Here is a 57,671-nt window from a genome sequence, read left to right as displayed (position 1 = left end):
TTATCTTCTATATTTTGAACAACATCAATTGCTAAAATTTTAGGGTTTTTGATTTCAAACTCCATTGCAGGATTATTGAAAGTTTGTTCCATTAATTGGATCATTTGGGCTTTTGGAACAATCTCAAAAAACTCAGGTGTGATATATCCCATTGATTTCTCAAATTCCATATTCACAATAGAGTTTAAATATTCGGTGAATTCACCTGCAATATTTTGTTTGTAATCTTGAGCAAATCCGAGTGAACAGATTGTCAAAAGAATGGCTGTAAGTAAGTTTTTCTTGATATTCATTTTTTTTCAAATCACATTTAAAATATTTAAATCTGCAATATTATTGGACTTCTAAACCAAAAAAGCCGACTCTCGCCGGCTTTTATACTCTTTATGAATTCGTAATTCAATTAAACATTTTCGCTCTTTAGCGAAGCAGAGAAATACTCTCTGTTCATTCGAGCGATGTTTGTCAGGCTGATTCCTTTAGGACATTCTGCTTCGCAGGCACCAGTGTTAGTACATGCTCCGAAACCTTCCTCGTCCATCTGAGCGACCATCTTCTCTGCTCTGGACATACGCTCCACTTGACCTTGTGGTAGCATTGCCAGCTGAGAGATTTTGGCAGAGGTGAATAGCATTGCTGAAGCATTCTTACACGCTGCCACACACGCTCCACATCCGATACAAGTAGCCGAATCAAAGGCTTCATCAGCTACTCTCTTAGGAATAGGAATCTCATTTGCATCCGGTACACCACCTGTATTCACATTCACGTATCCGCCCGCTTGGATGATTCTGTCAAATGAACCACGATCTACAACTAGGTCTTTTACCACTGGGAAGGCTTTTGCTCTCCATGGCTCGATCGTAATCGTTTCCCCATCGGAGAACGTACGCATGTGAAGCTGACAAGTAGTCGTCTGCTGCGGTCCGTGTGGATGACCATTGATATAAAGTGAGCACATGCCACAGATACCTTCACGGCAATCGTGATCAAAGTGCACAGGATCTTGTCCTTTGATAGCAAGTTCCTCATTCAAGACATCCATCATTTCTAGGAATGACATGTCAGTGGAAATTCCATCTATTGGATAGGTGACAAAACCGCCTTTATCGCTGGCGTTCTTCTGTCTCCATATTTTTAATGTCAGTTTCATACTATATAGTTATGAATTAAAGTCTTGAATTTATTTGTAGGATCTCTGAGTCAACTTCACGTTTTCAAACACGAGCGGCTCTTTGTGGAGAGTTTCAGGAGAATTCTCTGCCATAAACTCCCAAGCGGCAGCATAAGCGAAGTTCTCATCATCTCTCAATGCTTCTCCATCCGGAGTTTGAGACTCCAGTCTGAAGTGACCACCGCAAGACTCAGATCTGTTCAATGCATCGTCTACCATCAATTCGCCAAGTTCTAAGAAATCAGCTACTCGACTAGCTTTCTCCAGTGTCTGGTTCAATTCTTCGTTTGCACCAAGCACTTTCACATCTCTCCAGAACTCTTTTCTAAGTTCCTGAATCATGCCTTTTGCTTTCGTCAAACCTTCCGCATTTCTAGCCATACCACAGTATTCCCACATGATATGTCCCAATGCTTTATGGAAGTGATCTACCGTTTTGGTACCGTTGATACTCAACAATTTTTGTATTGCATCCTTCACTCCTTTTTCTGCTTTCGCAAATTCAGGATGATTCGCATCTACTGGCGCAGGGCCTATTTGTGCCAAATAATCGCCGATAGTGTAAGGAACTACGAAGTATCCATCTGCCAAACCTTGCATCAAAGCAGAAGCTCCCAATCTGTTTGCTCCGTGATCGGAGAAGTTTGCCTCGCCCAAGGAATAAAGACCAGGAACAGTAGTAGATAAGTTATAATCAACCCAAAGCCCACCCATAGTGTAGTGAACTGCTGGATATATTTTCATTGGAGTCTGGTAAGGATTCTCACCAGTGATCTGCTGATACATGTCAAACAAGTTGCCGTATCTCGCGCGGATCGCATCCTCGCTGTCGCGATTGATGGCATCACGGAAGTCAAGGAAAACAGCCTGGCCAGTTTCGTTTACTCCACGATTTTCATCACAAACGTCTTTCGCATTTCTGGAAGCCACATCACGAGGAACCAAGTTACCGAAGGAAGGATACTTTCTCTCCAAGTAATAATCTCTGTCCTCATCCTTGATATCTCTAGGCTTGATTTCTCCTTTGCGAAGCTTTTGCGCTAGCTCTACTGTCTTTGGCACCCAAACACGACCATCGTTTCTCAGTGATTCAGACATCAACGTCAACTTGGACTGATGATCTCCTGACACTGGAATACAAGTCGGGTGAATCTGCGTGTAGCAAGGATTGGCGAAGTAAGCACCTTTCTTATGAGCTCTCCAAGCTGCGGTCACATTCGATCCCATTGCATTGGTAGATAGGAAAAATACGTTTCCGTAACCACCAGTACACAATAGCACCGCGTGAGCAGCGTGAGTTTCGATAGCTCCAGTGATCAAGTTTCTGGTTACAATACCTCTTGCATGACCGTCGATAGTCACGACGTCCATCATTTCAGTACGAGGATAAAGTTTCACTTTACCATTGGCTACCTGACGACTCAAAGCAGAGTAAGCTCCTAAAAGCAACTGCTGTCCAGTTTGGCCTCTGGCGTAGAAAGTTCTGGAAACCTGCGCTCCACCGAAAGAACGGTTGGCAAGCAATCCACCATATTCTCTGGCGAAAGGAACACCTTGCGCCACGCACTGGTCAATGATATTTACAGAAACTTCTGCAAGACGGTACACATTGGATTCACGGGAACGATAATCTCCACCTTTGATGGTATCGTAGAAAAGTCTGTAAACCGAGTCACCGTCATTTTGGTAGTTTTTCGCAGCATTGATCCCGCCTTGTGCAGCGATAGAGTGCGCACGACGAGGGCTATCCTGGAAGCAAAAAGCTTTCACTTTATAGCCCAATTCTGCAAGAGAAGCAGCTGCAGAGGCCCCAGCAAGACCGGTACCTACTACGATTACCTCGTATTTTCTTTTGTTTGCTGGGTTTACCAGCTTACTGTTAAACTTATGTTTAGTCCACTTTTCGGCTAAAGGTCCGATTGGGGATTTTGAATCTAGTATCATAGGGGACTATTGATTAGCTCTGTGTGAAATAGATATAAACTGGCATGCTGGCAAATAGGATCGGAACCACTATGCAGTAGATTTTTCCGATCAGCGCAATTGCTGGCGAGTATTTCGCATGATTCAAACCTAAGGTCTGGAATGCGCTGGCAAATCCATGAGAAAGGTGGAATCCCAAGAAAGCCATTGCTATTACATATCCGATTACCATCAGTTCATTTTGGAAAGCAAAAGCCACAATGCTGAACAAATCCTTGTATTCTACACCATCATAAGTCACGAAAGGAACATCTCCCCAGTGCATCTGATACCAGAAAGTCTGCATGTGTATCACGATGAAGATCAAAATGAATGTGCCCAAAATACCCATGTTACGGGAAGAAAGAGTGGTAGAAGGCGGAGTAGATACGCCATATCCTATGGGACGAGCAGCTCTATTTGTACTGCCAAGCCAGATAGAAAAGATTACGTGACCAATGATGGAAATGTAAGTAAGGTAAGAAAGCAGTTTTACCGCTGGATTAGTAGTCATGAAATGAGCATAAATATTAAATGCCTCACCACCATCACTCTTAAACAACTGCAAGTTTCCTGCAACGTGACCTGTCAAAAATAGAATCAGGAAAAGTCCGGTCAATGCCATGATCAGTTTCCTGCCTATTGTGCTACTCAAGGTTTTTGTAACCCAGCTCATACAATTTTTGCGATTAGATTAGAACGAAATCTTTGATTATTACTGCCAAATTTACGTGTGGATGAGGTAGCAAACAATCCATTCAAAAACACTTGCCTTATTTTAATCGGTTCTAAATAAAAACCAACATGCAGTGCTTCTAATGGTCAATTAACAATGTGTACAGATTTAATGTTTGATTTTGCGGGGATTTTCTCCTTACTTCCCTTTATTTCGTAAAAGGAAAAGGATGTAAGCTAAAACCTTAGAAGAGGATTAATTCGTACATTCTATTTCTCCTTATAAATGAACTTGACCAATATGAAGCTTAAAATCACCCTTGGACTTTTTCTAATCTTCCTGGTAGCCGGGATTTCCGAAGCTTGGGCTACCCACATTAGAGCAGGTGAAATCATCGCTGAGCGGGTTTCAGTTCAAAACCTTACCTATAAAATCACGGTGGTTGGGTATACAGATACCCGATCAAACGTAATCTTCGGGCCAGGGGAAATCAATTTTGGAGATGGGAGAATTGTAGATGGTTTGAATACTGAAAGTCAATTCAGTACAGTAATAAGTTTGGGTAATCAAATTGAGAAAAACATCTTTGTGATTTCTCATACATTTCAAGGACCTGGAACTTACACGATCAGATTTCAGGAATTCAATAGAAATGACCGAACACTGAATATGGATAATTCGGTGGATACGCCGTTTTATGTAGAAACCACTATTACAATTGACCCTTTTATAGGAGTAAATAACTCTCCTGTTCTGACAATCCCGCCAGTAGACAATGGTGCAGTAAACGTCAGATACATACACAATCCAGGTGCTTTTGATCCAGATGGCGATAGTTTAGCTTATTCTATGGACATTCCTAAGCAGCAGTTCCAACGTCCAGTTAATAACTATAGAAGCCCTGCTTCTCCTGAATTCAGTTTCAAACAAGAAGATGGTAGCACCCCAGCATTTTTAACCTTGGATCCAGTTAATGGGGATCTCATTTGGGATGCCCCCGGAACCGCAGGGCAATTCAATGTAGCCTTTAGAATCAATGAATATAGGAAGCTGGATGGGAAATGGGTGCTCATAGGCTATGTGGTCCGAGATATGCAAATTATTATTGAAAACTCGAATAACAGAAGACCCGAGTTGATATTGCCCCCAGATCTTTGTGTGGTAGCAGGCACTAAAATAGAAGAAATCATCCAAGGTCAAGACCCAGATGGTGACCCTATCAAAATTGAGGTCTTTGGCGAACCTATAGAAATAACCACTTCTCCTGCTAACTATTCACCAAAAAGCACTTACCAGCCTACTCCAGGCATCGTGAACTTCGATTGGCAGACAGTCTGTAATCATGTGCGAGCAAGAGAATATGAAGTTCGGGTAAGAATTTCAGATCAACCTACCTCCGGACCTTCCTTAGTAGATATTAAAACTTGGCGCATCAAAGTAGTAGGCCCACCGCCTGTTTTCGATGAAATAGAGCAAATGCCTGGTAGAACGGTAGAGCTGAATTGGGATCCATATGCATGTGCGAACTCAGCTAGTGAAATGCAGATATGGAGAAGAATCAATTCAGATCCTTATCAGCCTGACAGCTGTGAAACAGGCATCCGAGCAGGGTATGAATTGATCGGAACTACCACCATGCAAACGCTAAATTTCTTAGATGTAAATGGTGGAGATGGCTTGGCGCCTGGAAACACCTATTGCTATAGACTAGTAGCAGCTTATCCAAACCCACGAGCGGGCGAAAGCATCGTTTCCGATGAAATCTGTGTGACCATAGATGTGGATGTTCCAATCATCACCAATGTCAGTGTGGAAGAAACTGATCCAACAGCTGGAGAGATATTCGTGAAATGGACACCTCCCTATGATATTGATAAAGTGCAGTTCCCAGGACCTTACACTTATGAGCTTTTGCGAAGCACTGGATTCAATGGAAATACTGGATTGGTATCGTTGGGAGTCACTTCTGACACACTTTTCACTGACACGGGACTGAACACGCAAAATGTAGTGTACAATTACGAAGTCGTCTTACTTGATAGGAATACAAAAATTGACACCTCCTCTAAAGCTTCTTCTGTGTGGGCCGACCCCACTATTATCAACGAAGCCATTGAGCTGAATTGGGAATTCATCGTTCCTTGGAACAATTCTCTCAGTCAATACAAGCATGAGGTTTACAGAAACAGAACAGATGCCGCAGCAGCGGACGACGCTACTTTTGTGAAAATCGCAGAAGTGGATGTCACCACCAGTGGATTCAAATTTCTGGACGACGGTAGCTTCAATGGTGTTCCGCTAGAGAAGGAACTTGAATACTGCTACTATGTGATCACAAAAGGCTCCTACAACGTCGCTGGGTTAGTGTATCCTTTGGAGAACAAATCTCAAATCGTATGTGCTAAGCCTGATGACAACCGCTTGCCATGTCCTCCAGTATTGACATTCGAAGGGCCTGAATGTTCCGCTTATCTAGCAGATATTCCTTGTGGCAATACCACTTATGAGCATGAGTTAAGCTGGACTCCTGACTTTTCAGGGGAATGCGATGATGAATTAAGTGGGTATAAATTGTATTATACTTCCAGTGGCGAGGATAGTCAGTTTGAATTGATAGCAACAGTTTCTTCCCTGAATCTGTCCACCACTATCCGTGACCTGGCCACCTACCGTGGTTGCTATTACATCACTGCGGTAGATAGATCTGGCAATGAGTCTGAGCCAAGTAATATCGTCTGCGTAGAAAATTGCCCTAGCTACAATCTGCCTAATGCATTTACTCCGAATGGTGATGGGATAAACGAAACCTATATGGCTTTTGACAATCCATTCTCGATGTGTCCAAGGTTCGTTATAGGAGTAGATATCTTTATCGTAAACCGTTGGGGAGTGGAAGTATTCTCCTACAATAGTCTTGAATCTTCTGAAAATGACATCTACATCCGATGGGATGGAAGAGACAAAAACGGCAACGATTTACCTGCTGGCACTTATTATTACTCTGGCAATGTAGTGTTCGATGTACTCGATCCTGCCAAAAAAGACCAAAGCTTGAAAGGAACGATTCAACTCCTTCGATGACAGAAAATAAATCCATCATATTCTTTGATGGGGTTTGCAACCTCTGTAATGCTTCCATTGATTTTGTGATCCAAAGAGATCAAAAAGATCACTTCTTGGTGGGAGCATTGCAAGAGGATTTTAGCAAAACAATACTCTCTAATTATGATGTTCGAGAAGATTACCTCGACTCCCTAGTTCTTTTGGAAAAGGGTGAAATTTATTACAAAAGCACAGCGGCACTGAAAATAGCCAGAAACCTATCTGGACTATGGCCTGCTTTGTATCCCCTTATTTTTATCCCAAAATTCCTTAGAGATCCTTTTTACAACTGGATTGGCAGTAATCGGTACCGCTGGTTTGGAAAAAAAAGCACCTGTAGACTTCCCTCTCCAGCCGAAAAAGCAAAGTTTCTTTCCTCGGAAACCATATCCCAAACAGGGATCAAGCTAAGCGTGTGAATTGTTAATTAGGTGTAAATCTGAAATCTCACAAAGGTTCTTCGGCAATGGTTGAAGTTCAAATTTGGCAATTCACCTTGTAAGGGGGCAAGGGGGATTTAATCATAGGAAATCTAAAAGTCATACTCAATATCCGCATTCAAGCTTGACTCGCATATCTCCAAGTGCAGTATGACTTTGGGAAAAGCCATATATTTGCACCGAACAAAAAAATACTACTTAATGAAGGCATTTGTTTTTCCGGGCCAAGGCGCCCAATTCCCAGGAATGGGAAAAGCACTTTATGAAGAAAATCCTCAAGCAAAAGAATTATTTGAGAGAGCTAATGAAATCTTAGGTTTCCGCATCACAGACATCATGTTTGAAGGAACTGCTGAGGAACTGAAGCAAACCAATGTAACTCAGCCTGCTGTATTTCTTCATTCCGTGATATTAGCGAAAACAACTCCCGACTTCTCGCCAGACATGGTTGCGGGTCACTCTTTGGGCGAACTTTCAGCTTTGGTTGCCAATGGGACCCTTGCTTTCGAAGATGGATTGAAGTTAGTCTATCAGAGAGCACTTGCGATGCAGGAAGCCTGTGAAATCAATCCTTCTACCATGGCTGCTATCTTAGGATTGGCAGATGAAAAGGTAGAAGAAATCTGTGCTACTTTCACTGAAGAAGTGGTGGTACCAGCGAACTATAATTGTCCAGGTCAGTTGGTTATTTCTGGTTCTAACAAAGGAATCGAGATTGCCTGCGAAAAAATGAAAGAGGCTGGAGCTAAGCGTGCGTTGCCGCTACCAGTGGGTGGAGCGTTTCACTCTCCACTAATGGAACCAGCTCGCGAGAAATTGCAGACGGCTATCGAAGCCACTACTTTCCATAGTCCTAGCTGTCCTGTTTACCAAAACGTAAGCACCACGGCTGTTACCGACATAGCTGAGATTAAAGCAAATCTAATCGCTCAGCTTACTGCTCCGGTGAAATGGACGCAATCCGTTCAAAACATGGTTGCTGATGGCGCTACAGAATTCGTGGAATGTGGACCTGGAAAAGTGCTCCAAGGCTTGGTTAAAAAAATCCATCCTGAAGCTGAGGTTTCAGGGTTGTAACTGCAGAGTAATTCGCGGAGGAACACAGTGAAAATAAAGTAAAAGCTTAGTTCAAATCTGAGGATTTGGATCAAGCTTTTTTTGTTACAAATTTGAGATACATGAATGCTGTCTGACCATAAGCTAAACTTTGGCCCAACTAATTTTACCAAAAATTAGCCTAAACAGAGCAATTAGATTCTTTAAAATTTTATGTGGGAAAGGGCTGAAAATCCCACCTATCTAAGCCCAGCTCGATAAGCATGTGTAAAAACAAGATCCTAATTCCAAGCTCTGAAAAAGCGAAATCCTAGTCTCTAGCTTACTCTATTGACCCCTCATCTCCTATTGATCTTTCTTGGAGACTTCTTCGTGATCTTTTTCCTTCTGCTTAGTTGCAACTATCCGGTTCCAATCTTCGACTGTATCATCTTCACCTTCTACTTTTTCAGGATTTTCCGACAAATCCTCACCTTCTGTTAGGGGAACAAAGACACCTTCATTCTTATGCTTATTTTTTTTGATGTATTGAAAACTCATTATTTATTCATTTTAACTAATAATGCAATTTACATTAATTCTAGAATTCCTGCAGCTTCTGGAGAAGCGGCAGAACACAAAACCATCAACCTCTCAACTCCCATACCTCAGATTTATCCTCACATTCTTTCAGCATCTCCAGACTACTTTTCTGCAAAACTGGATGAATAAACTCCGGTAAAATCTCTGCTAACGGCACTAAAACAAATTTGCGCTCCGCAATAAATGGATGAGGAACTTGAAGTTCAGGAGTATTTATAACGTCCACTCCAAAATAAATAATATCAATATCCATCGTCCGATCTCCCCAATGCTCATCTCTTTTTCTTCCTAGATCTTTTTCTATTTGCTGGATAAAAGCTAAGAGTTCAGTTGGAGAATAGGCAGTTTGGATTTCTACAACTTGATTCAAAAATGGCCCTTTAGCCACTCCTCCCCACGCTTCCGTTTCATAAACTTTAGAACTGAGCGTTATTTTCCCTAATTCTGAAACGGCCTCCACCGCCGCCTTCAGCAGTGCATTTCGATCGCCTTTATTTCCTCCTACTATTAAAACAGCTTTTTCAAACATTCTCAGCCTATTATTGCTTTTGTAAACATGGCTCAAATTAGGTTATTTTGGGGCTTCAAATAATTTAGCTTATGAAATTCTTAGGAAATGTACTGGCGGTGATCGTCGGTCTTTTTGTTTTCAGCATACTCAGTGTGCTTCTTATGTTGGGCCTGATTGGCATTGTGGCTTCATCAAGTGGATCTGAAGAGGTGACAGTAAGTGAGAACTCTGTTTTACACTTGGATCTAAACGGAAGAACTATTGTAGAGCGTACATCTGAGGATGATTTGGATCTTTCAATCTTTGGAAATCCGTTCGGTCAGGAAATGACTGCTGGTCTAATCAACCTTAAAAAAGCCATTGGCGCAGCAAAAACCAATGATAACATTAAAGGTATTTATCTAAATACTGGCCTTATCATGGCTGGTCAAGCTAATTTACTTGAGCTTCGCGAAGCATTGGTTGATTTTAAAACTTCCGGCAAATTCATCGTTGCTTACGATGAAGCTTACACTGAAGGTGGTTATTACATCGCTTCAGTTGCTGACGAAATCTACCTGAATCCTTTAGGAGGAATAGACTTCAACGGGTTTTCTTCGGAGGGAATTTTCTTCAAAGGTCTATTCGAAAAAGTCGGTGTGAAACCTGAAATTTTCCGGGTGGGTGAATTCAAATCTGCCGTAGAGCCTTTTATCCTAGAAAAAAACAGCCCTGAAGCTAGATTACAAACCCAGTCATTTTTGGATGACATGAATCAGTTTGCACTTCATGGTGTCTCTGAATCAAGAGGTATCGCTTATGATAGCTTGAAAAAAATCAATGATTTGATGCTTGTTCGCAAGCCACAAGATGCAGTGACCTATGGCTTGGCTACAGAGTTGTTGTATTTGGATCAAGTACTTTCCAAATTGAAAGACAAGCTCGGTATCGATGAGGATGATGATATCAAAACTATCAATGCTACTGACTTAAATAAAACGACTAAGTCGAAAAACATCACTTCCTCTAATAGAATAGCCGTAATCATCGCAGAAGGTGAGATTGTAGGTGGAAATGCGGAAGGGGTAATCAGTTCAGATAAGTTTGCAAAAGAAATCCGCAAAGCTCGTAAAGACGACAATATCAAAGCAATTGTACTCCGCGTGAATTCTCCAGGAGGATCAGTAGTCGCTTCTGAAGTGATATGGAGAGAAATGGCTGAAGCCAAAAAAGTAAAGCCAGTATATGTATCCATGGGTGAAGTAGCTGCCTCAGGTGGTTATTACATTTCAGCTCCTGCGGATACTATTGTAGCCCAGCCAAACACGATCACAGGCTCTATCGGGATTTTCGGTATGATGTTCAACGCACAAGAATTGCTTAATGACAAGCTTGGCATTACTACGGATGTGGTGAAAACAGGAGAACTTTCTGACTTCATGAATCCAACTAGACCGATGACAGAGGTGGAACGATCTATCATCCAAAATTCGGTGGAAGATGGTTATGAGACCTTTATTTCCAGAGTATCGGAAGGTAGAGGCATGTCTCCAGAAGCTGTAAAGGAAGTAGCATCGGGCAGAGTATGGACTGGAAACCAAGCTAAAGAAAGAGGATTAGTAGATGTGCTTGGAGGTTTGAATACGACTATTGAAATCGCTGCAGCGAGAATTGGTGCTATGGATGACTATCGGGTAGTATATTATCCTACGAAGAAACCTTGGTTTGAAACGATCATGGAGGACTTAGGAAATAGTGTTCAGGTCAAAATTCTAAAAAGCGAATTGGGATCAAACTACACACTTTACAAGCAAGTAGAAAAACTAAAAACCTATCAAGGTGTCCAAGTAAGAATGCCACAGGAAATCATCATAAAATAAAGAAAGCGGCTCAGGCCGCTTTCTTTTTGACTTTTCCTTAAATGCCGCATGGGCTTAGATACTCACCGTCTGATTTTTCCGAATAACAAAATCTGATTAACACCCACTGGCTTGAGCCTGTCCGAAAACTGCTCTTCAAAAGACACAAGCCTTCCGCTGTTGGCAGTTCAGATCACAAACTCATCGAGATTGCACAAACTAAGGAGATTCTGAAAACTGAGACTGATGACTGAATACTCTTTTACCCTTTCTGAAGCAATATTAGCCAAGCTCTATCCACATCATCCTCGTCTAGTGCTTCCTTAGCCAAAAGATGCAAATGGTCCGCCAGCGAGTCTTGATCATACTGAAAGCGAATTCTCATTTCTTGAATCTCTGCGCCTTGACCAAAATCTGCAACCTCAGCCGGACTTGGAAGAGCCTCCACATTGCCCAATCTCCCAAGATTGTTTCCACTTAAAATCGTGCTATTTCTAACTTCGGCTGGCATTTGGTCAATTCCAATACCTAGGGTACGCAAGGGTTTTGGAATTTGAAATAGAGATGCTCCACTGGCACGGCTGTACCAATTTCCGCCCAATCTTGCCACCGCATCAAGCTTCCTAGGATCAATTACGCCCATTTCATCTAAAACCGCTTCGTTTACATGAGCAACCAACACCTCACATATCACCAAATTCCCAGCTCCTCCACTGTCTCCTAGTGACTTTACTTCGTTCACTTTGCACTCAAAGGCAACATGTGCTTCCTGGATGCGCGGGGGCTTCACTTCATTTGATTTCACTTGTGTAAATCCAGCTTTATCAAATTCATTCACACCTTTCCCATACTCTGTACTTGCGAGAGACATTTGCTCCACCATCCCGAAATGAACGACGTGAATCACCACTTCGGGCACTTCCAAAACATTTTCCAAAGTATGCTTGGTGGTGTTATCACGCACGCGTCTGGATGGAGAAAAGATCAATATCGCAGGATTCGTACTGAACAAGTTGAAAAAGCTAAACGGACTCAGGTTCACATTTCCATCTCGATCAATAGTACTTGCAAAAGCAATCGGGCGAGGAGCTACAGCTCCTTGGAGCAAGCCATGAAATTCCTGAGTTGTTAGGTCTTTGGGATAAAAGGTTTTCATGTGTTTATTAGTTGATTTTCAAAGGACAGGTTGCCTGTCTCGCATGTATTCTAATCATCGAAATGTTTGACATTTTTTTCATGCTTGATTTCATTTGATGAAATTATGATTCAATTTTAGATACTTAAACCATTTTTCAAGAATAAGTTCTGAAATCATGAATTCAATCATTAGAAGTATTTTAAAAACATCTGTGTTTCTCCTAGCTTTTACGGTAGGAACAAACGCCCTTTCTATAGCGCAAACACATAATTTTGCGACTTTCAACATTCGATATGCCAATCAAAATGACGTCGGAAACCTTTGGGCAGATCGGCTACCACATGTCGCAAGCCTGATTCAGTTTCATCAAATCGAATTATTCGGTGTGCAGGAAGCATTACATAATCAACTGACTGACTTGAGTACTGAACTTGGATACAAATACATCGGCGTTGGCCGTAATGATGGGACCGAAAGTGGAGAATATGCCGCGATTCTCTATGATGCCAAGAAGTTTGAAATTTTGGATCAAGGCACCTTCTGGCTATCGCCCACTCCTGAGAAACCAAGCAAGGGCTGGGATGCCTCCCTCAACAGAATCTGTACCTGGGGAAAATTCAAGGATGAATCAGGAAAAACTTTCTATGTATTTAACATTCATTACGATCACATCGGACAGCAAGCTCGAGAAGAAAGTAGCAAACTTGTAATGGCTCAAGTGTCTAAAATCAACAAAGAAAATGCTCCTGCTATTCTCATGGGCGACTTCAATGTAAAACCCGATAATGCGGCTTACGGTACCATTACTTCAAATCCCGATTGGCAAGATGCTAGATTGATCTCCGAGGTTCCTTCTTACGGCCCCGCTGGTTCTTTCACAGGTTTTGACTGGGAGAAAATGCCTGATGGCATCATCGATCATGTATTTGTAAAAGGAAATCTGAACGTAATTCGTCACGGAATCCTTACTGATAATTATGGTAAAAAGTATCCGTCGGATCATTTTCCAGTGCTAGTGGAGATTGAGTGGAAATAAAAGTTTTCACTCCTGCATTGTAAGCTAAAAAGGCTGTCAGAATTACTTCTGACAGCCTTTTTTCATAGATTTTTGTTAGACTTAAGGCTCCAAAGCAGCAACTCCAGGAAGCACTTTGCCTTCCATGTGCTCTAGCAATGCACCACCGCCAGTAGACACGAAGGAAACATCATCTCCAAAGCCGAACTTATTAACCGCTGCAGCAGAGTCACCTCCACCGATCAATGAATATGCACCAGCTTTAGTCGCTGCTACCACCGCTTCCGCAACAGCTTTAGTTCCTTTATCAAACGAATCCATTTCGAAAACACCCATTGGACCATTCCAAAGGATAGTCTTAGAATTTGCGATTACCTCAGAGAAAATCTCACGAGTTTTTGGTCCGATATCCAAGCCCATCCAGCCATCAGGAATCTCACCTTTGTTCGCCATTCCTTGCTCAGCATCATTTGCAAAAGCTTTTGAAATCACGGTATCAACTGGAAGAATAAGGTTAACACCTTTTTCTTTAGCAGTCTCCATTAGCTCAAGTACGAAATCCATCTTATCAGCCTCTAGCAAAGAATCACCTATAGTTCCGCCTTGCGCTTTAGCAAACGTGTAAGACATACCGCCACCGATAATCAGGTTGTCCACCTTATTGAGCAATTGCTCGATGATCATAATTTTATCTGCGATTTTTGCACCGCCCATGATCGCTGTGTATGGCCTTTCAGGATTACCCAAAACTTTATCTGCGTTTTTCAACTCAGAAAGCATCAGGTATCCGCAAACTTTTTCAGTAAAAAACTGTGCGATTACAGCTGTAGAAGCATGAGCTCTATGTGCTGTACCAAATGCATCATTAACATAGATGTCGCCTAGCTTGGATAGTTTCTTAGCAAAGTCAACATCACCTTTTTCTTCCTCCTTGTGGAAACGAAGGTTTTCAAGTAATAATACTTCACCTGGCTTCAAGCCTTCAGCAAGCATTTCAGCCTCTCTCCCAATGCAGTCCGGAGCAAATTTCACTGGTCTGCCCAAAGCTTTCTCCAAAGCAACTACAATATTTTTGAGAGAAAATTTATCCTCAGGTCCAGATTTAGGTCTGCCTAAGTGTGACATCAAAACCACTGATCCACCATCGGTCAATATCTTATTGATAGTTGGCAACGCAGCTTGGATTCTAGTGTCGTCAGTTACATTCAACTCATTATCCAAAGGAACATTGAAATCCACTCTTACGAGTGCTTTTTTGCCTTCAAAACTGAGGTTATCTACATTTTTGATTCTAGAGTTCATAGTAAGGTTAATAGCTTTTGATTAATTAAATAGATAAAAATCAGGTGTGAATTTATCAAAGATTACGGCAAAAACAGACTTTCATCTGTGATCAATTTGCTAGGAAGTATAGGAAAGTAAATTTAACCTTTCGTCGAAGCTCGCTTCAAACGATCATTTATGGCTTTTCCGAGGCCTTCTTCAGGCATTAGCTCTGCCAAAATAACAGTGGCATTTGACTCATCCAAAGTCCGCATAGCAGCAAATAGATGAGTAGCAGCATCTTTCAAATCTGCCTGAGGACTTAGAGCAATTTGATTTCCGACAGGAACAGCTGGAAATGATTGAGATAATGAAAGCACTGCAAAGTCGACTTCTCGCTCTTGATAATAAGCAACCATTTCATTCAGATTGCCAAGTATAAATGGCTTGGTAGGCGCATAGTGACTTTCTAATAAACCTGGGGCCTGAGGATTTGAGGAACTGTGGCTTTTCACAGTCACTTTCCCAACAATGCTTTCAATCTCTGAAATATCTAAACCTCCCAATCGATAAACCACGATTTCATCCTCTTCCATTCCTACGATCGTGCTTTCTAAGCCTACTTTGCAATTTCCCCCATCCAGAATGTAAGAAATTTTATCTCCCAGCTGAGCATTCACATGCTTTGGCGAAGTAGGACTGATGTATCCAAATGGATTGGCACTAGGCGCAGCCAAAGGATAGTCTAACTGAGCGAGCAAATCCAAGCTCAGCGAATGATCTGGGACACGCACGGCCACGCGATCCAATCCAGAGGTGACGATATCAGGAATGTTGCTTTTTCTAGGTAGTAAGAGTGTAAGTGGCCCTGGCCAAAAGTGCTCAGCAAGCTTGCGGAGAGGCGAAGGAATGTTAGTCACATAGTTCTCAGCTGCTCCCAGAGAAGGAACATGGATAATCAAGGGATCAAAACTAGGGCGATTTTTCGTTTCAAAAATCGAAGCTACAGCCGCAGGATTCAGTGCATTTCCTGCCAAACCATACACGGTTTCGGTAGGAATAGCCACCAATTCACCTGCATCCAGAACTCCTTTTGCTCGCGATATGTCCTGCCCAATCACTGCCATTTTACTCGCAGAAATCGTCTATCCAAGTTTTGGCTTCTGTGTAACCAAGCTGAAGAGCCATCTTCAAATCTGCACAACCTTCTTCTTTTTCAGACTCACCCAAAGCAGACATTCTAGTCACTCCAAGCAAGTAATAAGCTGCAGCATTTTTTCCATCCAAATTGATCGCATCCGTTAATGCTTTCATCGCATTGCCTGGATCGTTATTTCCCAAAAGTGCTTTCCCACGATTGAAATGTACAAGTGCTTGGTTTGGCTCTACTTGAAGGGCTTTATCAAAATCCAACAAGGAATCTTCGTATTCTTCTAGACCCAGCAATGCCAGACCACGGTTGTAATAAATATCTGTTTGAGTTGGATCCAGCCTTGAAGCCATATTATAATCCGAAACTGCATTTTTGAAATTTTCCAGCTTCAAGTTCGCATTTCCACGATTGAACCAAGCTTTGTAGCTAGCAGAATCCGCGTCTATTGCTGCCGTGAACACAGGCACAGCCTCTTCGAATTTTTCTTCCTGAAATAGTGCAGCACCTTTAGCGTTCAACGCAGTTCCATTCGTAGGATTGATTTCCAATGCCCTGTCAAAAAGCGTAATCGCTCCTTTCCAGTTTTGGGCATCCATTTGATTTATTCCCTCTTGAACCAATTCTTCTTCACTTGGGCTACAACCCATCAATCCTGCCATCAGCAAGGTAATTATCCAAAGTTTTTTCACAGCTTAAATTTTGCGCAAAGATAAGGATTGCGTCTTTGTTATTAGGATTTGGGCTGAAGTTTTGCCCTATAGTTTTCTGGAAGCGGCATAGGCTTCATCGTTTTCATATCCACGGAGACGAGTATGCATATACTTTTTGCAAAAGTGTACGATTCTCCATCCTTAGTTTCTCCTACTAAATATTGCTCTAGGTCAAAGGAAGTATTGCCTATTCTGCTGCATTTCACCAGCGCATTTACCTTGTCATCGATATGAATAGGCCTGAAATAATCCATTTCTATTCTTCCGACTACAGAACCTATTTCCATAATATTCCAATCGCAAACTTGATATAGAAACATCGCTCTTGCATGTTCGAAATAATTGAAATACACCCCATTATTGACATGCAGGTAGCCGTCAATATCCGAGAATTTAATCTGAATAGGTAGGGAAAATTCAATCTCTCGCTGTAGCTCCGCGGGGTCAGGCTTGATCATCAAAGAAGAATTTCTGATTTACTGGTTTTGTCAAGCATTCTAAGAATAGAGGGATTATACCCTATCACATCCTGAACGGAGTCAAATGCGACCCAAGCCAACGAAATACTCTCGTCACTTTTGATCAAAGGCTCGTAAAGATCTGCTTCCAGAATGTAGCGTACATCAAAATGAAAATGCTCAGGAACGTGTGGGCGCTCAGGGATGATATGTTTATCCAAATCGAAAATCGTCTTGTCTACAAACTCTAAACTCTTCAAACCACTTTCTTCATTGGCTTCCTTCATAGCGACTTCCAGCAAATCCTCATTGCCGTCCGCATGTCCTCCAAGCTGCAACCATCGTCCCAGCTTCCGATGAAGCGTGAGTAAGGTATGCGTTCGCTTACGATTCACTATCCAAGCAGAAGCTGTAAAGTGCCCGTCCAGCCGCTCTCTGCCGTAAGCAAGGGGATCTTCGGTCAACTCCAAAAAATCCTGAATAAAGCTAGATTCCTCCTCATATGGCGTTCTGTATCTCCCTAGTTGCTCTTTTAAGTTAATTCTGTCCATCGTTGGTTGTTTCTAATAAATGATCAAGAAATTGATCGAAAGGTTCTGGATCCTGGTATAGCCTGTCCGAATAAAACGTCGCTAGTACCTTGAGGTAATTGGGCTGGTTATTTACACTTATTTTCTCAATGGAAACATTGCCAAATAGCTGAGAAATCAATTCATTCTCTGCTAGTGATTTAATTGGCGGTTTGAAATAAAACTTATCAGTGACTTTCACCTGTTCGTTTATTTCCTCCATTTTCCTATCCAAACTCACTTGCTGATATCCCAAAGCTAGAACTCGCTGTGCAAAAGCCAAGAAAAGCAGGGAAAATGTTTTTTCATCCAACGGGTCGTCGTAGGTGATTGCAAAACCTTTGGCATACTTAGAGTCCAAGACATGAATCTGCGGACGCTCTTCGATCTGTATGGTTTTGAAATGATAAGATTTGGAGATCAGTGCAAATGCCTCTCTCCCCTCGGAAGAATTCATCCAAGCTTTCACTTCCTCTATTTCCTGCGCTTTAAGAACAATATTCTCCTTATGCGTCATCGGAGACTTTTCCGAAGATTTGAAAACCTTGTTGAATAAATCGTCTAGAAAATTACTCATGAGCTGTAAGTACGTAACTGCCCGAAGCCAGTAGTGTAATATATCCCTGATCCTGTAAAATCCGCAAAACTCTAAGGTTTTTCTCAGCCAGAGGAAGGCGGATACTTTCGAAAATCTGCTTATCAGTCAACTCGCCAGTCTTGGATAATGTTTCCAATATCTTATTTCTAAGCTTATTTTCAGCTATTTCAGGGTGATTATCCTTTCGCTGCGTGATGCAGATATCACAAACACCACATTGTTCATCGGTAGTTTCTCCGAAGTATTCCTGAATAAACTGGGTGCGACATAGCTCAGCTTGCTGCCCATATTTCACCATACTTTGAGCTTTTTCCAGCGTCAAAGCTCTCCTAAGTTCTATTCGTTTGAAATTGAGTGGCAGTTTACCAGCATCGTATCGAGGTGTCAAAAAGGTGATCTGCGGCTTATCCTTTCGCTGGTCATAGACCATCACTTCCAGTTGTTCCAGATGTTTGAGCGATTTTATCAGCTCATTTTCATAGACATTGAGCGACTTAGCAAGTTTCGCTTCCTGGATTTTGATGTATTCTGAGAACACATTCCCTCCATACGTTCGCATGATGATTTTCACCACCGGATCCAGCTTTGCGTAAGCGATCTGAACCTCATACAATCTAGAAGGATCTACCGTAAAATGAATTTTGGAAGGTGTGTAATAGCTTTCACTGAGCCCAATAAAGCCTTCTTCTTCCAGTAATTTCAAAGCATAAAAACTCTCCAAAACGCCCAATTCATAGGTGTTTGCAAACTCATTCCATTCGAAATCAAAACTGCTCAGCATGTTGCTCCCAACTGCAATTCTGTAATAGTTTGCCAAGCACTGATACACCCGCTTCACAAAATCTAAAGGTGGATAAACAAGCTCTGCTCTTTTTAAAACAGTTTCAAAATCTTGATTATTCGCTAGTAGAACTCCATAGGCTTTTTCTCCATCTCGTCCCGCACGCCCTGCTTCCTGATAGTAATTCTCTACATTTTCGGGCAAATCATGATGAATCACCACACGCACATCTGGCTTGTCAATCCCCATCCCAAAAGCATTCGTACTGACCATCACACGAACTTCGTTTTTCATCCAAGCGTCTTGACGCTTTGCTCGATCTTGCATAGAAAGTCCCGCATGATACGCTGATGCAGAAATACCCATTTGACTTAGCGCTTTAGCGATTTGATGAGTCCCCTGACGATTTCTCACATACCAAATTGCCGTCCCATCGATTCTACGCAGTATTTCCAGTCCTTTCTCAAGTTTGTTCTCTACAAGTCGCACAGAGTAACTGAGATTTTTTCTCGCAAAACTCTGATGGAATTCCGCCGGTTTTTTCATCTCCAACTTTTCCATGATATCCGCGCAAACTTGCGGCGTAGCAGAAGCTGTCAAAGCCAAAACAGGAACATTTGGATGATAAGGGCGAATCAGGGCGATCTCTAAATAAGGTGGGCGAAAATCATAACCCCATTGAGAAATACAGTGCGCTTCATCCACTGCTATCAAATTGATCTTCATCTGGCGAAATCGCTCGACAAATAGCTCCGCTTTCAACCGCTCTGGAGATACATACAAAAACTTGTAATCTCCATAAATGCAGTTGTCCAGCGTGCGATCGATCTCTCGATAACTCATTCCTGAATAAATGGCCGCAGCTTTAATACCTTTTGCCTTTAAAGCATCCACCTGATCTTTCATCAAGGCAATCAGCGGACTCACGACCAGACATATCCCTTCCTGTGTCAGCGCGGGAACTTGATAGCATAGTGATTTACCCCCACCTGTTGGAAGCAGCGCAAGCGTATCCTTCCCAGCCAGTACTGACTCGATGATTTCTTTCTGGACAGGCCGAAAATCAGCATGTCCAAACACTTGATGAAGGATTTCAGTAGCTCTATTCAGCATTTACCAATCTGGCGTAGTTTTATTAAGGAAAGCAGAAATTCCTTTTTTGCAATCGGCATGAGCACGTGCCGTGGCATTCGTCTCCGCAGCAAGCTCAAGCGATTTGTTTCTGGTTGATTGATTTAGCTCGCGCAAAAGAGCTTTGGTTTTGCCCATGGAAAATCCTGAATTCTGTTTGATTAGTTTGGAAGCAAATTCAGTCACATAATTCGATAAAAACTCAGCTGGTTCTACACCTGTGATCAAGCCTAATTCGGCCGCTTTTGTGGAAGAAATAAACTCTCCAGAAAGTAGCAATTCCTGCGTTTTGGCAGCGCCAATTTGCTCCAACAAAAAGACTGAAACCAAAGCTGGCACGAAACCGATTCTAACCTCAGTATAGCCGAAAAGAGCATCCGGGACAGCAAAAGCGAAATCACAGACTGTCGCCAATCCACAGCCCCCAGCCAAAGCATGACCTTGAACTTCAGCAATTACAACTTTTGGAAGGCAGTAGATCAAATTAAACAAGTCCATAAGACGGCGGCTATCTTCTAAGTTTTCCTCGTAAGAGAAATCCTGAAGCTGCTGCAAATAGGCCAAATCTGCTCCTGCACAAAAAGCCTTTCCCGTAGATCGGAGTACAATGACTTTCACTTCATCATTTGAATTCATCGCCTCAAAAGACGTATGTAATCCTGCAATCAATTCAGGACTAAGCGCATTACGCTTTTCAGGTCGATTCAATGTGATGATTCCTATTCTGTCGGTAATCTCGGTGAGTACAGCGCTCATTTGTTTCGCAATTTGGGTTTGGGATCAAGTTAGTTTCAATAGCAGGCTTTGCAAAATCAAACTCAGAAAAGTATTCGATAAGCTAAAGAGTCAACAGCTATTGAATCGGTCATGACTAAGTCTACCCACTTGCCATCAGACCAATAATAAATCGATTTTGGAGCCGAAGTAAAGTGAAGTTTTTTGTTTGTAGGATGAAAAGTAAATTCAGTACCAACAAACTCTAGCTGACCTGAATCGTGCTGATAGGCCACTAATGATTGAGGAGTATGAGGCAAATGATTTTGTACACGATTCGGATCTACTGAGTAACTGATTTCCCCTGGTTCAATGCCCTGATTCCAAGCGTATGTTTGACCTGAATCTGAAAAATCTAAAAGTTGAGCCTTCTTTCCTTGATATATAATCAGCTCTTTAGAAGGAGTTTGTAATTCTTCATAAAGCTGAAAACCAGCCAAAAGAAAAACCAGACTCGTAGCCAGCCAGGTCAGCTTTCTTTTAGATCCATAGTCCCAACCTGCTATAATCAAAAGCATACCCCACACGAATATCATTCCTGAGAAATCCATCGTGAGTCGATCCAGTTTTCCGCCAGGAATCATACGAATAGTCTCAGCAATCCAATTCTGAACCCAGATCAGCCAACTTAAAACCCAACCTAAGCCATCTCCTAATACTGGAATCCAACCAAAAATCATCAAGGGAACTCCGACTTGCATGATCAAAAATGCTAGAGGCAGAATCAATAAATTACCTAGTAAAAAGTAGGTAGGAAACACATGAAAATAATACAAGGACAAGGGAAAAGTAACCAACTGAGCAGCTAGACTAACGGAAGTTAACTGCCATACGTATTCTAGCACCTTGTGTCTCGGCAACCACAAATTCAGAATCAAAGGCTGAATCATCACGATACCCAACACTGCCAAATAGGATAATTGAAAACCAACTTCATAAATCACATCTGGATTCATGGTAATCATCAGCATAGCAGAAAAGGCCAAAATATTATAAATCGATGGACGACGCTCACGCATCTGTCCTAGCGTAAGCAGTGAAAACATAGTCGATGCACGAACTACTGAAGGAGACAACCCAGTGAGAAATGCATACAACCAGATCACTAAAATAACAGCAAGTAGATACAGCTTAGCGTTCTCCTTTTTCAGTTTGAGTGGTTTCAAAATCAAAATAAACAAGGCGTAAATAATACCAACATGAAGTCCCGAAACAGCCAAAATATGCATCACGCCAGCCTGAGTGTAAGCTTCACGAATCGTCGGATCTAACTCTTTTTTCTGACCTAGCAGGAGCGCAAGAGCAATTTGTGCAGAATTCTCATCTGGGATTTTTGACTGAAGCATCTCACCAATTCTATGTCGTAAATGCACCAAAAAATATTCGAGACCCTTACTATTAACGGAATCAATCACTTGGAAATCCTTTCCTAGAAACTGACGGTAGTGGATTCCCTGTCTGGACAGATACTGCCTATAGTCAAACTCATGAGGATTGACAGGACTTGTGATTTCCTCGGGCTTCTTTCTCACTAAAAGTATTTGACCTGGCTCTAAAGGCTTGTCACTTTGATGATAAACCAGAATTTTTACCTGCGCGTCAGTCCAGCTTTCTCCGATCAGGAAAGATTTTACTTCCAGTAAATTCTCGAACGAATTCGGCTTTTGCAGATCGTATGCAGTCACCTGTGCTAAGTAACTTTCCGCTTGAAGAATATCCGAACTGACATCGGTTTGATGCTTCTTGTTTTGAACCAGCAATGCGCCGAAAACAAGCAACGATAAATATGCGATGGAACTTAGTTGGAAGTAAGAAACATATTTCTCACAATTAAAAACTAAAATCATATAGCAAAGCCAACTTATGCTCAGGATAATAGATAGTACGAGCAAGTCAGGAGACCAATACGATTGACCCAAAAAAATGCCAAGCAATAGAAATGGCAGATACCGTAAAAATGGAAAGTCAGCAAATCTCATCTTCAAAAAAATTAAAGATTTAATTTACTTCATTTTTCCGAAAAAAACGCAGCAAGCAAACTCAATGTATTCCATTATACATTAATCATTTACAAACCCAATAACATCATAAATTCAAATGGTTATTTCCAAAGTCTATAACCAAGGCGATTATGTGGTAAAAAGAAGCACATAAAAAAAGAGCCCAAAATGGGCTCTCTGTCATTTAAAGTAGTGTAAAGAAATCTTAGAATCTATATCCAAGATTGAATCCACCATTTAATTCTATTCCTGTAAAGCGATTTGAAACGTCATCACTGAAGTTTCTACCTATGCTGGCAAATGGCCCAAATGCAAAGTTTTTAGAAAGCTCCCACTTATATCCTGCTCCAGCACCTAAGATGAAAGCGGTCATATCCGTAGTCTGAATTCCTCCACCATCACCCGGCTCTTCAAAATCCCCAAAACGAATCTTAGCCAATGGGAACAAGAAAAAACGTCCACTTCCATTATCTCCAAAGTAAAAGTTCATTGAAGCCTGTAAAGAGTTCGTCTTATACTTTTTCCCACTGTTTTCATTATTAAATCCAAAGCGGTCGTTTATAAAACCTTTGAACTCTATCGAATGATCGTCACTCAAATAACGCTCATATCCTGCTTCGAGTGACCCAAACCAAATGAGTGTCATGAAATTAACATGGATTTCATTAGAAAAACCACCTCTATTCGGAGTAGAACCACCACTGCTCGAAATCACTTCTTGTGCATATCCTGAAACTACTAACGCCAGAATAAGAGTAAGGGTAAAGATTGATTTTTTCATATTTCTATAATTAGTTAACAAATATGTGGCAATACTTAAGCCAGTTGCATTTTATAGTGCAAAATATTACACTCTTCAAACATATCCCCTGCTTTTTCAAACCCAAATTTTGTATAAAGTGGAACTGCATCAAGCTGAGAATGAAGGTATTTCAATTTGCCAATTGCTTTAGGATTGGATTCAATATCGTTGAGTACTGCTGTCACTAAAGCTTGCCCAACGCCTTTGCCTCGGGCTTCTTCCAATACGGCAAAACGCTCCAATTTCACCCCATTTGGCGTAACTCTCCACCTAGCCGTACCCACTGGTTTATCATCAAGATAGGCAAGAAAGTGTGCGCATTGACTTTCAAACTCATCATACTCCGCCTTCGGATCGACTTCTTGTTCGAGCACAAAAACTTGTTCTCTGATCCAATACGCAGACTTTAGCTGATCATCACGAGTTATTCTTTCTACTAGCAGACTCATCTTTTTGTAGTTCTTTTTGGTAATGATCTTTTTCGTAAGCTTCAATAATTGACTTCACTAATCTATGCCTGATTACATCTTTACCACTCAGATTGACTACACCAATCCCAGATACATCTTTCAGAATCTTTAGCGCCTCAGACAGTCCGCTTTTTTGCCTTACTGGCAAATCCACCTGGGTCTGGTCACCTGTGATGATTACTTTGGAATTTGGCCCCATACGGGTCAAGAACATCTTGATCTGCTCATTTGTTGTGTTTTGCGCTTCATCAAGCAAAACAAATGCATCATGAAGAGTTCTTCCACGCATATATGCCAACGGGGCAATTTCTATAACACGAGTTTCCTGATAGTATTTGAGCTTTTCGGGAGGCACCATATCCTGAAGTGCATCGTAAATCGGCCTTAAGTATGGATCTAGTTTTTCCTGCAGATCACCTGGCAAAAAACCAAGATTTTCTCCAGCTTCCACAGCTGGCCTAGTGATAATGATGCGTTTAACTTCTCGGTTTTTCAAGGCCCGCACAGCCAAAGCGACAGCTATATAGGTTTTCCCAGTTCCGGCAGGACCTAAGGCAAAAACCAAATCATTTTTCATAGCTGATTCCACCAGCTTTCGCTGGTTTGCAGACTTGGGCTTGATGACTAATCCTTTGTTACCAAAGACGATTACTTGATCCCGGTTAGCTTCTTCGAAAGGCACTCCTTCGACTTCTAAATAATCTTTTACATTCTCTGGAGTGATGTGGCCAAATCGATCCACATGCTCCAATAAAAGATTTAGAACATCGTTAATTCTCAGAATTTCAGGGGCTCCGCCTTGAATTCTGATTTCATTACCACGGGAAATAATTTTACTTTGGGGAAAGGCAGCAGCAATTTGCCGGATGTTCTCATTGGCTTCGCCTAAAAACTCAGCCAAGGGGACATTTTCTAATGTGATTACTTTTTCGACCAAACTATTTCTATTGATTAGATTTTCATTGAAGGTAGACGAATAAAATTTCTAATTTTGTCCGCAGCCCTCCTTAACAAAAGTACATAAATTTTAATTGACTTGCTTCTATGGCATTGGTGACATTCCTCTCAGATTTTGGGGACAAAGATTACTACGTACCGGCAGTAAAAGCGAAAATGCTTGCCGTAAATCCACAATTGAACATCATCGATATTTCTCACAATATCGACACGTTTGACATTGCCCACGCTGCATTTGTGCTTCGATCTACTTTCAGGGATTTCCCGAAAGGAACTGTACACTTAGTCTCTTTAAACACAACGGGAAGTATTACCCATGGTTATATAGGTGTAAAACTTGAAGAACACATTTTTGTTGGCCCAAACAACGGGCTTCTAAGTCTTCTGGCAGACCACGAACCCGGTATTATGGTTCAGTTTGCGGATATACATCTGAAAGACTCTACTTTTCCTACAAAAGATATCCTTGCGCCTATAGCTGCAAAAGTTGCCAGCGGCGCAGCTATTCATGATTTTGGCGGACCTTTAAAAAACTTCCGAAAACTAATGTCCCGTCATCCGAAAGCTACCCGGGAGCATATCATAGGACATGTGCTGCGGGTAGATCGTTATGGTAACTTGATCACTAATGTCAACAAAGAGGTATTTGATAAATTGAACCCAGGCAAATTCTCTATTGAGTTCGGCAGAGAATCAGTCAATAGACTTCACAAAGGTTATGATCAGGTAGAACCTGGAGATTGCTTTGCCTTTTTCAACAGTCTGGATTTACTTGAAATCGGCATCAACCACGGTCATGGCGCTGAATTGCTAGGCTTGAAGTACGACAGTGTGGTTTATGTAACCTTCCATCCCTGATGCTGATCCGAATTGTGCGAATGACTTTCAAGCACGAAGCGGTGGCTGCCTTCTTGGAAAATTTCAACGCAAACAAGAAATCCATAAGGAATTCCCCCGGATGTCACCACTTGGAGTTATGGCAGGACGAAAATGATAAAAATATTTTCTTAACACATAGTCATTGGGAAAGTGAAGAAAAGCTGAACCAATACCGTGACTCTGAGCTTTTTAAAAGCGTATGGACTTTCACCAAAGCCTTATTCTCAGAGAAGCCGCAGGCTTTCAGCTCGAAAAAACTGGAAGAAGTAGAAAATTGAGTTTGTAGAAAAAAGATTCTTTGTTCATATTTGCATCCCGTTACGGAAGTGACGGGAACGAGACACACTCTCACCACAAGCCCAGGTGGCGGAATCGGTAGACGCGTTGGTCTCAAACACCAATGCCGCAAGGCGTGCCGGTTCGACTCCGGCTCTGGGTACAAAAGCTCGCTGAAAAGCGAGCTTTTTTCTTTTAAATCCATAGATTTTTTATCAAGAAAAAAGGCCCGCATTTCTGCGAGCCTTTCAAAATTCTAATTTCAGACATTAAGTCCCCCTCAATATCTCCATCGGAGGCTGATTGATGATCTTACGCCCATTGAGCCAGCCCAGGACTATCGTCAAACCGGTAATAGATAGGTAAAGCACAAATGCTTCAAACCAGGCTCCTCGGAATGGGATATTGAATACAAACTCGCTCAGTAGCCAAGTGGCTCCGAAAGACAGGATAATCCCCGATAGCGAGGCTAAACTTCCCAAGAAGAAGTATTCCAGCGTATTGATCTTACTGACAATAGTCGAGCTTGCACCCAAAGTTCTAAGCAGAATACTCTCTCGCATACGTTGATATTTACTGATGATCAGCGAACTGATCAACACCAATATCCCAGTTGCAATACTGAAAAATGCCATAAACTGTATCACAAAGCTTATTTTACCTAAAATCTCCTCCAACGTCGCTACGATTGTACCGAGGTTGATAATAGAAATATTGGGAAAAGCTCTAACTATCTCAGCTTGCACATCAGCCGCTTGTCTATCATTAGTTGTTTTAGTGATCAGCACATGAAATTTCGGCGCTTGATCCAAAACACCTTCTGGGAATAGCACCAAGAAATTCGTAGAAACCTGCGTGAACTTCACATCTCGAAAACTCCCAATATATGCCTTGATCGGCCGTCCTTGTACGTTAAATTCAATCTCATCTCCTATAGCTAAGCCATTACCTGTGGCAAACCCCTTTTCGAAGGAAACAAAAATACTATCACCTCTAGCTCCCAAAGGAATCAATTCTCCATCTGATAGAGTCTCCGAGGAAATAAGCGTATCACGATAAGTCACGCGAAATTCCCGATTGTACAGAAAGCGTGAATAATTCTCTTCCTTTGACAACTCCTCATTTTCTTTCTTATCCACCCCATTGATCTCATTCAACTGCATAGTCACGATCGCGACTTCCTGCATGATAGGTAGATCTCTTGATTCGATTTTAGCTTTTACATCCTCCAATTGTGCAGTTTGAATATCAAACATCAACATGTTCGGCTGATCTTCTTTATCTGCAAATTTGGCTTCTTCCAGCAATTGATTTTGCAGGAAAAATAGCGTGGAAATCATTGCCGTGCCCAAACCAATAGTCGCTATCAATGATACGGTCTGGTTATTAGGTCTGTACAAATTCGCCAAGGACTGGCGCAAGGTATAGGTGAAAGAAATAGGCAAAAACTTCCGAACTGCCCAGATAATCATTTGAGCCACTGCCCAAAGAATACCAAAAGCAAAAACTACAAATCCAGTAAATCCAAAAGCAAAATCAACTCTTCCTAATAAATAATAGCTAAAACCCCATATGAAACCAAGTATGCCCACAATAACCAACCATCGAAGCGGATCTTTTAATAGAGTAGAGTCACCGGTTTCTGGTCTAAGCGTCGCCATAGGAGACACGTTTCTCACTTTTAGCAAAGGCAACAAAGCAAACAGCACTGAAACAAATAAGCCTGTGATTACTCCAAACCCTATTGAAAGCCAAGAGATACCAAAGGACACTTCCACTGGTAGGAAATCTGCAAAAACTACAGGCAATACAAACTGAAGCAATGTTCCGAGAAAAGAACCAAGTACTGCTCCGACTAAGCCCATAATCATGATCTCAGTCAGGTAGATCAATAAAACATCTCTGGAAGAAACACCCAAACAGCGCAAAACTGCCACTGAACCTAACTTCTCTTTCACAAATACATTCACCGCACTGGCTACTCCAACACAACCTAAAAGCAACGCGATAAAAGCTACCAAACTTAGGAAGTTGGAAAGATTGGCAAATGAACGACCTGTTGAGCGTTTTCTATACTCAACAGTGTCAGCATCCACGCGATCTTCTTCCCATTGCTCATCGTATGGTTTGATCAGAGCATCTACATCCGTGCCCTCAGCAAATTGAAAATAACGACTGTAATTCACTCGGCTACCATATTGCACCAAGCCGGTTTCCTCCAAGTAATCCATCGGAATATAAACCGCCGGAGCGACTGAAGCTGTGATTCCCGTTTGACCGGGCACACTTTGCAATTCACCAACTACCGTGAAAAGCACTTCCCCTACTTTAATCTGATCACCTACTTCAGCATTAAACTGAGCCATCAGCGTCTTTTCCACTAATGCTTTTTTTCCGCCTGAACGGAAATCCGCATCACCTGAAGCTGGAATTGTTTCAAAAAAACCATAGAATGGAAATGCTCCTTCTAGCGCACGTACTTGAGTCAGGCGACTAGCACCTGTTTCCGGAAAGGCAACCATACTCGCAAAATTGACTTCCGAAGCCATTTGAGTAGCTGCACTATCAATCGACTGCTCTCCTATTTCTTTGCTATTTTCCAGAACCAAATCAGCTCCTAGAAGCTCTTTGGCTTGATTGTCAATGTCAGCTGTAAGGTTTTCTCCAAAGGAACTGATCGCCACCAAAGCAGCAATTCCCACAACGATGGAGGAAACAAACAGTAAAAGTCTAGAGATGTTCTTTCGGAAATCCCGAAAAGCCATCTTTATAATCCATCCGAAATCAGGCATTTTCACCCTCCTGTATTTTTCCGCCTTTAATATGAATGATGCGCTGAGTTTTGGCTGCTAATTCCAAATCGTGCGTAACCAAAACTAGTGTTGTTCCTTCTTCTTTATTCAGGTCAAAAATCAATTTCTCTATCATCTCGCCCGTTTCAGTATCCAGATTTCCGGTTGGTTCATCTGCAAAAAGGATTTTAGGCTCATTGGCAAAAGCTCTTGCAATGGAAACCCGCTGCTGCTCTCCGCCAGAAAGCTGAGTGGGATAATGCGTTCCTCTGTCACCAAGGCCGACCTTGTCAAGAAGTTCCTGAGCTTTTTGACGGGCATCTTTTCTTCTTTTCAATTCAAGTGGAACCATCACATTTTCCAAAGCTGTCAAAGTTGGCAAAAGTTGGAAATTCTGAAAAATAAAGCCTACGCTTTGGTTTCTGACAGCTGCCCGCTGGTCTTCGGAGAGTTTCTCCAACGAATTACCATCCAGCACTACGCTACCCGTGGAGCCAGAATCCAATCCTGCGCAAAGTCCAAGTAGTGTAGTTTTACCGCTGCCCGAGGGACCAACGATGGATATAATTTCTCCTGCTTTGATGTCAAATGTAACCTCGTCGAGAACAGTCAGTTTTCTGCTGCCACTTTCGTAAACCTTGCTCAGGTTTGATACTGATAAAATATTCATGTGTTGTACTTGGGTGGGGAAAGGGTATAGTTACTGCTTAACGGCAAACCCTCATGATTGTTGATGGAAGATAGTAATCAAGCTACAAACCAGCAAATCACAAAGATATGGATGGTGTAATACATCCATTTTCACAACCTTTATCGAATTATCGAACCTTTTGCCAATAAATCCTTTTGGGTATATAGTTTTACATTTCACAATTCCGATTACTATGCAATTCCATCTAAACCGCTTATTCAATACAGCATTTTTACTGATTTTTGGATTGGCAGTAGTTTCTTGCTCAGAGAAAAAAGCGGAAACTACTCAAGCCGAAACTGTCACTGAGAAAACTACAGAGTCGAAATCAGATCAGAAAATCATTCTTTTCTTTGGAAACAGCTTGACTGCTGCCTATGGAATCGATCAGGAAGATGGTTTTGCAGGGCTGACGCAAAAGCGAATTGACAGTTTGGGGATGGATTACAAAGTAATTAACGGAGGACTTTCCGGCGAAACTACCGCTGGCGGTTTGAGTAGATTGGATTGGTTTCTGGAAGACAAGCCGGATGTTTTTGTATTGGAACTTGGCGGTAACGACGGACTTCGAGGGATCAATCTTACCGAGACCAAAAGCAACCTCCTCAAAATCATAGATAAAGTCAGATCTAAATTTCCTGACACCAAAATCATCTTGGCTGGCATGCAGATACCACCAAATATGGGCCAGGAATATGCATCTGAGTTTACAGCGATGTATCCGGCTGTTGCAGAAGAAAAAAACGTAACACTAATTCCTTTTCTTCTGGAAAATGTAGGAGGAATCCCTGAGTTAAATCTCCCTGATGGTATACATCCTACCGAAGCAGGTCACAAGATTGTATTTGAGACGATATGGCCTTATGTTGAAAACAGCATAAACTAAAAATCAAGCGTTCTTTTCATCGACGATTTTTTGAAACAAGAATTGCAAAGAGAGAGCTAATAATTAAGGCAGTAGCGGGTTAGTTTCATTGATCTACTTTTTTACGCTATATTTTATCCTTAATTAAAATTTTTACAAATGAGCTTTCAAATCAAATCTTCCGGAGATTCCTATGATGTAATTATTGTAGGGTCTGGAGCAGGTGGCGGTATGGCCTCCAAAATCCTTTCTGAGGCCGGACTCTCAGTGGCAGTGGTAGAAGCTGGCGGAGATTTTGATCCTGCCAAGGAAGAAGACCGCACGCAACTCAGGCCACCTTGGGAATCGCCAAGAAGGGGTGCAGGCACTCAAATCCGTCCATTTGGAGATTTTGACGCGGCTATAGGCGGCTGGGAAATCGACGGTGAACCCTACACCAGAAAAGGTGATTCCGAGTTCGACTGGTTTCGATCTAGAATGGTTGGTGGAAGAACTAACCACTGGGGAAGAATTTCTCTCCGCTTTGGCCCAAATGACTTCAAAAGAGCAAGTATTGATGGTTTGGGAGACGACTGGCCTATTGGCTACGATGACGTCAAACCTTACTATGATAAAGTCGATAAACTGATTGGCGTTTATGGTAGCAAAGAAGGGATTTACAATGAACCTGATGGATTTTTCCTCCCTCCTCCCAAACCTAGACTTCACGAACTTTACCTAAAAAAAGGAGCTAGCAGCGCAAGCATCCCAATGATTCCCTCAAGGCTTTCCATTCTCACAAGGCCAATCAACAAAGACCGTGGCGCATGTTTTTTCTGTCGCCAATGTAATCGGGCCTGTCAGGTTTATGCGGATTTCTCGGCTGGAACCTGCCTAGTTCATCCAGCGATGAAGCAGGGAAAAGTCGACCTTTTCACTCATAGCATGGTAAGAAAAGTCACCTCGGATGATTCAGGCAAAGCGACTGGAGTTTCCTTTGTCAACGTGAAAGACATGAAGGAATACAAGCTCAAATCCAACGTGGTAGTCTTGGGAGCTTCAGCCTGTGAGACTTCGCGGATCATGCTCAATTCCAAATCAAAGACACATCCAAACGGCATTGGCAATAGCTCAGGGGTTTTGGGTCATTACCTGCACGATTCTACAGGAGCAAGTAGGTCAGGAATCATTCCTGACATGATGGGCCGCGAGCGATACAATGAGGACGGTACTGGAGGCATGCACATGTATACACCTTGGTGGTTGGATAATAAGAAACTTGATTTTGCCCGAGGCTACCATATAGAATATGGTGGTGGTATGGGACAGCCAGGCTATGGAGCTGGCGGAAATATGGACTCCATGAGAAAATACATTACGGATGAATTCGGCAAGCCAAGTCCAAATGGTGGCTATGGTGAAGGATTGAAAAAAGACATTCGCCAAATCTATGGCTCTACGGTTGGCATGTCTGGACGTGGCGAAAGTGTACCGAGATTTGACAATTACTGTGAAATCGACCCAACGGTCGTGGACAAATTTGGTATTCCTGTGCTTCGATTCAACTATAAATGGACGGATCAGGAAATCAACCAAGCCAAGCACATGCAGGACACTTTTGAAGAAATCCTGACTGGATCCGGAGCACAATTACTGGGAACAAAACCTGGCGCAGACACACTTTACGGACTTGCCGCTCCCGGAAGAATCATTCACGAAGTAGGTACAGCCAGAATGGGCAACGATCCAAAAACTTCCGTGCTTAATTCTAATTCCCAAGCGCATGATTGCAAAAATCTCTTTGTGGTGGATGCGGGATCTTTTGTCTCTCAAGCTGACAAGAATCCTACGTGGACCATCCTTGCCCTAAGCTGGAGAACCTCAGATTTCATCGTATCAGAACTGAAAAAGAAAAACATCTAAGCCATGAACAGAAGAGAAAACCTCAAACTACTCTTTACCGGCACAGTCGGCACAGGTTTACTACTTACAGGATGTTCACCTGAAGAAAAGGCTTTGCCAGAAAACGCGTTGCTATCAGGCGGGACTATCGGCGGTAGAACTGAAGAAGAAAAACAACGAGATCAGGAATTGCTTTCAGAGACCTTCTTTACCGACGATGAACGTAAGAAGCTAAGCACTTTGGTGGATATCATTATGCCAAAAGACAGTGAATCCCCAGCAGCTACTGAAATTGGCGTAGTGGATTTCATGGAGTTTATGATGAAAGATCAGCCAGCAAATCAAACCCGAATGCGGGGTGGATTAATGTGGCTGGATTTTGAAGCAGACGAGAAATTCGGAAAAGTATTCAATGAACTGAGTGAATCAGAAGTGATACAAATCGTGGATGAAGTAGCTTGGCCAGATACTGCAAAACCAGAATATGAAGGTGGAGTACGCTGGTTCAACATGCTCAGAAATCTAACTTGCTCTGGATATTTCTCTACCGAACCTGGCTGGAAATACATGGGCTATGTAGGCAACACGCCAAACGCATGGGATGGAGTGCCTCAGGAAGTGATGGCAAAACACGGCTTCCAGCTGGAAGAAAAATATTTGTCTATTTACCTCAAACCTGAAGATCGAGGCACCATTATCCAATGGGATGATGAAGGGAATGTCACCGGATAAAAAAACTTAAAACTCAGTCTTTCGGGCTGAGTTTTTTTTTGTTTAAAAAGATTAACTACTATCTTATTACCTTTTCCTAAATCACTGTTTATGAAAGCCTTTTCAACTTTACTGTACTCTGTACTATTTATTAGTTCATGTTCAGAAAAATCTGAGCAAGTTGCAGAAGAACCCTTATCCTACGAATGGGAGTTGGTAGATTCTCTGGATTTGGAATTTCTTGGCAACCCCATGCTTTCGGATGTAAACAAAGATGGGACGTCATTACTCTTCTTTGATTATCCGAGTCAAAAAATCATTACATCCGACGCTATAGGAAATATAAAGCACAGTTTCTCTAAGGGCGAAGACACTCCCGATACTTATGGGTTCATGTTAGAAAGACCAGGTTTTTATGGGGAAGATCAACTGGCAATCTATGGAAGAAATGGTTTGTTCCTTTTTGACTTGGATGGGAATATGCAGAAGAAAATCCCACACCCTGAATCCTTGGGAGCATCTGGGTCAAACACTGAAATAGGGAAATCAACAGAATCAGTGAGATTGAAAGGAAAAGATTATTTACTTCCCAAATCTGTCCGTCCGAGGAATTCATATCCTGGAGAGCAAGAATTCTATGATACTTATAGAGCTCTGGAATTGGTGGACATAGAAAGTGGAGCTATGACTGAACTAATCCCTTTTGAAGAAGGTAGTCAATTCTTGAACGGCAAAGGATATATTCAAAGCGACTATACTCCCGCTTTAGAGGCACTAGACGACAAATTATTTTTTGTTCACGGAGGGGATCCCCAACTCTATGTATATCAGTTAAATGCTAATGGTGCGCGTTTGGATACAGTGATCCATCTAGAAATACCCTCATTTATTATTCCCGAAGGCCGAGCAAGAGGCGAATTTCAGCAAGGTCATGTAGAAATCAATGGAGGGACTGCATCCATTCGAAACATCCATGTACTGGATGATTTACTATTGCTGGACTATTACTCAGGAATGGATCCCAAGAGATCAGTAGAAGCTGAGGGACTATGGAAACAGGGAAAAGAGGAAGAAGCGAAAGCCATGTACATAAAACTTGAAGACGAAATTCCGAAGGGCACATTGGTATATAAGTTAGCTGACCTTAGCTATGTGGGGAATGTTCCTTCACCTGCCAAAACCGGAGGAAGATCTTATGCCTCCGGGGGAGGATATGCTTGGTTTCAAAAGCTTCCCGATCCTGATGTAGAAGAAGATTTTCTGAGAGTTTATAAAATGAAATTGACTGAAAAATGAGGTACAGACACTTTTTAACAACCTTTTTAGCGTGCAGTTTTCTAGCATGTTCCTCTTCAGAAAAGTCCAAAGAGGAATCCTCTGAGACTTCAAATGAATGGGACCTCCAAGTCCTTGATTCAATACAGGTAGACTTTTTAGGAAACATATCCACCGGAGATTTTAGAGACGGAATAGGTTTGCTCTATGACTACAAAGCCAACGCCATAGTCAAAATCGATTATGAAGGGCAGGTGCTCACTACCAAAACATTCCCCAAAGACGGACCAAATTCAATTTCTTTTATTTCCACTGTCAAAATTGATCCCGATGGCAATCTTTTTATCGGCAATCACAGTGGTCCGTATTATGAATTAAATGAGGATCTATCCGTTAAACGAGAAATCGAAATGCCATTTCGAGCCCCCACACATGGTGGGTTGATGGATGCGAAATCATTTGAAATCTGGCAGGATAAAATAATTCTATACTATACAGGAAGAGATGAGGTAGGGCCTTTTACGGAAAATTATTTAAGAGACTTTTATTTACTCGAAAAGCTAAACCCTACCACCGGTGAAAGTAACCCTATAATCCGAACGCCCAAAACTTCAAAATTCAGTACTGGCCAGCTTTACGAAAGACCTTCAATATCATTTACCATATCTGAAAATGGCCTATTGCTCTACTTCGACAACGAGCCTAAAATCCACAGATTTAACCTGCTTGATTCGGGGAGCTTCATAGAAACCATAGATCTTAACCCCACGAAATTTATCGAAGCTCCTGAATTGAAAGACAAATACGAAAACTACAACTACGAAAAATTGGTGGAAGGCAATATTTTTGGGGTTTTTGCTAATGAGAATCAATTTGTAGTGCACTTTTCAGAAGGAATCTCTGAAGATATTTTTAGCGCAAACGAATTCAATTTCCCTGAGGATTTCACCAAACTTATTGATCTAAACCAATCCTATCTCAAAGTATATAACTCAGAAAAAGGATGGTCAAATGAAATTCCCATTCCTAAAAAAGTTTATCAAATCTTTGCTATGGAGGGTCTTAACCAGCCATTTTTCGCACTTAGAAACGATGAATACATAGGCGAAGAGCAGGATTACCTCACTTTTTATAAACTGAAACTAGTACAAAAATGAAAAAGATCAACGCACTTTTCACTTGCTCAATTCTATTGGCTTTTGCATGCTCATCGCCAAAAAATGATTCAGAAAGCCAATTAACAAACTCCAATGAATGGGAGTTGCATATCCTGGATTCTATTCAGGTGGATTATTTGGGGAGAATTTGGGATGCAAACTTCAAGAATGGCTTTGGTTACCTTAGAGATAATTCGAGCAATTCTCTTGTGAAATTTGATACCACAGGAGCAATTGTGGCAATCCAATCTTATCCGACAGATGGTCCTGGAGCAGTGAAATCATTTTCAAGTACAGCCATTTCAGATCAAGATGAATTGTTTGCCTCTACCCGATCTTTGGAAATCCAACATTTTGATAAAGACCTGAACCTAGTTGAAAACCTGGAAATGCCATTTATTTCAGAGTCAAAAGGCGGACGTAGAAATGCAAAAAACATGAGTTTTTGGAAAGATAAATTGCTGCTCTGGTTTCCAGGAAGAGATGGGATCAGTCCATACATCAATCATTTTTATAGAGACTATCCATTACTTGAGTTATTTGATCCAGCAAGCCAAACCTCAGATTCACTTATCAGATTGCCAAGCACTTCAAAATTCAACTCAGAATTATTTTTCGGAAGACCAATTGTCCAATTTACAGTCAGTGATGATTTACTGTACTTTGTACTTTCCAATGAAGCATTAATACACATCTATTCCTTAGCAGAAGGCGGGAAATGGCTGGAAAGTATAGACTTCGATCCAAAGGAATTTGTCTTAATACCAGGACAAAAAGAGAAAGTCGGGTACGTATCAGGGAATACCATGTATGAAGCATCTGTAGAAGGCATTTATTCTTCGGGGGATACGGTGATCGTGTATTATAGCGGAGGAATAACCGAAGATATTTTCCAGCAATTTGAGTTGAACCTTCCAAAGAATTTTTACAAATATCCCGAATACAGAAAAAACTTCCTCCGTGCCTATAATCCCACGTCAGGCTTATCAAATGAAATAGAACTTCCACCTTCAATTGATTTTATATTAAATATAGAATCAATGACAAAACCTTTCTACGCGCTCAGAAATGATGAATACATAGGTGAAGAGCAGGAATATCTGACTTTTTACAAACTGAAACTAGTACAAAAATGAAAAACCTAAGCCACCTATATCTCCTCCCATTTGTACTCAGCACAATCGCTTGCTCAGGTGAAAAGGAAGAAAACAAAACCTCCACTCCTCTTGCTGAACAGGATTTTGAATTCGAAATCTATGATTCGCTCCTGGTGGATTATCTTGGAAACTTGTTTTTGGCAGACATAACTGAAGATGGCAAGACCTTTCTGCTTATTGACCAGCGCAGCGATACGCTTTTCGTAGCGAATAGAGAAGGAACAATTCTGAGTAAATTCAAAAGACTTGGCGATGGACCGGGCTTCTATCAGAGCTCCAGATTAGGACCACCCAGCTTCTTGAGTTCCAAAGAGATTATTGTGCCTGCTTTCCGAGGCTTTTACCTGTATTCACTTTCCGGTGAACCTACCCGCTCTTTTCTACCGGAATTTACCCCATCAATTTCCTTTATTGATGCATATAACAATAATTTGGTCGTACACGATGACCAGGTTATATTTCCATGGGAAGGAAGGCTCTCGGAGGAATTGGGAGTGGATGGAAAAGAATTTCAAATGGCCTCCAGTCGGGTGGAAGTTCTGGATTTAGAAAGCGGCAAATTTAGCCCTGTCATCCCGTTTCCAGACTCATCCAAATTCAGAACTGGAGAAAAAACCTATCTGAACGTAAATTATCACACCCTTATCGCATCTAGTTCTGACACGCTGTACGTCGCCTTCCGCAACGAACCGGTGATATACGGCTATTCATTTTCAGACTTAACCAACCCAGCATCTATTCAACCCATTCCTTTTGAAGAGTTTATTCAAAAAGAGCCAAAGGAGGAAGCACATTATGGTACTTACGACATGAAGGATATCTATGTGGGAACAATCCAGAACCTCCACCCAACAGAAAAACAACGGTTTTTGCTTACCTATAACAGAGGACTGTCAGATCAGGAATACGACGAAATCTTTGCATTGGAGACTTCAGACCCGGAAGAGTTCAGTCGCAAGCGTAACAAAACAAACACGAAAGGACAGGTTCTATTTGACGGGAAATCAGTATCCAAAGTGATCATGAAACCGGAATCTCTAGGATTCACCTTCAAATTCATCTCTGAAGAAGAAATCTGGTTTACACCAAATTTTGAATATGCTGAAAATGACTACTCAGTAATTTACAAAACGAGATTGGTCGCCAAGTAAAGCTCACGCAAGAACCTATCGTAGATTTAGCTACGCCTAGTTTATCTACTTGTTAAGAGGAAAAATAGTCCTTAACCTATCATGTATTAAAACATCACATACTTTTCTAAAAAACTTTACTTTATTATAGTAGAAAATACCCTAGCCTAGAACGAATATCATCATCTAATCACTCTATTTCAAAAAAATAGGATAGTCATCTCATGCTTATCTACGATTAGATATTATCTCTTTTTTATTTTTCCGGTTTTTAATATAACAAATTGAAAACCTAGTTTCTAGACCATCCTTTCACGACTTGGATACTTTTGTGCCTTGATGTCCACAGCAAGCTGAAACCACAGTTTTATCACTGACTATCAAACAATTAAAATCATTCTCAAAATTTTAAAACTAGAAAATGAAGAAGACTTTTACAGTTATTACTTTGTTGATGATGCTCCTCCCAACAGTCTTGTTGGCGCAGGTTCAGGTCAAAGGAAAAGTATCAGACTCCAAGGGAGAAGGTCTCCCAGGAGTGACAGTATTGGTGAAAGGCACCAATAAAGGAACCGTTGCCGATTTTGAAGGCAACTATAACATCATGGCTGATGAAAGCGCCGTTCTGGTGTATAGTTTCATCGGATTCGAAGCACAAGAAGAAGCTATCAACGGAAGAAGTATTATCAATATTACTCTGGCAGATGATAGCAAGGCTTTGGACGAAGTGGTCGTGACCGCGATCGGGATCAAGCAGCAAAAAAAGAAATTGGGCTATGCTACCCAAGAAGTGCCAATGGATGTGATAGCAGAAGCATCGACCTTGAATCTTGGAAATGCTCTTTCCGGTCAAATTGCCGGATTGACAGTTAACAATCCAACTGGAATGTTTCAGTCACCCTCTTTTAGCTTGCGAGGCAAAACTCCACTTATAGTGTTGGATGGAGTTCCTGTGGAAACTGACTTTTTTGACATTTCTCCAGAAAATATTGAGAGCATCAACGTCCTCAAAGGAGGTTCTGCATCTGCGCTTTATGGTGCAAGAGGGAAAAACGGTGCGATTTTGATTACGAGAAAAAATGCCAAAAAAGACGGCTTAACCGTGACTGCCACGACCAATAATATGGTGACGGCAGGATTTACAGTCTTTCCTGAAACGCAGACAGCATACGGTAATGGCTCGAATGGAAAATATGAATTCTGGGATGGTGCCGATGGCGGTATTTCGGATGGAGATATGATCTGGGGACCAAAGTTTGAACCTGGCGTGCTAGTTCCTCAGTGGAATAGCCCAATCAGAAATAAAAACACGGGAGAGGTAGTAGAATGGTACGGAAGTGTCACAGGAACAGTCTATGACGACAAGTCTACCTATGAGCGAGTGCCGACCGAATGGAAACGTCATGATAATTTGAATGATTTCATGAGGACTGGAGTAGTCACTAAAAACGATATTTCTATCGCATATCAGGGTGAAAAAGCTCAGTTGATGTTCTCGGCTAACTACGCCTACCAGCAAGGTCAAGTACCTAACACCTCTGTAAATACCGGTGGATTCAACTTCAACTCCTCTTTTAAACTCAGCGAAAAACTGCAGTTGGATGCAACTTTAGGTTACAATAAAGTATACTCTCCTAACTATCCACGCTATGGATACGGTCCAAAAAATCACATGTACACGATCCTTATCTGGATGGGCGATGACGTTAATGGACAGGATTTGAGAGACCATATGTATGTACCTGGACTCGAAGGATATAGACAAGCTAACTATAACTATGCATGGTACAACAATGTCTATTTCGCAGCAAATGAGCTTAACCAGGTGCATAACAGGAATGTAATGGACGGTAAGCTGAAACTGAAATATCAAATCATGCCTAACCTGTACGTACAGGGCAGAATCTCTGCTAGACAAAGGACATTATTTGAAGACATGCAAAGTCCTAAGTCATACATGAACTACGGAGACTCTAGAAATGGGGATTACAAGTTTTGGAATGACGATCAGCTAAATCTCGATACTGACTTCTTGGCGGCCTACAACAAAGACTTCAATGAAAAAATCGGATTGACGGTCAATGCAGGTGCTTCCAGTTTTTACAGAAGCTACAAGCAAGCCTATTCTTCCTCAGATGGATTGATCGTGCCTTATGTCTATAGCTTAAACAATACTCAAGGACCGGTACAAGCTTCCAATTACCTTGAGGAAAAAGAAATTCGAAGTGTATATGGTTCCATGGGCGTTGATCTTTGGCAATCCATTTTCCTTAATGTAACTGCAAGAAATGACTGGTCTTCGACTTTGCCTAAAGCAAACAATTCCTATTTCTACCCTTCAGCATCTATCAGTGCGATTGTTTCTGAGTTTATGAACTTGCCAAAAGCGATAGACTTCATCAAAGTATATGGTTCATGGTCTGAGGTATCAAGTGATTTGAGCCCATACAGTATCTACTCTGCTTACAACAAAGGAGTGACTTACGGATCGACTCCTTCAGTTAGTTATCCATCTAGCTTGGTGAATTCGGAGATAATGCCTCAGAAGTCCACGACTTTTGAAGCAGGTTTATCTACTTCATTTGCTAAGAAACGACTGACCTTAGAAGGTACTTACTATAGAATTCTGGACGAAAATCAGATAATTGATCTAAGCATTTCTGAAGCTTCAGGATATTCTTCCAGAAAAGTAAACGGCAATGAATACACCACCAATGGATTTGAATTGATGATGAATTATGCTGCGATTCAGAAGGACAAATTCTCTTGGAACATCGGCGCAAACTGGACGAAGTTTGAACGAAAAATCACTGGTATTTATGGTGATGATGACAATTTTGGAAACCTAAGAGTGGGTGATAGAGCAGATAGCTACTATGCCACTGTTTGGCAGAAAAGTGCTGATGGACAAGTGATCCTAGATGCCAACACTGGTCTTCCTACTAGAGATCCTTTCCTAACTAAAATTGGTCATTTGGACCCATCATGGAGGTTTGGAATCCAAAACCAGTTCAACATCAACAAGTTCAGAATAGCAATGGACGTAGATGGCGCTTGGGGTGGACTGATCAGGTCATTGACTATTGAGAAAATGTGGTGGGGCGGAAAGCATCCTAACTCAACGCAATACAGAGATGAAGAATATGCAACTGGCAAACCTGTATACGTACCAGAAGGCGTCGTAGTGACCGGTGGTGAGCTGGTAAGAGATGTAGATGGAAACGTACTCTCTGACACTAGAGAATATACTCCAAACACAACTGCAGTGAGCTGGCAGACTTGGTCGCAAACCTATCCTTATAGAGCACAAGTGACCGAAGATGAGAACAAGACTTTTGCGAATGTGTACGACCGCTCCTACCTGAAGTTGAGAAGACTATCCGTGACGTATGACCTGATGAACATCATGCAGTCCAAAAAAATCAAAAATCTTGATTTGACTCTTTACGGTTACAACCTATTCGTACTGAAAAAACTGCCTTACCTAGATCCTGATTTTGGCAATGACAACAACCTTCAGGATCCATCCTCACGCTATGTAGGCATGACCTTGAAGGCCGTATTTTAATTGATTTTCAGTCAGACAAACATTGAATAAAATGAAAAACATATTAGTTATCCTGTTGCTTTCCATGGTGTTTATTTCCTGCACCGACTTAGAGGAAATGAACATCAATCCAAATCTTCCAACTGCAACTCACCCGCAACTTCTGCTTACCAATGTGGAATGGGAAGTTTTCAGAGCTTACGGAGGCACTTCAGCGCTATACGCGCAGAAGATGCTTGTTCAGACTGATGGAGAAAACTCCAATCAGTATTACAAATGGGACAGAGGCAGTTTTGGCCCTTATTCTGTCTTGAGAAATGTGACCAAAATGATCCAAGAAGCTGAGCGAATCAACGATCCTTCCTACGTCGCCTTGGGCAAATTCTTCAGAAGTTACTATTTCTATAATTTAACTTTAAATTTTGGCGATGTTCCTTATACAGCTGCGCTAAAAGGTGAAATAGAAGAAGAATATGCGCCTGTATACGATGAGCAGGAAGTAGTATTCAAAGGCATTTTGGCAGAATTGGAAGAAGCAGAAACAATCCTTGCAAGTCAAAACACAATCATAGCTGGAGACATCATCTATAGCGGAAACGTGCTTTCTTGGAGAAAACTGATCAATGCTTTCCGCCTGAAAGTCCTAATGACTTTATCTCCAAAATCAGAATCAGGAGAAATAGACTTCAGTGAATTCAACACTATTTTCACCAACAGTCCATTGATGGAAAGTGAAGCTGAAAGTGGTCAATTAGTATTCCTAGATCAGCAAAACAATCGCTACCCAGATTTCAATAGTAGCGGGTTCAGTTCTGGGATGTATATAGACTCTACCTTTATCCAGAGACTTCAGGTAAGAAAAGACCCAAGACTATTTATCTACTGCACACAGACCAAATCTGCCAAAGAAGCAGGAAAGGCAATCGATGATTACTCTTCTTACGAAGGTGGCGACCCGGCAGCACCTTATGCAGAAGTCAATCAGAAAGCTACTCAGGGCAACGTATCTAAAGTAAACGACCGATACCATAGAGATCCAGTTAACGAGCCTTATAAGCTTTTGGGATACTCTGAGCAGCAACTGATATTGGCTGAGGCAGCAGTTCGAGGCTGGATCAGCGCAGATGCAGAGATGCTTTACAAAGATGGGGTAAAAGCTTCTTTCAAATTTTACGAAATGTATTCTGAAGAATACAGCAGTTATGTAGATGCTGAGGCTGCGATGATGTACCTAAGTGAGCCGATGAATGACTTTTCAAAAGCCATGAGTGATACCGAAAAAATCGAGCTTATCGTAATGCAAAAGTATCTACAGTCCTTCTTCCAAATGCAGTGGACCTCTTTCTATGATCATCACCGCACTGGATTCCCTACTTTCAGAAGACCTACAGGCGTAGAGATCCCTTATAGATGGATTTACCCGCAGTCAGAATACAATTACAATGCTGACAATGTAACCTCTGCTATTACCAAGCAATTCGGGGCTGGAAATGACAACATTCATCAAATGACCTGGTGGATTAAGTAACAAACACTCCGTTTTTATAAAAGTGGACTTTCCTCGACACGAGTGAAAGTCCACTTTTTTTTTACTGATCAATCAAATTCAATGGTTAAACATGCCTTAAGCGCTCATCCTTTTCATGATTAGGCATAAAAAAACCCGGACTTCCATCCGGGCTTTTGAATTTTATTTCTCGTAAACATGCTGTGGCCAGCTATCATTTCCAAGATTCACATCTGGAAGAAGCTTGTCAGGGTCGATTACTACCCCTTTCACTTTCTTGTCAGTTTTTAACAAGTAGTTCCAAGTATCGCCTCTTTGCCAGATCTCAACAGGAAGCATATTTCTCTCAGTTGAGCCATCTTCAAAGGTAATTTCCATTAATACCGGCATTGGCATATCTCCTTTGTTAGCCAAGACAACTACGTAATTTCCAGCATAAGGAATTACCGCGCTTACTCCCAAGTCAATATTACCAGTTCCGTAGAACCATCCCTGCCAAAACCAAGAAAGATTCTCACCAGCTACATTTTCCATATGATTGAAGAAATCTGTAGGCTGTGGATGCTTATACGCCCAAGTTTTGATGTAAGACTTGAATGCATTATCAAAGCGTTCATGACCTAAGATATATTCTCTCAACATCAATAGACCCATTGCAGGCTTATTATAAGCAAGCATGCCCAGATTACTAACATTCACTACATCTGGATAGGTATCTATTCCTTCTCTAGTCTCGCTAGTGAAGAAGTTAATAGATCTTCGCGTCTGATTCAAGTTTGAAGGGTATTCTCCGTCATTGAAAGCTAGCGTGCTGTAATGGTTAATGAAGGAATTGAAGCCTTCGTCCATCCACGCATAGCGACGCTCATTTGTCCCAACGATCATAGGGAACCAGTTGTGACCAAATTCGTGATCAGTTACTCCCCAAAGTCCTGCACCTTTTGAATTATAGCTACAGAAGTTCAATCCTGGGTATTCCATCCCTCCTATATCTGCTGCTACGTTAGTAGCAGTAGCGTAAGGAAATTCGAACCACATTGAAGAATAATGCTCGATAGAAGCTTTGCTATATTCCGTTGATCTTGACCAAGCTTCTATGCCGTTTGATTCCTTAGGATACGCAGACTGAGCCAAAATTTTCTTCCCGCTAGGCAAGTTGATTTTGGCAGCATCCCAGATAAATGCTCTCGAAGTAGCAAATGCTACATCACGGCTATTTTGAATTGCGAAATGCCAAGTAACTGTTCCTTCCTGCTTAGGTCGTGTCAATTCAGTATTCCCTAGCTCCTCAGCAGTGATCAGCATTACGGTAGTATCACTGTCTTTTGCTTTAGCATAGCGATTCTGAAGCTCTTTGCTCAATACTTCCTTTGGATTCAAAAGCTCACCAGAACCTACCACGATGTGGTCATAAGGAACCGTAACTTTGTAATCAAAATCTCCATACTCAAGATAAAACTCTCCAGCTCCTAAGTAAGGCTCCACATTCCAGCCTTCTACATCATCAAATACAGCTACTTTAGGATACCACTGAGCAAAAGCATAGATCCAACCATCTTCTACTTCAAGTCTTCCCATTCGGTCCATTCCTTCTACAGGAACTTTGAAAGAGAAATCCATAGATACAGTGGCTGTTCCGCCCTTTGCTGGGATTGGTTCGTTGAACCACACCTGCATTCTAGTGTCAGAATCGATGTACTTCGTAGAGACAGATCCTTTAGACCCAACTTTGGCCTGAAGGTTAGTCATATCAAATCCACCATCGATATCGCCATTGTAGCGATTACCCTGAATTGGAGTAGTCAAAGTTCCTCTAGAATCTTCCTTGAATCTGTTTTGCTCCATTTGCATCCAGATGAAGTCAAGTGTCTCGGGGCTATTATTGGTATAGGTAAGCTTAATGTTACCAGTAAGCGTATGTGCCTGTTCATCCAAGGTCACGGCGATTTGATAATCAGCCTTATTTTGCCAGTAACCTACGTTAGGTTTGCCAGAGGCAGATCGAGTGTAGGTTCCCTTGCGATTGATAAATTCACCAAATTGTTCTTGGTTATTTTCCTTTACTTCTTGAGCAAAAGAATTGCTGATTCCTGCGAGCATAGCTCCGGCAAAAAGCAGCTTAACTATAATTTTCCTGCGCATATTATTTATTGATTTAGCCGCAAAAGTAAGAATTGCTACTTTAAGCTCTGGCATATTTTACAAGAGAGTCTGCTCTTTAACGATTTTTTAGAAATATCTCATTATTGGAAAAAGCATATTTTCAGTACACTTTTGGGCTACTATTTACAATCATCAAATGAAAAAATTAGTACTACTAGTATCTGCATTGGCTTTTTCTTCAGGGCTATATGCCCAATCTGACACTACTACTCAAGATTTAGGTGAAGTTTTAATCCAGGAGAATAGGATTCAACTCCCATTCTCTAAGCAAAACAGGAATATCTCTCTCATCAGTAAACTCCAGATAGAAACCACTCCAGCCAGAAGTTTAGCTGAAATACTATCATTTGTACCGGGCGTTGATATCCGTCAAAGAGGGGTTACCGGGGTACAATCAGACGTAAGTATACGTGGTGGATCCTTTGAGCAGACGCTAATGCTTCTCAATGGAATTAAGCTAAGTGATCCTCAGACAGGGCACCACATGATGAATATCCCAGTTCCCTTGGTCAATATTGACAGAGTGGAAGTGTTGAAAGGTCCAGCATCAAGAGTATTCGGGCAAAATGCCTACGCAGGAGCGATCAATGTAATTACTGAGTTGAGTGATAAAAGATACGCTAGAGTGCAAGGCTATGCGGGTGACTATGGAATGAAGGGAATAAACTTTGCCGGTTCACTTCCAGTGGGGAATTACAAGCAAAACTTGGCGATCTCTTACGATGATTCGAATGGACATTGGTACAATTCGGATTACCAAGTCAGTAATATCTTCTACGAAGGGGGTGTTGATCTCAATGAGAAAAATGAATTGAAGGGCATGATAGCCTATACAGACCGTAGCTTTGGTGCCAATGGATTTTACTCCAGTGCATTTCCAGATCAGTGGGAAAGCGTACAAACAACCTTGTCGTCACTAAGTCACTCTTTAACACTAGAGAACTTTTACCTAAATACCCGGGGATATTTTCGCAGAAATGCTGACGAATATGTGCTCAAGAAAAATGAGCCAGAATTCTACCAAAATAATCATACTACAGACGTTTTTGCTTTGGAGGCCAACGGAAATTTTGAATCCAAATTTGGCAAAACTGGCTTTGGGCTAGAGACAAGAAAAGAAGCCATAGAAAGCACTAATCTTGGTAGCCGTGATCGAGTGCTGACAGGGATATTTCTAGAACAGATGGTCAACTTCGGTTCAAAAGTAGATTTACGGGCCGGAGTATATTCTAACTATTATTCTGAATATGGATGGAAGCATTTCCCAGGAGCAGAAATTGGTTTTCAGGCTACATCTGACCTGAGGCTTTACTCAGGCTACGGAATAAGCTATAGAATCCCTACCTACAACGATCTGTACTATAAAGGGCCGACCAATATTGGAAATGATCAACTTGAGCCAGAACAGGCAGAAAACTTTGAAATCGGAGCAAAGTGGTCTAAATCCGGATTATTCGCTGAACTAGTATATTTCAACAGAAGTACTGACAATCTTATCGAGTGGACAAGGCTTGACGCAGACACACCTTGGCAGCCGCAGAATTTCAGTGAAGTAATATTCAACGGTATTGAGGCATCTTTGAATTACCGAGTAAGCCCAACTGGTAGAAGAGTGCAGATCAAGGAATTTATGTTTTCTTATAACTACATAGATGCAGACCTGATCAATCAACCAGGAATAGAAACTCGCTATTCTTTGACGGCTCTTAAAAACCAGGTAATAGGCGGTGTTCTAGTTGGGATTGGCAAAAAGCTGGAGTGGAACACCAAAATGAGAAATGTGGAGCGCATGAATCAGGATCCTTATTTCCTACTCGACATGCGAGTGGATTATAACCGAACCGGAAAAATCGGATTCTTTGCCGAAGCATCCAATATTACTAACACAGATTATATCGAATCAGGTACTGTTCAAATGCCAGGCCGTTGGTTTCGTGCTGGATTCATGTTGAATTTGGAGTAAAAACAAGGAACTTTAAACTAAAAATAGACTGCTTCAGAATGGAAGCAGTCTATTTTTTTGATCAAAAAAAAATCCCGAAAATTTCGGGATTGAATGTGGGAGTTGAGGGATTCGAACCCCCGACCCTTCCGATTGCATCGGAATGCCCTAATCTAACAGCTAAAGAATAGATTAACTATTTATTAACTCAATTACTTTCTTTTTGCTCTTCCAAGATTTGACAATTCTTTCCCTGAGATAGGCGGCATTTTTATCATCGAATTCTTCATGATATACTAATTTCCAATCTTTAGATTTTGCCGTGAAACCGCTATGACTAGACATGTGTTTTCTTAATCTTTCATCAAGCAATTCACAAGTATGTCCAAGATAAAACTTGTCCAATTTTGTAGAGTGCAATATGTAAAAGTAGCAGGCCATAGAGCAAAAAAAATCCCGAATAAATTATCCGGGATTGAATGTGGGAGTTGAGGGATTCGAACCCCCGACCCTTCCGATTGCATCGGAATGCTCCGAATCACCTACAGCGCGAGTGTCATTGGATATTACCCAATACTATTTATCAAGTCATTTATTTTCTTTTTGCTCTTCCAAGCTTTGACCGTCCTTTCGCGGAAGTATGCAGCACCTTTATCAGAAAATTCTTCATGATAAACTAATTCCCAATCTTTGGACTTCGCAGTAAAACCTGAATGATTAGAAAGATGCTTTCTTATTCTTTCCTCTAAATCTTCACATGTATGTCCTACATAGAATTTATCTAATCGAGCAGAGCGAAGTATGTAAAAGTAGCAAGCCATAAAACAAAAAAATCCCGAAAATTTCGGGATTATACGTGGGAGTTGAGGGATTCGAACCCCCGACCCTCTGCTTGTAAGGCAGATGCTCTGAACCAACTGAGCTAAACTCCCAAGAAAAGGTATTTATTTCCCTCGTGCGGAAAATGATTTAAAATGTGGGAGTTGAGGGATTCGAACCCCCGACCCTCTGCTTGTAAGGCAGATGCTCTGAACCAACTGAGCTAAACTCCCATCTTTGTAGCCCTTTCCGTACGTAAGGGAATGCAAAGGTAATTTCTATTTCCTCTTAAGCAAATACATTTTGAAACAACATGTCTAATGTATTGAAAATGAGAAAGAATATTTACAAAATATTTTCAGAAAGAATAATTATAAACTCTAAATATCAAACTTAATCCCCTGAGCCAACGGCAAAGCGGATGAGTAATTGATCGTGTTTGTCTGACGACGCATATAAGCTTTCCAGGCATCAGAACCGGACTCTCTTCCTCCACCAGTTTCCTTTTCTCCCCCGAAAGCACCGCCGATTTCCGCACCTGAGGTTCCTATATTGACATTGGCTATCCCACAATCCGAACCGGCTACAGAAAGAAAGGCTTCCGCTTCTCTCATGTTTGTAGTCATTATCGCAGAGGACAATCCCTGTGGAACGCTATTTTGTATTGCTATAGCTTCCGCTAATGTCTTGTATTTCATCAAATAAAGAATCGGAGCAAAGGTCTCATGCTGCACGATCTCGAATTGATTTTCTGCCTCATAGATAGCCGGCTTCACGTAGCACCCAGATTCATACCCTGCACCGCTCAATACACCACCTTCCACTACGACTTTCCCTCCTTCGGCCTGAACCTTCTCAATAGCCGCTAAATACATATCTACGGCATCTTTGTCAATTACCGGCCCTACATGATTTTTTTCATCCAAAGGATTTCCGATAACTAGCTTGGAATAAGCAGATGCCAATCTTGACTTGACTTCCTCATAGACATTTTCTTGAATAATAAGACGTCTAGTACTAGTACACCGCTGACCTGCTGTTCCTACCGCTCCAAATAGCGCTCCTCGGATCGCCATGTCCATGTCCGCATTTTCAGTGATGATGATAGCATTATTTCCACCCAGCTCCAATAGTGACCTTCCAAGTCTACCTCCTACTGCCTGCCCAACCAATTTCCCCATACGGGTAGATCCTGTGGCAGATACTAGCGGAATTCTAGAATCCTGAGACATCATTTCTCCTACTTTATAATCCCCCATTACGAGTGTACAAATCCCTTCCGGCATTCCATGTTTTTCAAAAATCTCGCCAGCAATAAGCTGACAGGCAATTCCAGACAGAGGCGCTTTTTCGCTAGGCTTCCACACACACACATCTCCACACACCCAAGCCAACGCTGCATTCCAAGACCAAACTGCCACTGGAAAATTGAACGCTGAAATAATAGCTATAATACCCAGCGCGTGCCACTGCTCATACATGCGATGACCTGGACGCTCAGAATGCATGGTCAGGCCATACAGCTGGCGAGAAAGCCCAACAGCGAAGTCACAGATATCAATCATCTCCTGCACTTCTCCAAGTCCTTCCTGATAGGATTTGCCCATTTCATAGGACACTAACTTCCCCAGATCAGCCTTTTTTTCCCTCAACGCATTTCCGATTTCTCTCACGATTTCTCCGCGCTGAGGAGCTGGCACTTGTCTCCAGCTTTCAAAGGCAACTTGGGCCTGTGAAATCACCTGCTCGTAAGTCTCCTGATTAGTAGTCTGAACCTTACCAATCAATGTTCCGTCTGCCGGTGAAAACGATGAAATGGAAGCTTCTCCAGAATCTATCCAGTTGACACCAGTGGATGTTCCTGAGTTTTCGGGTTTTATTCCTAGACGCTTCAAAGATTCTTGAATACCGAATTGATCTGCCATTGTATTTGGGTTTTTTATGTGTTCAAAGCTAAAATAATTATCACGGAGAGTCCAAAGGATGATGTACTAATCATTAAACAGTACACTTAGTGGGTTTATTTTATTAAACCCTTTTTTGAATTTATCCCTAGGGTATAACTTATACATTAAAATAACTCTATAATTCCCCGTGTTGATTGCTTGATCGTAAGCTTCTCCCTCTACTAAGTTCAAATTTTTATAAACATAATTCCCATTGATAGAGAAACGATTGCCATTATAGCCAACAAAAGCTCTGAGGTAATAAGTAGGAACTACACCCCATTTTTTGAATTCTTCGCCATTTCGCCATTTGGAATAACCTCCACTCAAATTGGCTGATGCAGTGCCTGTAAGAAAGAAACCCTTCCCAAAAACCAGAGATCCAGCCAAACCTGCATTTGGACCTGCTTGAAAATAGCCCGCTTTGTCAAAATTGACGGCGTCGGGCACTTCACTCTCAGGCAGTAAAAGAGAATCTCCTTTAATTTTTCCTCCATAGATTTCAAATCCTATAAATGGAGAAAATGCAGAGCGTTTTTGGACGGCAGTCTGATTGAAAGCAGCTCCAAGCGATAATTTATCTCCGAAAAAAAGATAATTCATATTCATACCCATCGATGACAAACGCATGTCTTCTCTAAGATAATCCGTATCTGCGTTTGCTAACTCATCGGCATCTATCTTATACCCTCCATAAAATTGACCGAAAAAGTCAATTATCAGCCTAGGAGCATAAATATGTGAATGCAAATCCAAATTGAAAGGCCAATTCTCTTGCTTATCTGAGTATAGAAACCCAACTGGAAATGAAACATTGATAGTCAGGCGCTGATAACTAAACCCAACCCCCATTTTCAAACCAGTGTTTGGCTTTAACACAAAAGGGTGATCTTGGTCTGGAATGTTTTGAACTAGTCGAGTATACTTCTGAGAAGTAAAGAGCCTAATCGCGAAAGTTTCGTGAGAACTCTCAACATAACTGGTGTCATATTGAAACTTATCATTCTGACCAAAACCGCGAATGCAAAAGGCAAATGTAAAAACCAGGAAAAGTAAATTCTTATTTTTGATCATGGGGGCCTTTAAGCAATTCGGAAATCGAAAGTTCACTAAAAAAATTTCAAAAAAAAATCCGAGCCGTAGCCCGGATTTTCTTTGAAACAGCTTGAGTTAGAAAAATGGATTGTTTAAAGAATCCGTGTTTAAAAAAATCAAATATTAATAAAAAGTTGTTTAATCACCACTTTAAAGTTATCAATTCAGGGCGACTAAACAAATTTTTGTTTGGGTTTTTTAGGCCTATCCAAAATAAAAATATCGTTAATGGCTCAATTAGGCAACAATCCCTACAATTGCAAAACTCACAGACTATTCAACTAAATTGCAATCGCTTCACTATATCAATATTAAGGTTTGAATCCCACCATTTCTATACTAATTCCCTGCTACAACCAGGCTAACTTCCTTACATCTACTGTAGAGTCAGCACTCAATTCAACCTATCCTCATCTAGAAATCATTATTATAAATGATGGTTCTACGGACAACAGCAAGGAAATTGCTGAAGAGCTTACAGAAAAACACAAAAATATTTATTTGTTAAATCAGTCAAATTCAGGCGTCGCCAAAGCAAGAAATGCAGGGATTGAATTTTCAAATGGAAAATATATTTTACCCTTAGACGGGGATGATTTGATCTCCCCAGAATACATAGAAAAAGCTATTGCTATTTTAGAAAAAAGGCCAGAAGTTAAGGTTGTCTATTGTGAAGCGGTGAAATTCGATGAAAATGGAAAACGCCCTTGGAATTTAAAGCCTTTCAGTCTGAATGCTTTGGCTAGAGACAATATGATTTTCGTAAGTGGCATTTTCAGAAAAGCTGACGCATTGGCTGTAGGAAGCTTCAGTGATAACATGAAAATGGGAAGAGAAGACTGGGAATTTTGGATCAAAATGCTAAAAAATGGAGGGGATGTAATCAAACTACCTTTCGTTGGTTTTTATTACCGGATTCATCAGGGAAGCAAGCGAAAAAAAACCGGTACTTCTTTAAAGAAAAGGGAGCGCATAGCCTACCTCAATGAACACCATGAGGAATTCTTCAAAAGAGAATTAAATGGTCCACTCCGCTTTCAACGAACCTGGTCGAAGCCTTACAATACACTTATGAAACTTCTAGGTAAGCTATAAGCAGATATATTCTTCGCAATAAAGTGAGGCGTGAAGATTAAAGGGAACACATATTAAGCAGTGAAATAAGTAACACTGGGCTGCATAGCACTTATCCATGCAAATGGATTGTCCAATTGATTTCTATGCGCTAAAAGCTCCTTAAGTTTAAATTAGAACACCTCGTTTCATTTATTTTTTTGTACTTACTGAGGCAAGAAATTAATTCAAATAAAGAATTCAGCAATACTCTAATAGAGCTAAATGACAAACACTCAAATCACATCTGGATTCAAAGACTATTGGAAAAAACTTCGTTTTAACCTCAGCGCATCAGACAATTTCTTTTTTCTGTTTTTCTACCGTCATCTGTATTCCCCAAAAAAAGGCAGTTTATCAGATTTCCTTTCCCAATTCTCGTTATCCAAAAAAGGTGATTTTTTTGTTGTTCAGATTGGCGCAAATGATGGCATCACGAATGACCCAATTCATAAATTCATTAAGAGGGACAGGTGGGAAGGCGTATTGCTAGAGCCACAACCCGATGTATTCAAAGAATCCCTTAGTAAAATCTACAAAAATCATCCTGGGTTAAATCCAGTTTGCGCAGCTATTGGCTATCAAGATGGCTCCCAAAAACTTTACAAAATAGGATTTAGCAACATGAGGTGGGCTACAGGCTTAGCTTCCTTTTCAGAAGAAAAAATCAAAAAGGTTTTTGAAGATGGAATAGCACAAAAAAACTGCGCGAAGTTTGGAATAGAAATACCAACCGACCCTCAAAAACAAATTACCTCAGAAGAGGTGAAGGTAATCTGCCCCGAAACTTTATTGAACACCTACGGAATATCCAAAATAGATCTTCTTCAAGTAGATGCGGAAGGTTTTGATCTTGAAGTAATCCGGATATTCAATATCCCGAGAACTAAACCTCAAGCGATAATATTTGAAAATGAGAATCTCAATCCTGAAGACTTGGAAGAGTGTTATCAGTTACTTAGATCTGAAAATTACAACCTCAAAGAATTCGGTAGAGATACTTTGGCAGTAAAGAAAGAGCTAAGTCAATTCGCTCATTTTTTTCAATAGAATTATTTTGGTGGAAGGAAATAGATCAAATCTTATCCATACCCTTCCAAAATTTCAAGAAATAGTATTTCAGTGGATTACTGTATTTCAATTGCTTCCATGGTCTACTTGCATGAGGTCTATGCCACACTGGAGCATTCATCAGCACATGATTCTTGTATCCCAGTTCGATGGACTTCTTGGAGATAAACGTATCATACCAATCTTTCGCTTCATCTAATCCCATGAAGTCAAAGGCTTTCAAAAAGTCAGTCCCGAAAAGTGTACAGCAAAAGCTCAAACTTCTTGAAGTATCGATCACTGATTCCTTCACCCCTTTGAATTTCAGATATGGGAAATTTACCACTCCTTTCTCATCTACGGTCACGGATCCCACTAAGCCAGATTTGGGAGTTGAATTCTGAAAACTGAGCAAGTCAGCAATAGTCTCGGGCTTCACTACTACATCTGATTCTATTACTAACAGTGGCAATCCAGCTTCATTTGCCATTTTTTGAGCCATCTGAAGTACCAGTTTATAATTTGGAGATGGGTGGTCTGTGTGCTCTTCCAAATGAATGAGCTCATAACCGATTCCAGCTTCATTCTGCTCAAGCCCTGCTTTGGTCTCTTCTGTACTGAAGTCATTAAAAATAATATGTCTAACCCTTACTGTCGATTCAGCAATTGCTCTTGCAGTATCCAAGGTCGTGTCAAGTGAATTTTTGACGGGGGTGATTACGATTACTTCAGCCATAGGGTAATTTTTCCCAAAAATAAGCCTTTCTGGCTAGGCAAAAAATAACCCCGACGTTTGCCGGGGTTAAGTTCTAACATTTGTTGTATCTGTTTTCTAGCCAAGAAAACCTACTCTTCTAGCGAGTATGATCAACTTTTAGATTGAGGCTCGCTTCGGACATCCGTCTTCGGTCTTCGGTCAGGATAGTGAAGAAAAAAGCAATACTGGCATCATTACGGATAATCAGATTAAGCTAACTCACCGAGCGCTTTTTTCATTCTGCCTAGTGCATCTACCAATTCCGCGTCTGATGCCGCATAAGAAAGTCTAATACAATTTGGCGCTCCGAAAGCAGTTCCTGTCACTAAGGACACGTGAGCTTCTGCCAAAAGATACAAACAAAGGTCATCTGCGTCTTTTACGTCATGCCCTTTGGCAGACTTACCAAAGAAAGCCGTAACGTCTGGGAAGAAATAGAATGCGCCTTCTGGTACGTGAGTTTTGATTCCTGGAATATCACGAAGTAAATCCAATACCAAACCTCTTCTTCTTAGGTAAGCATTAGCCATTTCAGTGGTTGGAGTCTGATCTCCAGAAATACCAGCCAAAGCTGCTCTTTGAGCGATGCCTGTTCCTCCAGAAGTAAACTGACCCTGAATTTTCTCAACAGATTTCGCCATCCAAACTGGAGCACAGATATAACCCACTCTCCAGCCAGTCATGGCATAGCCCTTAGAGAAACCATTTACTGTAATAGTTCTATCGAACATTCCTGGGAATGATCCGATGCTGTAGTTTCTTCCTGCGAAGTTTATTTTCTCATAGATCTCATCTGCGATCACCATGATATTCTCATGCTTTTTCACCACCTCTGCGATTGCTTCTAGCTCTTCTTTGCTAAATACGGATCCAGTAGGGTTACATGGAGAAGAATAGATTACTGCTTTAGTCTTTGGAGTAATAGCAGCTTCTAATTGAGCGGCAGTTGCTTTGAAGTTATTCTCCAAGGTTCCTTCGATCAATACTGGGACGCCACCAGCTAACTTGATGATTTCGGCATAACTCACCCAGTAAGGAGAGAAGATGACTACCTCATCGCCTTCATTCACCATGCACATGAATACATTGGCGATAGAATGCTTAGCACCGGTAGAAACAACGATATTTTCAGCTTTTGCTTCAGCGATTTCGTTCTCCTCACGAAGCTTCTTTGCGATAGCTTCTCTCAAATCCTGATAACCCGCTACAGGAGGATATGAAAAGTACTTTCCTTCGTCGATTGCATCTTTTGCAGCCTCTTGGATATGCTTTGGAGTCTTGAAGTCAGGCTCACCTAAACTAAGGCTGATGATGTCAACTCCTTGTGATTTCAGCTCTCTTGCTTTTTTTGCCATGGCAAGAGTGGCTGATTCCTCCATATTGATTATCCGGTCTGATAAAATAGAATTCATTGTTTGAGAGATTTTATTACAAATTCCACAAAAATAGAGAGAAGATTATAAAATCTAAACAATCGGTGGGTTTTGATCTCGAAATGTTATTTTTGGATAAAATACACCGAAGTAAATTGCGTTTTTGTATACAATGAGTAGATTTTATATCAGTTTTATTTTCCTCCTACTTTTGAGCAAGGTTTCTTTTGCACAAAAAGAAGAATCAAAACCCAAATCAGATCCTGATTCTAGTGGTGTGGTAAATTCAAGGTTACTTCCTACCACTATGCCTTTGCTGCTTTTTGATGACTCCAAAGAAAAGGAAGAAAAAAAAGAGAAGAAAAAGAAAGCACGTAAGAATGAATGGTTCGGAATAAAAACTAAAAAAGGCTATACACGGAAGGAAATTAGAGGTCAGCAGATTTTTGAACACTTCAATTATACAGATTTAACTCGCAATCCTGATCCATATATTCGCGACGTATATTGGTTTGACACGCAGGATAGAAGCATCAAGACCAAAGATTATGTAGCTGGAAAAGGCTACCTGCTTCATGGGCCTTACGAACGTGTAATTAATGAAGAAGTGGTAGAAAGTGGCATGTTCTACTATGGCACTAAGCACAAAACCTGGATGCTATTTGACTCAAAAAATGTACTTCAGGACAAAAATCACTTTACAGAAGGTTGGCCTAGAGAGTCTAGAACTCGCTATTTCGACCAGACCACCAAAAGCATCCAAGAAATCATACCAGTCCAATACGGATTAGAAGAGGGAAACTACTTTTACTTCTATGAAGACAAGCAAGTGGCTGTGACTGGAGAATATCAATTCGGAGAAAAAGTAGGGCTTTGGACGGAATATTGGGACACTAACAATACCAAAGCAATTCGAAAGCGCGAGGTTCAATACCAGGAAGCAGCGTATACAAAAAATTTCCGCCCCTACATTCGTGCTGAATGGGATAAGGACGGAAATCTGGTCTATCGAAAAGACAATTAATTGACACTATCCCGAAAAGTGTGTAAATGAATTTTAAGGTTGGTTAGAATTTTAGACGGTTTTCAAACATAATCATAAATTGGTTTAAGATGGTGCCCCAATCCCGGATTGGCATCGTCCATTTTTTAGTGGATTCGTTAACGGCCAGGAATACGGACTTCATTACTGCATCATCGGTCGGATAGGAAAGTTTATTCTTGGTGTATTTTCTGATTTTCCCATTCAGGTTTTCAATGATATTGGTGGTGTAGATGATCTTTCGGATTTCCATCGGGAAAGCCAAAAATGCAGTCAACTCTTCCCAGTTGTCCCTCCAGCTTTTGATTGCATAGCCGTATTTCTGACTCCAGATGGCTTCTAACTGATCCAGAGCGAGTGCTGCTGCTTCACGGTTGGGAGCAGTGTAGATTTCCTTCATATCAGCAGTGAAGGCCTTTCTGTCCTTCCAGACCACATATCGGCAGGCATTGCGGATTTGATGGACGATGCAGATCTGCTTGGTGGATTCGGGAAAAACGGATCTGATGGCTTCTGTAAAGCCCTTCAGATTGTCCGTGGCGGTGATCAGGATGTCCTGAACGCCTCTGGAACGTAAATCTGTCAATACACTCAGCCAGAAGGCTGCGGATTCGTTTTTCCCCAACCAAAGCCCCAAGACTTCCTTCTTTCCATCTGTTCGCAGACCTATAGCGATGTAAATGGTTTTGTCGATGACTCTGGAACTTTCTCTGACTTTGAATACAATACCATCCATCCAGACGATGCAATAGACTGATTCCAGCGGTCTGTTTTGCCACAAGGTAATGTCCTGTGAAACGCGCTCGGTGATCCGTGATATCGCTGAGGTGGACAGTTCAATATTATAGAGCTCCCTGATCTGTTCTTCAATATCACTGACACTCATCCCCTTGGCATACAGGGAAATGATGATATTTTCCACTCCCTCCGCCATGTTCTTACGCTTTGGAATAAGCGCAGGAGCAAAGGAGGCATCTCTGTCTCGTGGCACCTGAATCTCAGCTACACCAAACTGGTTTTTGATTTTTTTCTTGCTGTGACCGTTACGTGCATTGGCACTAATGGAAGTCTGGTGCTTATCGTATCCCAAATGGGAATCCAGTTCGCCTTCGAGGATCTGTTCTACCCCACGTTTTTGAATCTGAGAAAGAAAAGAGTACAACTCTTCGCCGGTTTTGAACTGCTTGAGGAATTCCTCGCTTAGAACATCTTCTTTTTTCATAGCTTTAAATGTGTAAAGTTACCCCGAAAAGTTATTTCCATAAATTTTTCCAGGCCTTTGAATGGGCCGAAAAATTATAGAATAACTTTTCTACACTTACACACTTAATGGGATACTACCA

49 protein-coding genes and 4 tRNA genes (1 of these 53 running past the window's edge) are annotated in these 57,671 nt (G+C 41.4%); 21 read left to right on the top strand and 32 right to left on the bottom strand.

Annotation, left to right across the window (positions count from 1 at the left end):
• From BM291_RS18715 to BM291_RS18700, 4 genes are all read right to left on the bottom strand, one after another.
• Window positions 1–293, bottom strand: the start of a protein-coding gene (locus tag BM291_RS18715) for a hypothetical protein (RefSeq protein WP_092900271.1). 298 nt of this gene lie to the left of the window's left edge; only the first 293 of its 591 coding nucleotides appear in the window; it begins with the start codon at window positions 291–293; its stop codon lies beyond the left edge, outside the window.
• Window positions 294–403: 110 nt separating this feature from the next.
• Window positions 404–1,153 carry a succinate dehydrogenase/fumarate reductase iron-sulfur subunit gene (locus BM291_RS18710; protein WP_092900270.1) on the bottom strand — a complete coding sequence of 250 codons (750 nt, stop codon included), beginning with the start codon at window positions 1,151–1,153 and terminating at the stop codon, window positions 404–406.
• Window positions 1,154–1,183: 30 nt separating this feature from the next.
• Window positions 1,184–3,118, bottom strand: a complete 1,935-nt coding sequence (locus BM291_RS18705) for a fumarate reductase/succinate dehydrogenase flavoprotein subunit (RefSeq protein WP_092900269.1) — start codon at window positions 3,116–3,118, stop codon at window positions 1,184–1,186.
• Window positions 3,119–3,131: 13 nt separating this feature from the next.
• Entirely contained in the window at window positions 3,132–3,812 is a 681-nt protein-coding gene (locus tag BM291_RS18700; RefSeq protein ID WP_092900268.1) for a succinate dehydrogenase cytochrome b subunit, read from the bottom strand.
• Between the two features lie 300 nt (window positions 3,813–4,112).
• Between BM291_RS18700 and BM291_RS18695 the strand changes: the two genes are divergently transcribed.
• The 3 genes from BM291_RS18695 (at window position 4,113) to fabD (ending at window position 8,431) form a co-directional block, all read left to right on the top strand.
• A complete protein-coding gene (locus tag BM291_RS18695) occupies window positions 4,113–6,893 on the top strand; it encodes a T9SS type B sorting domain-containing protein (RefSeq protein ID WP_092900409.1) in 2,781 nt (926 codons plus the stop codon).
• Window positions 6,890–7,333 carry a thiol-disulfide oxidoreductase DCC family protein gene (locus BM291_RS18690; RefSeq protein WP_092900267.1) on the top strand — a complete coding sequence of 148 codons (444 nt, stop codon included), beginning with the start codon at window positions 6,890–6,892 and terminating at the stop codon, window positions 7,331–7,333. The genes BM291_RS18695 and BM291_RS18690 overlap by 4 nt, the downstream gene beginning before the upstream one ends.
• A 222-nt stretch (window positions 7,334–7,555) precedes the next feature.
• Complete coding sequence (gene fabD / locus BM291_RS18685) at window positions 7,556–8,431, top strand: ACP S-malonyltransferase (protein WP_092900407.1); 876 nt, start codon at window positions 7,556–7,558, stop codon at window positions 8,429–8,431.
• A gap of 324 nt (window positions 8,432–8,755) precedes the next feature.
• Here fabD and BM291_RS18680 read toward each other — a convergent pair whose 3' ends face one another.
• Window positions 8,756–8,950 (bottom strand): hypothetical protein, encoded by a 195-nt coding sequence (locus tag BM291_RS18680; RefSeq protein WP_092900266.1) that lies wholly within the window; start codon window positions 8,948–8,950, stop codon window positions 8,756–8,758.
• Window positions 8,951–9,035: 85 nt separating this feature from the next.
• Entirely contained in the window at window positions 9,036–9,521 is a 486-nt protein-coding gene (folK, locus tag BM291_RS18675; RefSeq protein WP_092900265.1) for a 2-amino-4-hydroxy-6-hydroxymethyldihydropteridine diphosphokinase, read from the bottom strand.
• A 71-nt stretch (window positions 9,522–9,592) separates the two neighbouring features.
• Between folK and sppA the strand changes: the two genes are divergently transcribed.
• Window positions 9,593–11,362 (top strand): signal peptide peptidase SppA, encoded by a 1,770-nt coding sequence (gene sppA, locus BM291_RS18670; protein ID WP_092900264.1) that lies wholly within the window; start codon window positions 9,593–9,595, stop codon window positions 11,360–11,362.
• A 241-nt stretch (window positions 11,363–11,603) separates the two neighbouring features.
• Here the strand turns inward: sppA and BM291_RS18665 are convergent, their stop codons facing one another.
• Entirely contained in the window at window positions 11,604–12,497 is an 894-nt protein-coding gene (locus BM291_RS18665) for a flavin reductase family protein (protein WP_092900262.1), read from the bottom strand.
• Between the two features lie 157 nt (window positions 12,498–12,654).
• Here BM291_RS18665 and BM291_RS18660 point away from each other — a divergent pair, with 157 nt between their 5' ends.
• On the top strand, window positions 12,655–13,515 hold the full coding sequence (locus tag BM291_RS18660) for an endonuclease/exonuclease/phosphatase family protein (RefSeq protein ID WP_092900260.1): 861 nt from the start codon (window positions 12,655–12,657) through the stop codon (window positions 13,513–13,515).
• A gap of 81 nt (window positions 13,516–13,596) precedes the next feature.
• Here the strand turns inward: BM291_RS18660 and BM291_RS18655 are convergent, their stop codons facing one another.
• The 12 genes from BM291_RS18655 to BM291_RS18600 all read right to left on the bottom strand — a co-directional run bounded on the left by BM291_RS18655 (window position 13,597) and on the right by BM291_RS18600 (window position 25,140).
• Window positions 13,597–14,796: a phosphoglycerate kinase gene (locus tag BM291_RS18655; RefSeq protein WP_092900258.1), complete on the bottom strand. Its 1,200-nt coding sequence runs from the start codon at window positions 14,794–14,796 to the stop codon at window positions 13,597–13,599.
• A gap of 122 nt (window positions 14,797–14,918) precedes the next feature.
• Window positions 14,919–15,884 carry an L-threonylcarbamoyladenylate synthase gene (locus tag BM291_RS18650; protein WP_092900256.1) on the bottom strand — a complete coding sequence of 322 codons (966 nt, stop codon included), beginning with the start codon at window positions 15,882–15,884 and terminating at the stop codon, window positions 14,919–14,921.
• 1 nt (window position 15,885) lies between these two features.
• Window positions 15,886–16,599 (bottom strand): tetratricopeptide repeat protein, encoded by a 714-nt coding sequence (locus tag BM291_RS18645; protein ID WP_317045670.1) that lies wholly within the window; start codon window positions 16,597–16,599, stop codon window positions 15,886–15,888.
• 41 nt (window positions 16,600–16,640) lie between these two features.
• Window positions 16,641–17,078 carry an acyl-CoA thioesterase gene (locus BM291_RS18640; RefSeq protein WP_092900252.1) on the bottom strand — a complete coding sequence of 146 codons (438 nt, stop codon included), beginning with the start codon at window positions 17,076–17,078 and terminating at the stop codon, window positions 16,641–16,643.
• Entirely contained in the window at window positions 17,078–17,629 is a 552-nt protein-coding gene (locus BM291_RS18635) for an NUDIX hydrolase (protein ID WP_092900251.1), read from the bottom strand. The genes BM291_RS18640 and BM291_RS18635 overlap by 1 nt, the downstream gene beginning before the upstream one ends.
• Window positions 17,616–18,224, bottom strand: coding sequence for a hypothetical protein (locus BM291_RS18630; protein ID WP_092900250.1), 609 nt, complete (start codon window positions 18,222–18,224; stop codon window positions 17,616–17,618). The genes BM291_RS18635 and BM291_RS18630 overlap by 14 nt, the downstream gene beginning before the upstream one ends.
• Window positions 18,217–20,139 (bottom strand): RecQ family ATP-dependent DNA helicase, encoded by a 1,923-nt coding sequence (locus BM291_RS18625; protein ID WP_092900249.1) that lies wholly within the window; start codon window positions 20,137–20,139, stop codon window positions 18,217–18,219. The genes BM291_RS18630 and BM291_RS18625 overlap by 8 nt, the downstream gene beginning before the upstream one ends.
• Window positions 20,140–20,913, bottom strand: coding sequence for an enoyl-CoA hydratase/isomerase family protein (locus BM291_RS18620; RefSeq protein WP_092900248.1), 774 nt, complete (start codon window positions 20,911–20,913; stop codon window positions 20,140–20,142). It lies immediately after the preceding gene.
• Window positions 20,914–20,975: 62 nt separating this feature from the next.
• Window positions 20,976–22,910, bottom strand: a complete 1,935-nt coding sequence (locus BM291_RS18615; RefSeq protein ID WP_092900247.1) for a ComEC/Rec2 family competence protein — start codon at window positions 22,908–22,910, stop codon at window positions 20,976–20,978.
• 226 nt (window positions 22,911–23,136) lie between these two features.
• A complete protein-coding gene (locus BM291_RS18610) occupies window positions 23,137–23,712 on the bottom strand; it encodes a DUF3575 domain-containing protein (RefSeq protein ID WP_092900246.1) in 576 nt (191 codons plus the stop codon).
• Window positions 23,713–23,747: 35 nt separating this feature from the next.
• The gene (locus BM291_RS18605) at window positions 23,748–24,182 is read right to left on the bottom strand and encodes a GNAT family N-acetyltransferase (RefSeq protein ID WP_092900245.1); all 435 of its coding nucleotides are present in this window, start codon (window positions 24,180–24,182) and stop codon (window positions 23,748–23,750) included.
• Window positions 24,151–25,140 (bottom strand): PhoH family protein, encoded by a 990-nt coding sequence (locus tag BM291_RS18600; protein ID WP_092900244.1) that lies wholly within the window; start codon window positions 25,138–25,140, stop codon window positions 24,151–24,153. The genes BM291_RS18605 and BM291_RS18600 overlap by 32 nt, the downstream gene beginning before the upstream one ends.
• Before the next feature lie 107 nt (window positions 25,141–25,247).
• Between BM291_RS18600 and BM291_RS18595 the strand changes: the two genes are divergently transcribed.
• The 3 genes from BM291_RS18595 (at window position 25,248) to BM291_RS18585 (ending at window position 26,478) form a co-directional block, all read left to right on the top strand.
• The gene (locus BM291_RS18595) at window positions 25,248–26,018 is read left to right on the top strand and encodes an SAM hydrolase/SAM-dependent halogenase family protein (protein WP_092900243.1); all 771 of its coding nucleotides are present in this window, start codon (window positions 25,248–25,250) and stop codon (window positions 26,016–26,018) included.
• The gene (locus tag BM291_RS18590; RefSeq protein ID WP_092900242.1) at window positions 26,018–26,317 is read left to right on the top strand and encodes a putative quinol monooxygenase; all 300 of its coding nucleotides are present in this window, start codon (window positions 26,018–26,020) and stop codon (window positions 26,315–26,317) included. Before BM291_RS18595 ends, BM291_RS18590 begins: the two co-directional genes overlap by 1 nt.
• Window positions 26,318–26,396: 79 nt before the next feature.
• Window positions 26,397–26,478 (top strand) — tRNA-Leu (locus tag BM291_RS18585).
• A 106-nt stretch (window positions 26,479–26,584) separates the two neighbouring features.
• Here BM291_RS18585 and BM291_RS18580 read toward each other — a convergent pair.
• Both BM291_RS18580 and BM291_RS18575 read right to left on the bottom strand, forming a co-directional pair.
• The gene (locus BM291_RS18580) at window positions 26,585–29,107 is read right to left on the bottom strand and encodes an ABC transporter permease (RefSeq protein WP_092900241.1); all 2,523 of its coding nucleotides are present in this window, start codon (window positions 29,105–29,107) and stop codon (window positions 26,585–26,587) included.
• Complete coding sequence (locus BM291_RS18575; protein WP_092900240.1) at window positions 29,100–29,777, bottom strand: ABC transporter ATP-binding protein; 678 nt, start codon at window positions 29,775–29,777, stop codon at window positions 29,100–29,102. The genes BM291_RS18580 and BM291_RS18575 overlap by 8 nt, the downstream gene beginning before the upstream one ends.
• A gap of 214 nt (window positions 29,778–29,991) precedes the next feature.
• On the opposite strand from BM291_RS18575, the gene BM291_RS18570 reads away from it, so the two are divergent.
• From BM291_RS18570 to BM291_RS18530, 9 genes are all read left to right on the top strand, one after another.
• Window positions 29,992–30,684, top strand: coding sequence for an arylesterase (locus BM291_RS18570; protein ID WP_092900239.1), 693 nt, complete (start codon window positions 29,992–29,994; stop codon window positions 30,682–30,684).
• Window positions 30,685–30,822: 138 nt separating this feature from the next.
• Window positions 30,823–32,565, top strand: a complete 1,743-nt coding sequence (locus tag BM291_RS18565; RefSeq protein ID WP_092900238.1) for a GMC oxidoreductase — start codon at window positions 30,823–30,825, stop codon at window positions 32,563–32,565.
• Between the two features lie 3 nt (window positions 32,566–32,568).
• Complete coding sequence (locus BM291_RS18560) at window positions 32,569–33,276, top strand: gluconate 2-dehydrogenase subunit 3 family protein (protein WP_092900237.1); 708 nt, start codon at window positions 32,569–32,571, stop codon at window positions 33,274–33,276.
• A 90-nt stretch (window positions 33,277–33,366) separates the two neighbouring features.
• A complete protein-coding gene (locus BM291_RS18555) occupies window positions 33,367–34,551 on the top strand; it encodes a hypothetical protein (RefSeq protein ID WP_092900236.1) in 1,185 nt (394 codons plus the stop codon).
• Window positions 34,548–35,687, top strand: a complete 1,140-nt coding sequence (locus BM291_RS18550; protein WP_092900235.1) for a hypothetical protein — start codon at window positions 34,548–34,550, stop codon at window positions 35,685–35,687. The genes BM291_RS18555 and BM291_RS18550 overlap by 4 nt, the downstream gene beginning before the upstream one ends.
• Entirely contained in the window at window positions 35,684–36,823 is a 1,140-nt protein-coding gene (locus tag BM291_RS18545; RefSeq protein ID WP_092900234.1) for a hypothetical protein, read from the top strand. Before BM291_RS18550 ends, BM291_RS18545 begins: the two co-directional genes overlap by 4 nt.
• On the top strand, window positions 36,820–37,995 hold the full coding sequence (locus tag BM291_RS18540; RefSeq protein WP_092900233.1) for a hypothetical protein: 1,176 nt from the start codon (window positions 36,820–36,822) through the stop codon (window positions 37,993–37,995). The genes BM291_RS18545 and BM291_RS18540 overlap by 4 nt, the downstream gene beginning before the upstream one ends.
• Window positions 37,996–38,395: 400 nt before the next feature.
• Complete coding sequence (locus BM291_RS18535) at window positions 38,396–41,542, top strand: SusC/RagA family TonB-linked outer membrane protein (RefSeq protein ID WP_092900231.1); 3,147 nt, start codon at window positions 38,396–38,398, stop codon at window positions 41,540–41,542.
• A gap of 31 nt (window positions 41,543–41,573) precedes the next feature.
• The gene (locus BM291_RS18530) at window positions 41,574–43,049 is read left to right on the top strand and encodes a SusD/RagB family nutrient-binding outer membrane lipoprotein (protein WP_092900229.1); all 1,476 of its coding nucleotides are present in this window, start codon (window positions 41,574–41,576) and stop codon (window positions 43,047–43,049) included.
• A 162-nt stretch (window positions 43,050–43,211) separates the two neighbouring features.
• On the opposite strand, the gene BM291_RS18525 is transcribed toward BM291_RS18530, so the two are convergent.
• Window positions 43,212–45,170 carry a M1 family metallopeptidase gene (locus tag BM291_RS18525; RefSeq protein ID WP_092900403.1) on the bottom strand — a complete coding sequence of 653 codons (1,959 nt, stop codon included), beginning with the start codon at window positions 45,168–45,170 and terminating at the stop codon, window positions 43,212–43,214.
• 157 nt (window positions 45,171–45,327) lie between these two features.
• On the opposite strand from BM291_RS18525, the gene BM291_RS18520 reads away from it, so the two are divergent.
• Window positions 45,328–47,154 carry a TonB-dependent receptor gene (locus tag BM291_RS18520; protein ID WP_092900227.1) on the top strand — a complete coding sequence of 609 codons (1,827 nt, stop codon included), beginning with the start codon at window positions 45,328–45,330 and terminating at the stop codon, window positions 47,152–47,154.
• A 171-nt stretch (window positions 47,155–47,325) separates the two neighbouring features.
• Here the strand turns inward: BM291_RS18520 and BM291_RS18515 are convergent, their stop codons facing one another.
• From BM291_RS18515 to BM291_RS18490, 7 genes are all read right to left on the bottom strand, one after another.
• Window positions 47,326–47,574, bottom strand: a complete 249-nt coding sequence (locus BM291_RS18515; RefSeq protein WP_092900225.1) for a GIY-YIG nuclease family protein — start codon at window positions 47,572–47,574, stop codon at window positions 47,326–47,328.
• A 48-nt stretch (window positions 47,575–47,622) separates the two neighbouring features.
• Window positions 47,623–47,685, bottom strand: a tRNA-Cys gene (locus tag BM291_RS22090).
• Window positions 47,686–47,699: 14 nt separating this feature from the next.
• The gene (locus BM291_RS18510) at window positions 47,700–47,954 is read right to left on the bottom strand and encodes a GIY-YIG nuclease family protein (protein ID WP_092900223.1); all 255 of its coding nucleotides are present in this window, start codon (window positions 47,952–47,954) and stop codon (window positions 47,700–47,702) included.
• Between the two features lie 36 nt (window positions 47,955–47,990).
• Window positions 47,991–48,065, bottom strand: a tRNA-Val gene (locus BM291_RS18505).
• 45 nt (window positions 48,066–48,110) lie between these two features.
• A tRNA-Val gene (locus BM291_RS18500) sits at window positions 48,111–48,185 on the bottom strand.
• Between the two features lie 147 nt (window positions 48,186–48,332).
• On the bottom strand, window positions 48,333–49,877 hold the full coding sequence (gene amaB / locus BM291_RS18495) for an L-piperidine-6-carboxylate dehydrogenase (RefSeq protein ID WP_092900221.1): 1,545 nt from the start codon (window positions 49,875–49,877) through the stop codon (window positions 48,333–48,335).
• Window positions 49,878–49,943: 66 nt separating this feature from the next.
• Window positions 49,944–50,972, bottom strand: coding sequence for a DUF4421 domain-containing protein (locus tag BM291_RS18490; RefSeq protein ID WP_092900219.1), 1,029 nt, complete (start codon window positions 50,970–50,972; stop codon window positions 49,944–49,946).
• A gap of 339 nt (window positions 50,973–51,311) precedes the next feature.
• Between BM291_RS18490 and BM291_RS18485 the strand changes: the two genes are divergently transcribed.
• A complete protein-coding gene (locus BM291_RS18485) occupies window positions 51,312–52,088 on the top strand; it encodes a glycosyltransferase family 2 protein (RefSeq protein ID WP_092900217.1) in 777 nt (258 codons plus the stop codon).
• Between the two features lie 243 nt (window positions 52,089–52,331).
• Window positions 52,332–53,156, top strand: a complete 825-nt coding sequence (locus BM291_RS18480; protein WP_092900215.1) for an FkbM family methyltransferase — start codon at window positions 52,332–52,334, stop codon at window positions 53,154–53,156.
• Between the two features lie 25 nt (window positions 53,157–53,181).
• On the opposite strand, the gene BM291_RS18475 is transcribed toward BM291_RS18480, so the two are convergent.
• Both BM291_RS18475 and BM291_RS18470 read right to left on the bottom strand, forming a co-directional pair.
• Window positions 53,182–53,892, bottom strand: coding sequence for a glycosyltransferase family 2 protein (locus tag BM291_RS18475; protein ID WP_092900213.1), 711 nt, complete (start codon window positions 53,890–53,892; stop codon window positions 53,182–53,184).
• A 230-nt stretch (window positions 53,893–54,122) separates the two neighbouring features.
• Entirely contained in the window at window positions 54,123–55,325 is a 1,203-nt protein-coding gene (locus BM291_RS18470; protein ID WP_092900211.1) for a pyridoxal phosphate-dependent aminotransferase, read from the bottom strand.
• Between the two features lie 133 nt (window positions 55,326–55,458).
• Here BM291_RS18470 and BM291_RS18465 point away from each other — a divergent pair, with 133 nt between their 5' ends.
• On the top strand, window positions 55,459–56,310 hold the full coding sequence (locus BM291_RS18465; RefSeq protein WP_092900209.1) for a toxin-antitoxin system YwqK family antitoxin: 852 nt from the start codon (window positions 55,459–55,461) through the stop codon (window positions 56,308–56,310).
• Between the two features lie 43 nt (window positions 56,311–56,353).
• Here the strand turns inward: BM291_RS18465 and BM291_RS18460 are convergent, their stop codons facing one another.
• On the bottom strand, window positions 56,354–57,550 hold the full coding sequence (locus BM291_RS18460) for an IS256 family transposase (RefSeq protein WP_092900207.1): 1,197 nt from the start codon (window positions 57,548–57,550) through the stop codon (window positions 56,354–56,356).
• Between the last annotated feature and the right edge of the window lie 121 nt (window positions 57,551–57,671).

The sequence above is a fragment of the Algoriphagus aquimarinus genome (assembly GCF_900112005.1).
Classification (GTDB): Bacteria; Bacteroidota; Bacteroidia; order Cytophagales; family Cyclobacteriaceae; genus Algoriphagus; species Algoriphagus aquimarinus.
Note: the sequence above shows the minus strand (reverse complement) of the source record. Positions and strands in the feature narration are given on the sequence as shown.

Coding starts and splice junctions, on each gene's coding strand:
- BM291_RS18710 (WP_092900270.1), bottom strand. CDS start 1,153: ATGAAACTGACATTAAAAATATGGAGACAGAAGAACGCCAGCGATAAA.
- BM291_RS18705 (WP_092900269.1), bottom strand. CDS start 3,118: ATGATACTAGATTCAAAATCCCCAATCGGACCTTTAGCCGAAAAGTGG.
- BM291_RS18700 (WP_092900268.1), bottom strand. CDS start 3,812: ATGAGCTGGGTTACAAAAACCTTGAGTAGCACAATAGGCAGGAAACTG.
- BM291_RS18695 (WP_092900409.1), top strand. CDS start 4,113: ATGAAGCTTAAAATCACCCTTGGACTTTTTCTAATCTTCCTGGTAGCC.
- BM291_RS18690 (WP_092900267.1), top strand. CDS start 6,890: ATGACAGAAAATAAATCCATCATATTCTTTGATGGGGTTTGCAACCTC.
- fabD (WP_092900407.1), top strand. CDS start 7,556: ATGAAGGCATTTGTTTTTCCGGGCCAAGGCGCCCAATTCCCAGGAATG.
- BM291_RS18680 (WP_092900266.1), bottom strand. CDS start 8,950: ATGAGTTTTCAATACATCAAAAAAAATAAGCATAAGAATGAAGGTGTC.
- folK (WP_092900265.1), bottom strand. CDS start 9,521: ATGTTTGAAAAAGCTGTTTTAATAGTAGGAGGAAATAAAGGCGATCGA.
- sppA (WP_092900264.1), top strand. CDS start 9,593: ATGAAATTCTTAGGAAATGTACTGGCGGTGATCGTCGGTCTTTTTGTT.
- BM291_RS18665 (WP_092900262.1), bottom strand. CDS start 12,497: ATGAAAACCTTTTATCCCAAAGACCTAACAACTCAGGAATTTCATGGC.
- BM291_RS18660 (WP_092900260.1), top strand. CDS start 12,655: ATGAATTCAATCATTAGAAGTATTTTAAAAACATCTGTGTTTCTCCTA.
- BM291_RS18655 (WP_092900258.1), bottom strand. CDS start 14,796: ATGAACTCTAGAATCAAAAATGTAGATAACCTCAGTTTTGAAGGCAAA.
- BM291_RS18650 (WP_092900256.1), bottom strand. CDS start 15,884: ATGGCAGTGATTGGGCAGGACATATCGCGAGCAAAAGGAGTTCTGGAT.
- BM291_RS18640 (WP_092900252.1), bottom strand. CDS start 17,078: ATGATCAAGCCTGACCCCGCGGAGCTACAGCGAGAGATTGAATTTTCC.
- BM291_RS18635 (WP_092900251.1), bottom strand. CDS start 17,629: ATGGACAGAATTAACTTAAAAGAGCAACTAGGGAGATACAGAACGCCA.
- BM291_RS18630 (WP_092900250.1), bottom strand. CDS start 18,224: ATGAGTAATTTTCTAGACGATTTATTCAACAAGGTTTTCAAATCTTCG.
- BM291_RS18625 (WP_092900249.1), bottom strand. CDS start 20,139: ATGCTGAATAGAGCTACTGAAATCCTTCATCAAGTGTTTGGACATGCT.
- BM291_RS18620 (WP_092900248.1), bottom strand. CDS start 20,913: ATGAGCGCTGTACTCACCGAGATTACCGACAGAATAGGAATCATCACA.
- BM291_RS18615 (WP_092900247.1), bottom strand. CDS start 22,910: ATGAGATTTGCTGACTTTCCATTTTTACGGTATCTGCCATTTCTATTG.
- BM291_RS18610 (WP_092900246.1), bottom strand. CDS start 23,712: ATGAAAAAATCAATCTTTACCCTTACTCTTATTCTGGCGTTAGTAGTT.
- BM291_RS18605 (WP_092900245.1), bottom strand. CDS start 24,182: ATGAGTCTGCTAGTAGAAAGAATAACTCGTGATGATCAGCTAAAGTCT.
- BM291_RS18595 (WP_092900243.1), top strand. CDS start 25,248: ATGGCATTGGTGACATTCCTCTCAGATTTTGGGGACAAAGATTACTAC.
- BM291_RS18590 (WP_092900242.1), top strand. CDS start 26,018: ATGCTGATCCGAATTGTGCGAATGACTTTCAAGCACGAAGCGGTGGCT.
- BM291_RS18580 (WP_092900241.1), bottom strand. CDS start 29,107: ATGCCTGATTTCGGATGGATTATAAAGATGGCTTTTCGGGATTTCCGA.
- BM291_RS18575 (WP_092900240.1), bottom strand. CDS start 29,777: ATGAATATTTTATCAGTATCAAACCTGAGCAAGGTTTACGAAAGTGGC.
- BM291_RS18570 (WP_092900239.1), top strand. CDS start 29,992: ATGCAATTCCATCTAAACCGCTTATTCAATACAGCATTTTTACTGATT.
- BM291_RS18565 (WP_092900238.1), top strand. CDS start 30,823: ATGAGCTTTCAAATCAAATCTTCCGGAGATTCCTATGATGTAATTATT.
- BM291_RS18560 (WP_092900237.1), top strand. CDS start 32,569: ATGAACAGAAGAGAAAACCTCAAACTACTCTTTACCGGCACAGTCGGC.
- BM291_RS18555 (WP_092900236.1), top strand. CDS start 33,367: ATGAAAGCCTTTTCAACTTTACTGTACTCTGTACTATTTATTAGTTCA.
- BM291_RS18550 (WP_092900235.1), top strand. CDS start 34,548: ATGAGGTACAGACACTTTTTAACAACCTTTTTAGCGTGCAGTTTTCTA.
- BM291_RS18545 (WP_092900234.1), top strand. CDS start 35,684: ATGAAAAAGATCAACGCACTTTTCACTTGCTCAATTCTATTGGCTTTT.
- BM291_RS18540 (WP_092900233.1), top strand. CDS start 36,820: ATGAAAAACCTAAGCCACCTATATCTCCTCCCATTTGTACTCAGCACA.
- BM291_RS18535 (WP_092900231.1), top strand. CDS start 38,396: ATGAAGAAGACTTTTACAGTTATTACTTTGTTGATGATGCTCCTCCCA.
- BM291_RS18530 (WP_092900229.1), top strand. CDS start 41,574: ATGAAAAACATATTAGTTATCCTGTTGCTTTCCATGGTGTTTATTTCC.
- BM291_RS18525 (WP_092900403.1), bottom strand. CDS start 45,170: ATGCGCAGGAAAATTATAGTTAAGCTGCTTTTTGCCGGAGCTATGCTC.
- BM291_RS18520 (WP_092900227.1), top strand. CDS start 45,328: ATGAAAAAATTAGTACTACTAGTATCTGCATTGGCTTTTTCTTCAGGG.
- BM291_RS18515 (WP_092900225.1), bottom strand. CDS start 47,574: ATGGCCTGCTACTTTTACATATTGCACTCTACAAAATTGGACAAGTTT.
- BM291_RS18510 (WP_092900223.1), bottom strand. CDS start 47,954: ATGGCTTGCTACTTTTACATACTTCGCTCTGCTCGATTAGATAAATTC.
- amaB (WP_092900221.1), bottom strand. CDS start 49,877: ATGGCAGATCAATTCGGTATTCAAGAATCTTTGAAGCGTCTAGGAATA.
- BM291_RS18490 (WP_092900219.1), bottom strand. CDS start 50,972: ATGATCAAAAATAAGAATTTACTTTTCCTGGTTTTTACATTTGCCTTT.
- BM291_RS18480 (WP_092900215.1), top strand. CDS start 52,332: ATGACAAACACTCAAATCACATCTGGATTCAAAGACTATTGGAAAAAA.
- BM291_RS18475 (WP_092900213.1), bottom strand. CDS start 53,892: ATGGCTGAAGTAATCGTAATCACCCCCGTCAAAAATTCACTTGACACG.
- BM291_RS18470 (WP_092900211.1), bottom strand. CDS start 55,325: ATGAATTCTATTTTATCAGACCGGATAATCAATATGGAGGAATCAGCC.
- BM291_RS18465 (WP_092900209.1), top strand. CDS start 55,459: ATGAGTAGATTTTATATCAGTTTTATTTTCCTCCTACTTTTGAGCAAG.
- BM291_RS18460 (WP_092900207.1), bottom strand. CDS start 57,550: ATGAAAAAAGAAGATGTTCTAAGCGAGGAATTCCTCAAGCAGTTCAAA.